64 protein-coding genes and 2 rRNA genes (2 of these 66 only partly in view) are annotated in these 57,671 nt (G+C 31.0%); 61 read left to right on the forward strand and 5 right to left on the reverse strand.

Annotated features, from left to right (window positions below):
* From AC0LWJ_RS01870 to thpR, 3 genes are all read left to right on the forward strand, one after another.
* Positions 1-860 (forward strand): 23S ribosomal RNA (locus tag AC0LWJ_RS01870) (it extends 2,017 nt beyond the left edge of the window).
* A 297-nt stretch (positions 861-1,157) separates the two neighbouring features.
* A 5S ribosomal RNA gene (gene rrf / locus AC0LWJ_RS01875) occupies positions 1,158-1,266 on the forward strand.
* Between the two features lie 142 nt (positions 1,267-1,408).
* Positions 1,409-1,972, forward strand: a complete 564-nt coding sequence (gene thpR, locus AC0LWJ_RS01880) for an RNA 2',3'-cyclic phosphodiesterase (protein WP_474237057.1) — start codon at positions 1,409-1,411, stop codon at positions 1,970-1,972.
* Here the strand turns inward: thpR and AC0LWJ_RS01885 are convergent.
* Positions 1,969-3,693, reverse strand: a complete 1,725-nt coding sequence (locus tag AC0LWJ_RS01885) for an Rqc2 family fibronectin-binding protein (protein ID WP_474237056.1) — start codon at positions 3,691-3,693, stop codon at positions 1,969-1,971. The two genes, thpR and AC0LWJ_RS01885, sit on opposite strands and share 4 nt — an antisense overlap.
* A gap of 125 nt (positions 3,694-3,818) precedes the next feature.
* Here AC0LWJ_RS01885 and AC0LWJ_RS01890 point away from each other — a divergent pair, with 125 nt between their 5' ends.
* The 22 genes from AC0LWJ_RS01890 (at position 3,819) to AC0LWJ_RS01995 (ending at position 22,951) form a co-directional block, all read left to right on the forward strand.
* Positions 3,819-4,352 (forward strand): Chromate resistance protein ChrB, encoded by a 534-nt coding sequence (locus AC0LWJ_RS01890; protein ID WP_474237055.1) that lies wholly within the window; start codon positions 3,819-3,821, stop codon positions 4,350-4,352.
* A 12-nt stretch (positions 4,353-4,364) separates the two neighbouring features.
* Positions 4,365-5,495: an MFS transporter gene (locus AC0LWJ_RS01895; RefSeq protein WP_474237054.1), complete on the forward strand. Its 1,131-nt coding sequence runs from the start codon at positions 4,365-4,367 to the stop codon at positions 5,493-5,495.
* A gap of 101 nt (positions 5,496-5,596) precedes the next feature.
* Complete coding sequence (gene dapF / locus AC0LWJ_RS01900) at positions 5,597-6,433, forward strand: diaminopimelate epimerase (protein ID WP_474237053.1); 837 nt, start codon at positions 5,597-5,599, stop codon at positions 6,431-6,433.
* Positions 6,434-6,473: 40 nt separating this feature from the next.
* Entirely contained in the window at positions 6,474-7,349 is an 876-nt protein-coding gene (locus AC0LWJ_RS01905) for a YicC/YloC family endoribonuclease (protein ID WP_474237052.1), read from the forward strand.
* Positions 7,350-7,361: 12 nt separating this feature from the next.
* Positions 7,362-7,640 (forward strand): extracellular matrix/biofilm regulator RemA, encoded by a 279-nt coding sequence (remA, locus tag AC0LWJ_RS01910; RefSeq protein ID WP_284679359.1) that lies wholly within the window; start codon positions 7,362-7,364, stop codon positions 7,638-7,640.
* Between the two features lie 12 nt (positions 7,641-7,652).
* Positions 7,653-8,264, forward strand: coding sequence for a guanylate kinase (gene gmk / locus AC0LWJ_RS01915; RefSeq protein WP_474237051.1), 612 nt, complete (start codon positions 7,653-7,655; stop codon positions 8,262-8,264).
* Positions 8,265-8,474 carry a DNA-directed RNA polymerase subunit omega gene (rpoZ, locus tag AC0LWJ_RS01920; protein WP_284679357.1) on the forward strand — a complete coding sequence of 70 codons (210 nt, stop codon included), beginning with the start codon at positions 8,265-8,267 and terminating at the stop codon, positions 8,472-8,474.
* An 11-nt stretch (positions 8,475-8,485) separates the two neighbouring features.
* Entirely contained in the window at positions 8,486-9,682 is a 1,197-nt protein-coding gene (gene coaBC, locus AC0LWJ_RS01925; RefSeq protein WP_474237050.1) for a bifunctional phosphopantothenoylcysteine decarboxylase/phosphopantothenate--cysteine ligase CoaBC, read from the forward strand.
* A 30-nt stretch (positions 9,683-9,712) separates the two neighbouring features.
* Positions 9,713-11,914, forward strand: a complete 2,202-nt coding sequence (priA, locus tag AC0LWJ_RS01930) for a primosomal protein N' (RefSeq protein ID WP_474237049.1) — start codon at positions 9,713-9,715, stop codon at positions 11,912-11,914.
* 12 nt (positions 11,915-11,926) lie between these two features.
* Positions 11,927-12,400 (forward strand): peptide deformylase, encoded by a 474-nt coding sequence (gene def / locus AC0LWJ_RS01935; protein WP_474237048.1) that lies wholly within the window; start codon positions 11,927-11,929, stop codon positions 12,398-12,400.
* Between the two features lies 1 nt (position 12,401).
* Positions 12,402-13,337 carry a methionyl-tRNA formyltransferase gene (gene fmt, locus AC0LWJ_RS01940; RefSeq protein WP_474237047.1) on the forward strand — a complete coding sequence of 312 codons (936 nt, stop codon included), beginning with the start codon at positions 12,402-12,404 and terminating at the stop codon, positions 13,335-13,337.
* A 119-nt stretch (positions 13,338-13,456) separates the two neighbouring features.
* Positions 13,457-14,092 carry a DUF116 domain-containing protein gene (locus AC0LWJ_RS01945; RefSeq protein ID WP_474237046.1) on the forward strand — a complete coding sequence of 212 codons (636 nt, stop codon included), beginning with the start codon at positions 13,457-13,459 and terminating at the stop codon, positions 14,090-14,092.
* A 3-nt stretch (positions 14,093-14,095) separates the two neighbouring features.
* Positions 14,096-14,773, forward strand: coding sequence for a zinc metallopeptidase (locus tag AC0LWJ_RS01950; protein WP_474237045.1), 678 nt, complete (start codon positions 14,096-14,098; stop codon positions 14,771-14,773).
* A gap of 3 nt (positions 14,774-14,776) precedes the next feature.
* A complete protein-coding gene (locus AC0LWJ_RS01955; RefSeq protein WP_474237044.1) occupies positions 14,777-15,415 on the forward strand; it encodes a DUF6391 domain-containing protein in 639 nt (212 codons plus the stop codon).
* Positions 15,416-15,434: 19 nt separating this feature from the next.
* Positions 15,435-16,772, forward strand: coding sequence for a 16S rRNA (cytosine(967)-C(5))-methyltransferase RsmB (rsmB, locus tag AC0LWJ_RS01960; protein WP_474237043.1), 1,338 nt, complete (start codon positions 15,435-15,437; stop codon positions 16,770-16,772).
* A 52-nt stretch (positions 16,773-16,824) separates the two neighbouring features.
* Positions 16,825-17,853: a dual-specificity RNA methyltransferase RlmN gene (rlmN, locus tag AC0LWJ_RS01965; RefSeq protein WP_474237042.1), complete on the forward strand. Its 1,029-nt coding sequence runs from the start codon at positions 16,825-16,827 to the stop codon at positions 17,851-17,853.
* Positions 17,854-17,862: 9 nt separating this feature from the next.
* Positions 17,863-18,603 (forward strand): Stp1/IreP family PP2C-type Ser/Thr phosphatase, encoded by a 741-nt coding sequence (locus tag AC0LWJ_RS01970; protein ID WP_474237041.1) that lies wholly within the window; start codon positions 17,863-17,865, stop codon positions 18,601-18,603.
* Positions 18,600-20,534 carry a Stk1 family PASTA domain-containing Ser/Thr kinase gene (gene pknB, locus AC0LWJ_RS01975; RefSeq protein ID WP_474237040.1) on the forward strand — a complete coding sequence of 645 codons (1,935 nt, stop codon included), beginning with the start codon at positions 18,600-18,602 and terminating at the stop codon, positions 20,532-20,534. The genes AC0LWJ_RS01970 and pknB overlap by 4 nt, the downstream gene beginning before the upstream one ends.
* A gap of 1 nt (position 20,535) precedes the next feature.
* A complete protein-coding gene (gene rsgA, locus AC0LWJ_RS01980) occupies positions 20,536-21,417 on the forward strand; it encodes a ribosome small subunit-dependent GTPase A (RefSeq protein ID WP_474237039.1) in 882 nt (293 codons plus the stop codon).
* 4 nt (positions 21,418-21,421) lie between these two features.
* Complete coding sequence (rpe, locus tag AC0LWJ_RS01985) at positions 21,422-22,075, forward strand: ribulose-phosphate 3-epimerase (protein ID WP_474237038.1); 654 nt, start codon at positions 21,422-21,424, stop codon at positions 22,073-22,075.
* Positions 22,072-22,707 (forward strand): thiamine diphosphokinase, encoded by a 636-nt coding sequence (locus tag AC0LWJ_RS01990; RefSeq protein ID WP_474237037.1) that lies wholly within the window; start codon positions 22,072-22,074, stop codon positions 22,705-22,707. Before rpe ends, AC0LWJ_RS01990 begins: the two co-directional genes overlap by 4 nt.
* A 58-nt stretch (positions 22,708-22,765) precedes the next feature.
* The gene (locus tag AC0LWJ_RS01995; protein WP_284679345.1) at positions 22,766-22,951 is read left to right on the forward strand and encodes a hypothetical protein; all 186 of its coding nucleotides are present in this window, start codon (positions 22,766-22,768) and stop codon (positions 22,949-22,951) included.
* Between the two features lie 164 nt (positions 22,952-23,115).
* On the opposite strand, the gene rpmB is transcribed toward AC0LWJ_RS01995, so the two are convergent.
* The gene (gene rpmB, locus AC0LWJ_RS02000; RefSeq protein WP_284679344.1) at positions 23,116-23,304 is read right to left on the reverse strand and encodes a 50S ribosomal protein L28; all 189 of its coding nucleotides are present in this window, start codon (positions 23,302-23,304) and stop codon (positions 23,116-23,118) included.
* 284 nt (positions 23,305-23,588) lie between these two features.
* Here rpmB and AC0LWJ_RS02005 point away from each other — a divergent pair, with 284 nt between their 5' ends.
* The 9 genes from AC0LWJ_RS02005 (at position 23,589) to AC0LWJ_RS02045 (ending at position 30,867) form a co-directional block, all read left to right on the forward strand.
* A complete protein-coding gene (locus AC0LWJ_RS02005) occupies positions 23,589-23,939 on the forward strand; it encodes an Asp23/Gls24 family envelope stress response protein (protein ID WP_284679341.1) in 351 nt (116 codons plus the stop codon).
* Between the two features lie 10 nt (positions 23,940-23,949).
* A complete protein-coding gene (gene fakA / locus AC0LWJ_RS02010; RefSeq protein WP_474237066.1) occupies positions 23,950-25,524 on the forward strand; it encodes a fatty acid kinase ATP-binding subunit FakA in 1,575 nt (524 codons plus the stop codon).
* Between the two features lie 12 nt (positions 25,525-25,536).
* Complete coding sequence (gene recG, locus AC0LWJ_RS02015) at positions 25,537-27,585, forward strand: ATP-dependent DNA helicase RecG (RefSeq protein WP_474237036.1); 2,049 nt, start codon at positions 25,537-25,539, stop codon at positions 27,583-27,585.
* Positions 27,586-27,598: 13 nt separating this feature from the next.
* On the forward strand, positions 27,599-28,441 hold the full coding sequence (fakB, locus tag AC0LWJ_RS02020; RefSeq protein WP_474237035.1) for a fatty acid kinase binding subunit FakB: 843 nt from the start codon (positions 27,599-27,601) through the stop codon (positions 28,439-28,441).
* A 104-nt stretch (positions 28,442-28,545) separates the two neighbouring features.
* On the forward strand, positions 28,546-28,773 hold the full coding sequence (locus AC0LWJ_RS02025) for an alpha/beta-type small acid-soluble spore protein (RefSeq protein ID WP_284679338.1): 228 nt from the start codon (positions 28,546-28,548) through the stop codon (positions 28,771-28,773).
* Positions 28,774-28,906: 133 nt separating this feature from the next.
* Complete coding sequence (locus tag AC0LWJ_RS02030) at positions 28,907-29,134, forward strand: alpha/beta-type small acid-soluble spore protein (RefSeq protein ID WP_284679337.1); 228 nt, start codon at positions 28,907-28,909, stop codon at positions 29,132-29,134.
* A gap of 219 nt (positions 29,135-29,353) precedes the next feature.
* Complete coding sequence (gene rsmD, locus AC0LWJ_RS02035; RefSeq protein WP_474237034.1) at positions 29,354-29,938, forward strand: 16S rRNA (guanine(966)-N(2))-methyltransferase RsmD; 585 nt, start codon at positions 29,354-29,356, stop codon at positions 29,936-29,938.
* Complete coding sequence (gene coaD, locus AC0LWJ_RS02040; protein WP_284679335.1) at positions 29,907-30,383, forward strand: pantetheine-phosphate adenylyltransferase; 477 nt, start codon at positions 29,907-29,909, stop codon at positions 30,381-30,383. Before rsmD ends, coaD begins: the two co-directional genes overlap by 32 nt.
* Before the next feature lie 22 nt (positions 30,384-30,405).
* Positions 30,406-30,867 carry an ATPase gene (locus AC0LWJ_RS02045; protein ID WP_474237033.1) on the forward strand — a complete coding sequence of 154 codons (462 nt, stop codon included), beginning with the start codon at positions 30,406-30,408 and terminating at the stop codon, positions 30,865-30,867.
* A gap of 4 nt (positions 30,868-30,871) precedes the next feature.
* Here the strand turns inward: AC0LWJ_RS02045 and spoVV are convergent, their stop codons facing one another.
* Entirely contained in the window at positions 30,872-32,026 is a 1,155-nt protein-coding gene (gene spoVV, locus AC0LWJ_RS02050; RefSeq protein ID WP_474237065.1) for a dipicolinic acid transporter SpoVV, read from the reverse strand.
* A 72-nt stretch (positions 32,027-32,098) separates the two neighbouring features.
* Positions 32,099-33,301: a nucleotidyltransferase gene (locus AC0LWJ_RS02055; RefSeq protein ID WP_474237032.1), complete on the reverse strand. Its 1,203-nt coding sequence runs from the start codon at positions 33,299-33,301 to the stop codon at positions 32,099-32,101.
* A gap of 153 nt (positions 33,302-33,454) precedes the next feature.
* Here AC0LWJ_RS02055 and pta point away from each other — a divergent pair, with 153 nt between their 5' ends.
* The 27 genes from pta (at position 33,455) to trpS (ending at position 57,481) form a co-directional block, all read left to right on the forward strand.
* Positions 33,455-34,444: a phosphate acetyltransferase gene (gene pta, locus AC0LWJ_RS02060; RefSeq protein ID WP_474237031.1), complete on the forward strand. Its 990-nt coding sequence runs from the start codon at positions 33,455-33,457 to the stop codon at positions 34,442-34,444.
* 29 nt (positions 34,445-34,473) lie between these two features.
* Entirely contained in the window at positions 34,474-35,676 is a 1,203-nt protein-coding gene (locus AC0LWJ_RS02065) for an acetate kinase (protein WP_474237030.1), read from the forward strand.
* 63 nt (positions 35,677-35,739) lie between these two features.
* Positions 35,740-36,219 (forward strand): YceD family protein, encoded by a 480-nt coding sequence (locus tag AC0LWJ_RS02070; RefSeq protein ID WP_474237029.1) that lies wholly within the window; start codon positions 35,740-35,742, stop codon positions 36,217-36,219.
* A 19-nt stretch (positions 36,220-36,238) separates the two neighbouring features.
* Positions 36,239-36,418 (forward strand): 50S ribosomal protein L32, encoded by a 180-nt coding sequence (gene rpmF / locus AC0LWJ_RS02075; protein ID WP_284679328.1) that lies wholly within the window; start codon positions 36,239-36,241, stop codon positions 36,416-36,418.
* Between the two features lie 106 nt (positions 36,419-36,524).
* Entirely contained in the window at positions 36,525-37,130 is a 606-nt protein-coding gene (fapR, locus tag AC0LWJ_RS02080; protein WP_284679327.1) for a transcription factor FapR, read from the forward strand.
* Positions 37,114-38,118, forward strand: a complete 1,005-nt coding sequence (plsX, locus tag AC0LWJ_RS02085; protein WP_474237028.1) for a phosphate acyltransferase PlsX — start codon at positions 37,114-37,116, stop codon at positions 38,116-38,118. The genes fapR and plsX overlap by 17 nt, the downstream gene beginning before the upstream one ends.
* Positions 38,105-39,103, forward strand: a complete 999-nt coding sequence (locus tag AC0LWJ_RS02090; RefSeq protein ID WP_474237027.1) for a beta-ketoacyl-ACP synthase III — start codon at positions 38,105-38,107, stop codon at positions 39,101-39,103. The genes plsX and AC0LWJ_RS02090 overlap by 14 nt, the downstream gene beginning before the upstream one ends.
* A gap of 10 nt (positions 39,104-39,113) precedes the next feature.
* On the forward strand, positions 39,114-40,061 hold the full coding sequence (gene fabK, locus AC0LWJ_RS02095; protein WP_474237026.1) for an enoyl-[acyl-carrier-protein] reductase FabK: 948 nt from the start codon (positions 39,114-39,116) through the stop codon (positions 40,059-40,061).
* The gene (fabD, locus tag AC0LWJ_RS02100) at positions 40,058-40,990 is read left to right on the forward strand and encodes an ACP S-malonyltransferase (RefSeq protein ID WP_474237025.1); all 933 of its coding nucleotides are present in this window, start codon (positions 40,058-40,060) and stop codon (positions 40,988-40,990) included. The genes fabK and fabD overlap by 4 nt, the downstream gene beginning before the upstream one ends.
* A complete protein-coding gene (fabG, locus tag AC0LWJ_RS02105; RefSeq protein WP_474237024.1) occupies positions 40,990-41,733 on the forward strand; it encodes a 3-oxoacyl-[acyl-carrier-protein] reductase in 744 nt (247 codons plus the stop codon). The genes fabD and fabG overlap by 1 nt, the downstream gene beginning before the upstream one ends.
* 40 nt (positions 41,734-41,773) lie before the next feature.
* On the forward strand, positions 41,774-42,001 hold the full coding sequence (acpP, locus tag AC0LWJ_RS02110) for an acyl carrier protein (protein WP_284679321.1): 228 nt from the start codon (positions 41,774-41,776) through the stop codon (positions 41,999-42,001).
* 65 nt (positions 42,002-42,066) lie between these two features.
* Positions 42,067-43,296 (forward strand): beta-ketoacyl-ACP synthase II, encoded by a 1,230-nt coding sequence (gene fabF / locus AC0LWJ_RS02115; RefSeq protein ID WP_474237023.1) that lies wholly within the window; start codon positions 42,067-42,069, stop codon positions 43,294-43,296.
* Positions 43,268-44,011, forward strand: coding sequence for a ribonuclease III (gene rnc, locus AC0LWJ_RS02120; RefSeq protein WP_474237022.1), 744 nt, complete (start codon positions 43,268-43,270; stop codon positions 44,009-44,011). Before fabF ends, rnc begins: the two co-directional genes overlap by 29 nt.
* Positions 44,008-45,069 carry an elongator complex protein 3 gene (locus tag AC0LWJ_RS02125; protein WP_474237021.1) on the forward strand — a complete coding sequence of 354 codons (1,062 nt, stop codon included), beginning with the start codon at positions 44,008-44,010 and terminating at the stop codon, positions 45,067-45,069. The genes rnc and AC0LWJ_RS02125 overlap by 4 nt, the downstream gene beginning before the upstream one ends.
* 86 nt (positions 45,070-45,155) lie before the next feature.
* Entirely contained in the window at positions 45,156-45,416 is a 261-nt protein-coding gene (locus AC0LWJ_RS02130) for a stage V sporulation protein S (RefSeq protein WP_284679317.1), read from the forward strand.
* 82 nt (positions 45,417-45,498) lie between these two features.
* Positions 45,499-49,059 (forward strand): chromosome segregation protein SMC, encoded by a 3,561-nt coding sequence (gene smc / locus AC0LWJ_RS02135; protein WP_474237020.1) that lies wholly within the window; start codon positions 45,499-45,501, stop codon positions 49,057-49,059.
* 120 nt (positions 49,060-49,179) lie between these two features.
* Entirely contained in the window at positions 49,180-50,133 is a 954-nt protein-coding gene (gene ftsY, locus AC0LWJ_RS02140) for a signal recognition particle-docking protein FtsY (RefSeq protein WP_474237064.1), read from the forward strand.
* A 73-nt stretch (positions 50,134-50,206) separates the two neighbouring features.
* Positions 50,207-50,560: a YlxM family DNA-binding protein gene (gene ylxM / locus AC0LWJ_RS02145; protein ID WP_474237019.1), complete on the forward strand. Its 354-nt coding sequence runs from the start codon at positions 50,207-50,209 to the stop codon at positions 50,558-50,560.
* An 11-nt stretch (positions 50,561-50,571) separates the two neighbouring features.
* Positions 50,572-51,912, forward strand: a complete 1,341-nt coding sequence (gene ffh, locus AC0LWJ_RS02150) for a signal recognition particle protein (RefSeq protein ID WP_474237018.1) — start codon at positions 50,572-50,574, stop codon at positions 51,910-51,912.
* A gap of 31 nt (positions 51,913-51,943) precedes the next feature.
* Positions 51,944-52,201 carry a 30S ribosomal protein S16 gene (rpsP, locus tag AC0LWJ_RS02155; RefSeq protein WP_474237017.1) on the forward strand — a complete coding sequence of 86 codons (258 nt, stop codon included), beginning with the start codon at positions 51,944-51,946 and terminating at the stop codon, positions 52,199-52,201.
* A gap of 28 nt (positions 52,202-52,229) precedes the next feature.
* A complete protein-coding gene (locus tag AC0LWJ_RS02160) occupies positions 52,230-52,457 on the forward strand; it encodes a KH domain-containing protein (protein ID WP_284679312.1) in 228 nt (75 codons plus the stop codon).
* A gap of 8 nt (positions 52,458-52,465) precedes the next feature.
* Positions 52,466-52,966 carry a ribosome maturation factor RimM gene (rimM, locus tag AC0LWJ_RS02165; protein ID WP_474237016.1) on the forward strand — a complete coding sequence of 167 codons (501 nt, stop codon included), beginning with the start codon at positions 52,466-52,468 and terminating at the stop codon, positions 52,964-52,966.
* Positions 52,967-53,701, forward strand: a complete 735-nt coding sequence (gene trmD / locus AC0LWJ_RS02170) for a tRNA (guanosine(37)-N1)-methyltransferase TrmD (protein WP_474237015.1) — start codon at positions 52,967-52,969, stop codon at positions 53,699-53,701.
* Positions 53,702-53,715: 14 nt separating this feature from the next.
* On the forward strand, positions 53,716-54,057 hold the full coding sequence (rplS, locus tag AC0LWJ_RS02175; RefSeq protein ID WP_284679309.1) for a 50S ribosomal protein L19: 342 nt from the start codon (positions 53,716-53,718) through the stop codon (positions 54,055-54,057).
* Positions 54,058-54,100: 43 nt separating this feature from the next.
* A complete protein-coding gene (ylqF, locus tag AC0LWJ_RS02180; protein ID WP_474237014.1) occupies positions 54,101-54,937 on the forward strand; it encodes a ribosome biogenesis GTPase YlqF in 837 nt (278 codons plus the stop codon).
* Positions 54,938-54,947: 10 nt separating this feature from the next.
* On the forward strand, positions 54,948-56,480 hold the full coding sequence (locus AC0LWJ_RS02185) for a YifB family Mg chelatase-like AAA ATPase (protein ID WP_474237013.1): 1,533 nt from the start codon (positions 54,948-54,950) through the stop codon (positions 56,478-56,480).
* A 23-nt stretch (positions 56,481-56,503) separates the two neighbouring features.
* Positions 56,504-57,481, forward strand: a complete 978-nt coding sequence (gene trpS, locus AC0LWJ_RS02190) for a tryptophan--tRNA ligase (RefSeq protein ID WP_284679306.1) — start codon at positions 56,504-56,506, stop codon at positions 57,479-57,481.
* Here the strand turns inward: trpS and AC0LWJ_RS02195 are convergent.
* Positions 57,476-57,671, reverse strand: the 3' portion of a protein-coding gene (locus AC0LWJ_RS02195) for a YraN family protein (protein WP_474237012.1). Its footprint extends 173 nt past the window's final position; only the last 196 of its 369 coding nucleotides appear in the window; the start codon falls outside the window, past its right edge; the stop codon is at positions 57,476-57,478. The two genes, trpS and AC0LWJ_RS02195, sit on opposite strands and share 6 nt — an antisense overlap.

A 57,671-nucleotide genomic window follows, 5' to 3' on the forward strand; every position in this document is an offset into this window, starting at 1 on the left:
TTACCCGCGACAGGACAGAAAGACCCCATGGAGCTTTACTGCAGCTTGTCACTGGATTTTAGTAATTTCCGTACAGGATAGGTGGGAGGCGGAGAAAGTAGGGCGCAAGCCTTACCGGAGCCGACGTTGGGATACCACCCCGAGATTACCGAAATTCTAACATATAAGCCGTAAGCCGGCATATGGACACTGACAGGCGGGCAGTTTGACTGGGGCGGTCGCCTCCAAAAGAGTAACGGAGGCGCCCAAAGGTTACCTCAGCGCGGTTGGAAATCGCGCGAGAGAGTGCAAAGGCAGAAGGTAGCCTAACTGTGAGTCCAACAAGACGAGCAGGGACGAAAGTCGGGCTTAGTGATCCGGCGGTAGAGAATGGGATTGCCGTCGCTCAACGGATAAAAGCTACCCTGGGGATAACAGGCTGATCTCCCCCAAGAGTCCACATCGACGGGGAGGTTTGGCACCTCGATGTCGGCTCATCGCATCCTGGGGCTGAAGTAGGTCCCAAGGGTTGGGCTGTTCGCCCATTAAAGCGGTACGCGAGCTGGGTTCAGAACGTCGTGAGACAGTTCGGTCCCTATCCGTCGCGGGCGCAGGAAATTTGAGAGGATCAGTCCTTAGTACGAGAGGACCGGGATTGACGAACCGATGGTGTACCAGTTGCATCGCCAGATGCACAGCTGGGTAGCCAAGTTTGGAAGGGATAAACGCTGAAAGCATCTAAGCGTGAAACCCACCTCAAGATAAGATTTCCCACCTGAAAAGGATAAGACACCTTGAAGAAGACGAGGTAGATAGGCCGGAGGTGTAAGAGTAGAAATACTTTCAGCTGACCGGTACTAATAAGTCGAGGACTTGACCACAAAAAGCATTGTGCAGTTATCAAAGTTCATATATGAAAGCATATATGGAGAAAAAATCTATCAAAAGCGAACGATTAATGAAGCTTTCGTGATATATCACGATGAATGTAGCGTAGTTTGGCGTATGAGCGAAAGCGAAAGCCGTCACAGCGCATAGACGGCGTTAGCCAAACAAGCGGAATGAAACGATGATATATAGAAAACACAATTTGCGAACGGAAATAATATTTTTCGAAAGAAGAATTAATGAAAGAGATTTTTTCAATAACATATGCATAAAGAGATGAACAAAAGATTTCCGGTGGCAATAGCGGAGGTTAAAAACCCGTTCCCATACCGAACACGGAAGTGAAGCCCTCCAGCGCCGATGGTACTGCGTAAGCGGGAGAGTAGGACGCTGCCGGATAAAATTTAAATAAAGAGGTAGTCCGTTTTAAACGGACTACCTCTTTTGGTTTAGTTTATGATATAATTTTAAAAAAAGTATATAAGCATGATAAATATTTCCAGGGAAATAATAACATACATAATTAATTATGGAGGTAAATATGAGAACATTTTTAGCATTAAAAATAAGTGATGAAGCTGTTAACGATATTTATAATTTGCAAAATAAATTAAAAAAATATACAGTAAAAGGAAGATGGATACATAAAGATAATTTCCATATAACTATTAAATTCTTTGGTGAAACTAATGTTGATGATATTAGCAAAATAAAGCAGGCAGTAGAGAAGTCAGTAATAAATTTTATACCTTTTATGATTAAATTAAGTCATATAGGTTGTTTTAAAGGAAATAATAGTTATAGGATTTTATGGATAGGTATTGAAGAGGATAAAAATATAATTTCATTACATAATAAAATAAATGAAGAATTAAGAAAAGCCGGTTTTAAAAGAGATGATAGAAAATACAAGGCACACATTACAATAGGAAGGGATATTCTGTTGACAAAAGATATTGATAATATAAATAATATTTTTAATTTTAATACAAAACCTATTGCCATATCAAATGTATACTTAATGGAAAGCAAAATTGAGAATAATAAGAGAGAATATATACCGATAATTGCTGTACCATTCATAAATAATAAGCAGGTGGATTAATCCTGCTTATTCGAAGGTGTTACGTATAGGGTTTTCTGATTTATATAAATTACAAAACCCGGTTTTGAACCAGAGGGTTTTTTGACATATTTTCTGTATGTAAAGTCAACTGGTACGTTTGATGAATCTTTGGCTTTACTGTGAGCTGCTGCTAATTTCGCGGCTTCAATTAAAGTTGTTTCAGGAATATTGTTATTTATATTTTTTATAATAACATGTGAACCTGGGATATTTTTAGTGTGAAGCCATATATCATTTGGTGATGCAAATTTCATTGTTAAATATTCATTTTGTATATTGTTTTTTCCAATATAAATATCATATCCATCTTTTGAGATAAAATGCAATGGCTTAGAAGGAGCCTTTTTTTGCTTTGATTTTTGTATATGTTTCTTTATATATCCTTCTTCTGTTAGTTCCTCTTTGACCTCTTCAATTTCGGATGGCAATGTACACTGCTCTAAATTAACAAGCTGTCCTTCTAAATATTCTATCTCTATTTTGGTTTCTTCTATTTGTCTTTTCAGTATTTCTATAGCATTTTTTGCCTTATTGTATTTTTTAAAATATTTTTGTGCATTGTCAGAAGGAGAAAATCTTTTATCGAGAGGTACGATAACTTCTTTATTAGTATAATAATTAACCGTCTTAAGATTTTCCATTCCTTTATAAAGCATATGCATATTTGCAATAATAAGCTCACCATATATCCTATATATGTCTGCATTTTCAGCATTAATTATTTCTTCATTTTGTTTTTCAATCTTGTTGTATAATCTATCAAGATGTATTTGAATTATCTTTTTTAAGTCGTGTGCACGTGTCTTTATATTTTCAACATTCGCTTTTTCTTTAAAAAATTCATATGCAGTTTTATTGTTATTGTCAAATAAAACTATATTATCATACTGTTTTAGTTCAATGCAGGAAAAATCTAAAATATCTCCTTTGTAATATGCAATACAAGGTTTATAATTATGATTTATGATAACATCTTTAATATTTTCTATTTCACTAAATAATGTATTTAATTCATTCTCTGTAAGTTCTTCAACATATTTGTCATTTACTCTTGCCCTAAAAGCTATTTCACGTCCAAGAACGGGGCTTATGCCCTGTAGTATATCTACTAAAGCCTTATCTATTTTTTTATTTTTAAAGGATTTGATATACCTTGTAAAATCTATTTTATTAATTGATAATAAATTCAATTTATCTTGTAAGGGTGGATATTCATATTTTCTTCCCGGCAATACTTCCCTTATCTTGCTCATGTCTGGATAAACTCTTTTAATACTGTCTATTATTGTTCTATCTTCTTTATCTATTAAAATTATATTGCTATGTCTTCCCATGATTTCGATTATAATTGTTTTAACAAGCTGGTTTTCAAATTCATCACGACTTTCAACATCAATCTCTGCAACTCTATCAAGATCAATCTGCCTTATGTCCGTAATTTTTCCACCCTGTAAATATTTTCTCATTAACATACAAAACATCGGCGGCTTTGCAGGATTTTCTTTATTTTCATCTGTAAGATACATTCTTGGATAATTGGCATTTGCAGATAACAACAATTTATAGTTTTTACTCCTATTGCGTATCGTTAAAATGATTTCATCTTTTTCCGGTTGATATATCTTATCAATTTTTCCACCTATTAAATTTTCCGATATTTCATATATGATTGCGTTTAAAGTAATACCATCTAATGCCATAAATACATACCTCCATATGTTATAAGTATATCATTAATTGGCTAAAATATAAATTGACATTTAATGAAACGATTGTTACAATTAATAAATAGAATTATTTTAAAGTTGGAGGTGGATTGAAGCACATGAAATGGCTTTTGTTTTCATATAAAGTTCCTTCTGATTCTTCTACTGCAAGGGTTACAGTATGGAGAAAAGTCAAAAAGATGGGAGCATTATATTTACAGCAATCTGTTTGTATAGTACCATATAATAAAGATTTTTTGAATAAGGTTGAAATTTTAAAAGATGAAATATCTAAGTTAAATGGTGATTTTTATTCATTTATAACAGAAACAACAGAAGATGAAATAGAAAAAAATATTATAGAAAAATTTAACAAGCAAAGGATTGAAGAGTATCTTGAGGTAAAGGAACAGTGCGAAGCCTTTTTTAGAGAAATAAAAGTGGAAATTGGCAGGAGTAATTTAACATATGCTGAACTTGAAGAAAATGAAGATGAATTAAACAAGTTACATAAATGGTTTGATAATATTGAAAAAAGAGATATATTTAATACTGAAATAAAGAATGAAGTAAAAACTCTTTTGGAAAAAGCAGATAAAGATTTTGAGTTATTTGCATCACTTGTTTATGAAAAATATAAAAAAAATGAATAATGGGGTGTTATCATGTTAAATGTTATTATTCTCGGTATAACCAGTTTTTTAACGGATATATCCTCCGAAATGGTATATCCACTCATTCCTTTGTTTTTAATGACACGACTTGGAGCGAGTCCTGCCATAGTTGGTTTGATTGAAGGTGTAGCAGAAAGCCTTGCAAGTATCCTGAAAGTATTTTCAGGATATATATCGGATAAAATTGGGAAGAGGAAGCCTCTGGCTATAGCCGGATATGCCTCTTCAACATTAGGCAAGATATTTCTGTTATTTGCAACAGGTTGGGGGTGGGTTTTTCTTGGAAGAACCAGTGATCGTTTTGGGAAAGGTATACGGACTGCGCCAAGGGATGCACTTATTGCAGAAACTGTTGATAACAATAAGATGGGGACTGGATATGGACTACATAGGGCTATGGATACGCTTGGGGCATGTCTTGGTGTAATTTTAGCATATTATTTTTTAACATCTTATAAAGGTGATTATACAGCTGTATTTATGTATTCCTTGATACCAGCTGTTTTAGGTGTTATTGTATTGTTTTTTGCCAAAGAAAGCCCTATTAAAAAGAAAACAAGTAAAAAATTATCATTTTCATGGAAAGTACTTGATAAAAAGCTTAAAATGTTTTTAATTGTTATTCTAATATTTGCTCTTGGAAATTCTTCAAATCAATTTTTGCTTTTAAGAGCAAAAAATGTTGGTTTTAACGATTCAACGGTTATACTTTTGTATTTAGTATATAATGTTATTTATATGTTATTTTCTTATCCGCTGGGAAGATTATCGGATAAGATAGGGAGAAAAAAATTATTAACAGCAGGATATTTTATTTATGGTTTAGTTTATCTCGGTTTTGCTGTATTTGGATTTGAAAGTGCAATGTGGGCTTTATTTTCTGTTTATGGGTTATATATAGCATTTACTGAAGGGGTAGAGAAAGCTCTTGTAGCAGAGATTGCACCTGAAAATGTAAAAGCGACTTTAATAGGACTTCATGCAACATTTACAGGTATAGGTCTACTTCCTGCTTCTTTAATAGCTGGACTGCTTTGGGATAAAATAGGTGTTCAGGCTCCATTTTATTTTGGTAGTATTATGGGATTTTTGGCATCTATAGGTCTTGCAATCGTATTATAAGGGATTTTTCTTGAATTTTCTTTAAAAGGCTAAGCATTTTAGCCTTTTTTGTGTTATAATATATTTTATGTAATGAACTTTATAAGTGGAGTGATTAAAATATGAAGTTTACTAAAATGAGTGGATTAGGAAATGATTTTATTGTTATAAATGCTTTGGAAATTAATAAAGAAATTGAATATAAAAATTTAGCAGTAAAATTATGTAATAGACATTTTGGTATAGGTGCAGATGGTTTATTGATAGTTGAACCTTCAGGAATTGCAGATATTAGAATGAGAATATTTAATTCAGATGGAACTGAGGCTGAAATGTGTGGTAATGGAGCAAGATGTTTTGCAAAATACGTTTATGAAAGAGGAATTGTAAAAAAAGAAAAAATGACGGTAGAAACCCTTTCTGGAGTTATTATGCCTGAAATTATTTTTAACAACGGAATAGTGGATAAGGTAAGGGTATCTATGGGAAATCCAATTTTTAAAGCAAGTGAAATACCTGTAAAGACGGAAAAAAAATCATTTATAAACGAACCTATTAAGTTAAATGGACGTACCTATAATATAACGTCCGTACTTATAGGTGTTCCACACACAATAATCTTTGTTGATGCAATTGATGAAAATATGGTACTTAATATAGGCCCTATAGTAGAGAAATTACATATATTTCCACGTGGAACAAATGTTGACTTTGTTAAGGTCGAAGACAGGAATAATATAACAGTAAGAACATGGGAAAGAGGTGCAGGGCTTACACTTGCATGTGGAAGTGGTGCATGTGCATCTGCTGTGGCTGCTGCTGTCACTGAAAAAACAGATAGAAATGTTTATGTCCATTTTAAATGTGGTGATTTATTTGTTGAATGGTCAGAATATAACAATGTATATTTAACAGGAAAAGCTGAAGAAGTTTTTAGAGGTGAAACAAGTACAGTTTAAATATTAAAAAAATTGATAATAATATGAAAAAGGTGATATAATGTTGAAAAGCATGACGGGTTTTGGAAGAGGGGAGATAAGAAAGAACGGTTTTTATATCAATGTTGAAATAAAAACCGTTAATCATCGTTTTTTAGATGTGGTATATAGACTTCCAAAACTTTTAAGCGGCTTAGAAGACAGGATTAGGAATGTTATAACAAATAATATATTAAGAGGCAGGGTGGAAGTTAATATTTTCTTTGAAACGTATGATAGAAGTATTAATACCCTTGAAGTTGACAAAAGTCTTTTGAATCAATATTTTGAAATTATTAAATACATAAAGCAAAATTATCTTCCTGATGAAAATATTAAAGTTAGGGATATATTATTATTTCCAGAAATCATCAAAGTGAAAAGTGTGGATATTAATTTAAATGAAGTATGGGAAGTTTTAAAGTCTGCTTTAATTGATTCAATAAATAATCTTGTTGACATGAGGATAAGAGAGGGCATAAAATTGCATAATGATATATGTAAAAATCTTGATATTTTAAATGAGATATCTGACAAGATAGAAAAAAGAAGCTCTCTAATGATAGATACTTACAGAGATAAATTAAGGTCGCGAATTGAAGAACTTACGAATGGAGATTTTGATCAGTATAGATTAATGACAGAAGTTGCTTTGATGGCTGATAGGATAAGTATAGCTGAAGAAATTACAAGATTAAAAAGTCATATAATACAGTTTAAAACCTCTATGGAAAGCAATCATCCGGTTGGTAAGAAATTGGATTTTATCACACAGGAGATGAACAGGGAGGTTAATACAATAGGAGCAAAATCTATAGACCTGGAAATATCAAATAGTGTGATAGATTCTAAACATGAAATCGAGAAAATAAGAGAGCAAGTTCAAAACATCGAATAGGGAGGAAAACATATGTCAATTAAACTGATAAATATAGGCTTCGGGAATATAATATCTGCAAATCGTCTTATTGCAATAGTAAGTCCGGAGTCTGCCCCTATTAAAAGAATTATTCAGGAAGCAAGGGATAGGGGGATGTTAATAGATGCAACATATGGAAGAAGGACAAGGGCAGTAATAATAACAGACAGTGATCATATTATTTTATCTGCAGTTCAACCTGAAACGGTTGCTAACAGACTCAATTATAAGGATATTGATGAAGACATCATAGATGATGTAGAGGAATAAGGAGGGGTTTTGTTGTTTAAAAAGGGCTTGCTGATTGTTTTATCTGGTCCTTCTGGTGCTGGTAAAGGTACTATAGCTAAAGCTTTACTTAAAAATGAAAATAATATAAAATTAAGTATATCTACAACAACAAGAAAGCCAAGAGTTGGAGAAACAGATGGAAAAAATTATTTTTTTACAACAGTAGATAAATTCAAAAATTTAATCGAAGAAGATAAATTATTGGAATGGGCTAAGGTTTATGATAATTATTATGGAACACCAAAAGATTTTGTGCTAAAAAATATTGAAGAAGGGTTTGATGTAATTCTTGAAATTGATATTCAAGGTGCTTTGAAAGTAAAAGATAAATTTCCTGAAGGGGTATTTGTATTTATTTTACCGCCCTCAATGGAGGAACTTAAAAACAGAATAAAGAAACGCGGGACTGAAACAGAAGAAGAAATTTTAAAACGGTTTAAGTGTGCATATGAAGAAATAAATTTTGTTTCAAGGTATAATTATGTTGTTATAAATGATGATGTAGATAATGCTGTTGAAAAAATAAAAGCGATTATTGTTGCGGAAAAATGTCGTGTAGACCGTAATAAGGGTTTATATTTAAAAATTAAGGAGGGGCAATAAATGATATTATATCCATCAATTGTTGATTTAATGAAAAGAATTGATAGCAAATATACCTTATGTGCTTTGGTTGCTAAAAGAGCAAGACAACTTATAGATGGGGAAGAAAGCCTTATATATTCAGACTCAAACAAGCCTGTTACAATTGCAACCGAAGAGGTGGCACAAGGCTATATTACTTTTGAAAGACAAAAATTTGGTATTAAATAGAGGGTATGAGAATGTCTGAAAGCAAAAATCTTGTTTTAGGTGTTACAGGAGGTATAGCGGCATATAAGGCGGTTGACCTACTTTCACGTCTTATTAAAAAAGGCATTAATGTCGATGTTATTATGACAGAATCTGCTACTAAATTTATATCTCCATTGACATTTGAAGCTTTATCTCATAACAAAGTTGTAACTGATATGTTTGAAAGTCCAAAATATTGGGAAATTGAACATATTGCATTGGCTGAAAAAGCAGATTTATTTGCAGTAGTTCCAGCTACTGCAAATATAATTGGTAAACTTGCTAATGGAATAGCAGATGATATGCTTTCAACAACGCTAATGGCTACAAAAAGCAGGGTATTGCTTGCACCTGCTATGAATACTAATATGTATTTAAATCCAATTACGCAAGGTAATATTGAAAAACTCAAAAACTATGGTTATATATTTGTTAATCCTGAAGAAGGAAGGTTAGCTTGCGGTGCTTTTGGTGCGGGTAAACTTGCGGATGTGCGGATTATTGAAAACAAGATTTGTGATTTACTGAATAGCAATGTCAAAAAAGACCTTATTGGCAAAAGACTATTAATAACTGCAGGACCGACAATAGAACCAATTGACCCTATCAGATATATAACAAATCCTTCTACAGGTAAAATGGGTTATGAAATTGCAAAGGCGGGAATTTTACGTGGAGCTGATGTAGTGCTTATTTCAGGTCCTACAAATCTTGCAAAGCCTTATGGAGTTAAGCTTATCAGGGTGGATACGGCAATTCAGATGTATAATGCGGTAATAGACAATATCTCAAATGCAGATGTTGTTGTTTGTGCTGCTGCTGTTGCTGATTACAGACCTGAAAAAAAGGAAAAAAATAAAATAAAAAAAATGGATGAAGATTTATGTATTAAACTCATTAGAAATCCTGATATTCTCTATGAAATTGGTAAAGAAAAAGGGAAAAAGATACTTGTGGGATTTGCAGCAGAAACAGAGAATTTAATAGAAAATGCTAAAAGCAAAATAATCAAGAAAAATCTTGATTTAATTGTGGCAAATGATATTTTACAAGAAGGCGCAGGATTTAATAAAGATACGAATATAGTACAAATTATTGATAGAAATTTTAATGTAAAAAAATATTCGATAATGTCAAAAGCAAAGGTTGCTCATATAATATTAGATGAAATAAAAAAAATTATTTAGGGGTTTTTGTGTTTTTCAGCGGAGGTTATTATGTACGCAGGGGTAATTGTTGACGTCAAGTCACGAAATACAGATAAGATATTTACATATAAGGTACCTGAAAAAATGAATAATATAAATGTTGGTATTAGAGTAGCAGTTCCATTTAGAAATAGGATTGTAGAGGGCTATGTTATAAATATAACAGATAATACAAATATCTCTGATAAAAAACTTAAAGAGATATATAAAATACTTGATGATTTCAGCATCTTTGATGAAAAGATGCTGAAACTCGCATGGTGGATTAAGGAATATTACAATTGTTTTTTTTCGGAAAGCCTTCAGTGTATAATGCCTGCGGGTATCAATCAGGGCTGTAAGGAAGTTAAAAAAGTAAGATTACTCATTAATTCAATACCTGAAAACATTTCAGATAGGGCACCAAGGCAGTTGGAAATACTAAATTATTTATTAGAAAATAATTGTATCAATTTATCAGATTTACTAAAAAACCTTAATATAAGTTATTCATCTGTAAAGGCGTTAGAGAAAAAAGGCTACATAGAAATATTTGATGAAGAGATAAATAGATATAAAGCAAGTAAATTTATAAAAACAGAACCCTTAAAGCCAACATCGGAACAGAAACAAGCAATAAATATAATTAAAGATTCTATAGATAGTAATCTGTTTAATAAATTTTTGCTGTTTGGTGTAACTGGAAGTGGAAAAACTGAAGTATACTTACAGCTTATTGAGAGATGTATAGAACTTGGGAAAAGCTCAATTGTACTTGTGCCAGAGATATCTCTTACTCCCCAGACAATAGAAAGATTTATTGGGCGTTTTGGAAACTTAGTTGCTGTAATGCATAGTAGATTATCACAAGGAGAACGATTTGATGAATGGAGAAAAATAAAAAAAGGTGAAGTTAAAGTTGTTGTTGGGGTAAGAAATGCAATTTTTGCCCCTTTTTCAGATTTAGGTCTTGTTATAATAGATGAAGAACATGAGGGTACATATAAGCAGTCAGATTTAAGACCTAAATACAATGTAAAGGAAGTTGCTGAAAAAAGATGTGAAATAGAAAATGCAGTATTGGTTTTAGGCTCTGCAACTCCCTCAATAGAATCATATTATAAAGCAATAAAAAGTGAATACAAATTAATAAAATTATCGGAAAGGATTGGTATATCTCTTCCAGAAGTCGATGTCATTAATATGAGTGATGAGCTTTCATCAGGAAATAACTCGATTTTTAGCAGAAGATTGTATAATGAAATTAAATTAAATTTATGTAGAGGAGAGCAGACAATATTATTTTTAAACAGAAGAGGTTTTTCCTCTTTTGTATCCTGCAGAAACTGCGGTTATGTTCCTAAATGTCCAAATTGTGATATATCACTTACATTTCATGCATATGAAAAAAAACTCAGATGTCATTATTGTGGGTATAGCATAAATATGTTCGAATATTGTCCAAAATGTAAAAGCAACAGGATAAGACATCTTGGAATAGGGACGGAACGTATCGAAAATGATGTAAAGAAATATTTTCCAGAAAGCAGGATATTAAGAATGGATGTTGATACAACTAAAACAAAGGGTTCTCATGAAAGGATTTTTTATGATTTTAAAAATGGTAAAGCGGATATATTAATTGGTACTCAAATGATATCTAAAGGATTTGATATACCTAATGTTACACTTGTAGGAGTTATACTTGCAGATGTTACTTTAAATATTCCTGATTTCAGGTCGGGCGAAAAAACCTTTCAATTGCTAACACAGGTTGCCGGAAGGGCAGGTAGAGGTGAAAAAGCTGGAAGGGTAATAATACAAACATATGAAGATAACAATTACAGCATTAAAGCTGCTAAGCTACAGAATTATCTAATGTTCTATAATGAAGAGATTCAATATAGAGAAATATTCAAATATCCTCCATTTACACATCTGATGAATATTGTGATATATGGAAAGGAAAAACAGAAGGTTGTAGAAAATGCTGCAAAAATTTATAATGTAGTCAAAAATACTATTAACAAATTTGAAATAAAAAGTTATAATAAAGTATTAGGACCATCATCTGCACCATTAGAAAAAATAAAAAATAATTATAGATGGCAAATTATAATAAAAAATGAGGATAGAAATAATTTATTAAAAATTGCAGATGTAGTTGGTTTGATTAAATATGACAATGATATAAAGATTGCAATGGACATAGATCCAATAAATATGTTATGAGGAGGTAAAACAATGGCATTAAGATATGTTAGAACAATAGGGGATCCTGTATTAAGGAAAAAAGCTAAAAAGGTTGACAAAATTGATTCACATATTATTACAATAATTGATGATATGGCTGAAACCATGTATAATGCAGATGGCGTTGGACTTGCAGCAAATCAGATTGGCATTTTAAGAAGAATTGTTGTTATAGATGTTGGAGAAGGATTGCTTGAGCTTATTAATCCCGAATTGATATATGAAGAAGGCGAACAGATTGGGATAGAAGGCTGCTTAAGCGTTCCTAATACGACAGGTGAAGTGAAAAGACCAAAGAAAGTAAAAGTTAAATATCTTGACAGAGAAGGGAATATAAAAGAGATTGAAGGGGAAGATTTGCTTGCAAGAGCACTTACACATGAGATTGATCACTTAAATGGAGTACTTTTTGTTGATAAGGCCTTAAAAATTATCAATGAAAGAGAAGAGTTAGAGGTGGAATGATTTGAAAGTTGTTTTTATGGGTACACCAGAATTTGCAGTGCCATCACTAAAAAAAATACTTGAAGCAGGCTATGATGTATTAGCAGTTGTTACACAACCAGACAAACCAAAGGGCAGGGGGAAAAAAATTATTTTTCCTCATGTGAAACAATTTGCATTAGAAAATAATATAAAAGTTTTGCAGCCTGATAAACTTAAAGATAATATAGATTTTGTAGATAAATTAAAAGATTTATCACCGGATTTTATCATTGTTGTTGCATATGGGAAGATACTGCCTGAAGCTATTTTAAACTTGCCTTCTTATGGCTGTATAAATGTTCATGCATCCCTTTTGCCCAAATATAGAGGTGCAGCACCTATTAACTGGGCTATAATAAATGGAGAAAAGGAAACAGGTATTACAACAATGTATATGGATAAAGGGCTTGATACTGGTAATATGTTATTGAAAAAATCTATTCCTATATTTGATGATGATGATGCGGAAACTATTCACGATAAATTGGCAATACTTGGTGGAGATGTTCTTATAGAAACGATAGATAAATTAATAAAAGGTTTACTAAAACCAGTAAAACAAAAAGAGGAAGAAGCATCATATGCTCCTATACTTAATAAATCTATGGGACTTATTGATTGGAGTAAAAATGCGGTAGATATAAGAAATAAAATCAGGGGAATGTGTCCATGGCCGGGATGCTATACATTTTATGAGGAGCTTATGTTAAAAATTTGGAAAGCCGATGTTAAAATTGATGATAGTAATAATGAATCTGGTAAGATTTTAAAATCAGATAATGAGCTTATTATAAAATGTGGCTGTGATGCCCTTAAAATTTTAGAAATTCAGTCAGAAGGAACAAGAAAAATGGGTATTGAAGAATATTTAAGGGGACATAATATTACAAAAGGGACTGTTTTAAAGGGGAAATAATATTGCAAGGGGAAAAAAAAGTATTTATAAATTTATTAAGCTTTCTGGTTATTTTACTATTTTTCATAATAATAATACTAAATTATATTGTTAAAAGCCGATGTATTTATGTTTATGATATGTTTATTATAATATTAATTGTGTTTTTTTGTTTTATTGGACTTTTTTTTACTATTGGAATATTTGCGGTTGTTTTCACAATATATAAAAAAAAGACAAATGAACTATTAAATACATTCATTACTTATACTGTAGATATGTCATACCCGATACTATTAATAATAGGAAAAATTATTGGCATCAAGAGGGAAAAACTGCAAAGGTCATTTATTGAAATTAATAACCTTTTAGTAAGTTCAATAAAAAAGAAATATAAACCGGAAGACATACTAATCTTATCTCCACATTGTATTCAAAATAGTGATTGTAAATTCAAAGTTACATATGATATTGAAAATTGCAGAAGATGTGGCAAGTGTCAGATAAATGATCTACTAAGATTAAAGGATAAATACGGAGTTAAAATTGCGGTAGCGACAGGCGGTACACTTGCAAGAAAAGTTGTATCAGATATAAAACCTAAGATTATTATTGCAATTGCTTGTGAAAGAGATTTGACAAGCGGTATAAAAGATGTGAAAAAAATCCCCGTATATGGTATAATAAATAAAAGACCAAATGGTCCATGCTTTAATACATGTTTTGATGTTAAGAGTCTTGAGAAAGTTATAATAAATTTTATTTTTGGGGGTTAACTTATGTTCTTGGATACAACAATATTATTATTAATACCGGCTATGATATTTGCTATGTATGCACAGGCAAAAGTTCAAAGCACTTATGGAAAATATTCACATGTTAAAAATAGTTATGGATATAAAGCATACGAAGTTGCAAGAAAGCTTTTGGATGGTGCTGGATTATATAATGTCAGGATTGAAAGGATTCCGGGAAATCTTACCGATCATTATGATCCTCGAAGCAGGGTATTGAGACTTTCAGAAACAGTGTATGACAGTGAATCAATTGCTGCGATTGGTGTTGCCGCACATGAAACCGGGCATGCAATACAACATGCAGAGGGATATATACCGCTTAGTGTAAGAAATAGCCTTGTGCCGGTGGCAAATCTTGGCTCGACTCTTGCTTGGCCTTTAGTGGTTATTGGATTTATAATTGGACTGACTAATTTAATAAATATAGGAATAATATTATTTAGTGCTGCAGTAATTTTTCAAGTAATAACACTTCCTGTCGAGTTTAATGCCAGTAACAGGGCAATCCATTTATTGCAAACAAATGGATTGTTTACAAGGGAAGAAATTGTTCCTGCACAGCAGGTTTTAAGGGCAGCTGCATTGACATATGTTGCTGCTGCATTGGTATCGATTATGCAACTTATAAGATTACTTATATTAAGAGATAGGAGGGAATAAAAATTGTATTTTTTGCTTCTTCTTTTCTTTCCTATCATTATTTTTTTAACTATAAATATACTGTTTTTGCTTCTTCAGTTTACGCTGAGGTCTTTTTTTAGTATAATAACAATACCCGGTGAAATAATAAAAATAGCTATGAATAAGCAATTGCGTCGAAATCATGCATTAGAACATGCAACTATTAATGTTATTGAAGAAACATATAGTATTTTTTCATTGAGTGGTATTGCAGATGAAAATGGTTTTGCAATAAGGGGAAATGTTGGCGCTGAATTGGTCGAAAATGCTGCAAGAGTAGGTTTAAAAAGGATGAAAAGCGGCGAATGTAGATTGGCGATACATAAAAGGTGTGGTACAACAATTGCCATTACTAATTTCGCTTTTTCTTTAATTTTTTTGATATTAATATTAAAATTCTGGACATTAACTATACTTAATGTAATTACTGCAATGTTTTTAGCAAATCTATCTGGTCCTATTTTAGGCTCTTTTGTACAAAAATATTTTACAACCTCTTGTGATGTGAAGGATATTGATATAGCAAGTGTTAGATATAGATTGAAGCCGATACCATATTTTAGTTTTGAGCTTGGCTTTTATCCTAAAGAGGTTTATTTAGAAACGATTAATTTATATTGAAGTATATTGAGGTGTAGTAATGAATTCACGTGAAATTGCTTTTAATATTTTGTATGATATTATTGATAGAAAAGCATATTCTAATATAGCTCTTAATAAGCATTTAAAAAAAGATGATATTTTAGATAATGATAAAAGCTTAATTAAGGAAATTGTTTTTGGAACAATTGAAAGGAAGTATACAATTGATTATATTATTTCAATTTTGGCGAAGAATGGACTTAAAAAAATAGAAAATAATGTATTAATAATTCTTGAAATGAGTTTATATCAATTAATGTATATGGATAAAATACCTGAATATGCAGCTATAAATGAAGGAGTATCATTATCTAAAAAAAGAATGGGGCTTAGTGCCTCGAAATTTGTTAATGCAATTTTAAGGAATTATTTGCGTCAAATTAATAATATTAATTTTCCATCAAAAGGAACAAATTTATTAACATACCTATGCATAAATTATTCATATCCCGAATGGATAGTTAAAAGGTTATTAAATAACTATGATGCAGATACATCGGAAAAAATATTAAAATCATTAAATGAAAAACCTGAGTTATGCTGCAGATTAAATACATTAAAGCTTAAAGCAGATACTTTCAAAGAAATATTGAAGCAAAGAGGCTTAATATTTAAACCCGGTTTATATAACAATGAGGCATTTTATATTAATTTGAAAAATATTGAAAATGATGAGTTGTATAAGAAAGGTTATTTACAGATACAGGACGAAGCTGCCATGCTCGTTTCAAAGGTCTTGAATCCTCAACCTGGTGATACAATTATAGATGTTTGTAGTGCTCCCGGTGGCAAAACAACTCATATTGCACAGATGATGGAAAACATAGGTACAATTTATGCATTTGATGTCCACATGCATAAAATTGATATAATAAATAAAAATTGTAAAAGACTTGGAATTGATATAGTCAAGACATTTTTATATGATTCTACAAAGATTAATAAAAATCTTATAAATTTAGCAGATAAAGTTCTCGTAGATGTACCTTGTACAGGTATTGGAATCATAAGGAAAAAACCTGATATAAAATTGAAACAGTATAAACCAAAAGACATAGAATTATTAAATGAGATACAGTTAAACATACTTTTATCAAGTTCTTATTATGTCAAAAAGAATGGATTTTTAGTATATAGTACATGTACTATTGGCAAAGAAGAAAACCAGCTTGTTATAGAAAAATTTCTTGAAAATAATAAAAACTTTAGAATAATTGATATAAACGAATTTTTACCAGAAACTTTAAAAAATCGGGAAAATGATTTTGTTCAGTTTATTCCATATAAACATAATATTGATGGATTTTTCATATGTAAAATGCAGAGGTTTCACTAAATATCTTGATTTATATGTGTTATGATATAATAAATTTCGGAGGTATGATTAAGTGGTAGATTTAAAGAACATGACTATGGAGGAGTTAGAAGGGTTTTTTTTAAACATTGGTGAAACTAAATACAGAGCTAAGCAAGCATTTAAATGGATATACAGGGGTATTGATGATTTTAATAAAATGACAGACTTTAAAAAAGAGTTGCGATTAAAACTAAGTGAAATTGCATATATATCAAAATTAAGCATTATAAAAAAGATTAAATCCAACATAGACGAAACTGCAAAATATTTATTTCTATTAGAAGATGAGAATATAATTGAAGGAGTTGCAATGAATTATAATTTTGGAAATACTGCATGTATTTCTACACAGGTTGGCTGTAATATGAAATGTTCCTTCTGTGCATCAACTATACAGGGGAAAATAAGAAATTTAAAGGCAGCAGAAATGATTAATCAGGTTCTTGTTATGGATAGTGACTATGGTAAAATTTCAAATGTTGTATTGATGGGAAGTGGTGAGCCTTTTGATAACTATGATGAGGTTATGAAATTTATTAAAATTGTCAATAATCCATTTGGGATGGCTATAGGTATAAGGCATTTGACAATTTCAACTTGTGGTATAATACCTAAAATATATGAGTTTGCAAATGAGAACATGCAGGTTAATTTGTCAATTTCTCTTCATGCTCCCGTAGACAAACTAAGAAGTGAGTTGATGCCTATTAATAAGGCTTATCCTTTAAGGGATTTAATAAAGGCATGTAAATATTATACAGGAAAGACAAACAGACGTATAACTTTTGAATATTGTTTAATTAAAGATATAAATGACAGTGAAGAAATGGCAAAGATGCTATGTAATTTATTAAAAGGAATGTTATGTCATGTAAATTTAATACCTATTAATTCTGTTAAAGAAATTAGTTATTTAAAAACAAAAGAAAGTACAATTATGAGATTTAAAAAAATTTTAGAAAACTTTGGAATAACATGCACAATTAGAAGAGAGTTAGGAAGCGATATAGATGCAGCATGTGGTCAGCTTAGAAGAAAATATTTAGCAGGGAAGGGGTAGGTGATGTAATTGTTAGTTGTGGCATTAACTGATACTGGAAATGTTAGGAAAAATAATGAAGATTCATATTATATATCTGATAATAATGATTTACACCTTGCCATAGTTGCAGATGGTATGGGAGGTCATAATGGTGGTGAAATTGCAAGCAAATATGCAATTGACTCGGTTCATGAATATTTTAAAAAAAATTATATGAGCTTAAATAAAAATCCTGATTCGATTAAGGAATTCATAGAAAATTCAATAAGGTATGCGAATGAAATGGTATTTAATAAAGCATTTTCTAATAATGATTTGACAGGGATGGGTACTACTCTGACTTTATTGCTTTTAGAACAAGGATTTTATTTTATAGGACATATTGGTGATAGCAGGGCTTATCTGATTAGAGATAATCGTATAGTTCAGATAACAGAAGACCATTCATATGTGGAAGAACTTGTTAAAATGGGGGAAATAACTCATGAAGAAGCAAGGACACACCCACAAAAAAATTTAATAACAAGGGCATTGGGAATCAATCAAGAAATAAAAGTTGATTTATTTATGGGGGAAGTACGTCCAAATGATATATATTTTCTCTGTACAGATGGATTAACAAATATGTTGACAGATGACCAGATACTGAAGGAATTTATTGATAATACGGATATATACAAGGCATGTGATAGTTTAATAAAGCTTGCAAAATTTAATGGCGGGTATGACAATATAACAATAGTTGCTGTTAAGGAAGTGGTGAAATGATTGGCAGAATGCTGGGCAACAGATATGAAGTTCTTGAAAAAATAGGTGAAGGTGGTATGGCTAAAGTTTATAAAGGGAAATGCCATCTTCTTAACAGGATAGTTGCGATAAAGATTTTGAGACCGGAATTTGTCGCTGATGAAGATTTTGTCAGGAGATTTAAGAGGGAATCACAGGCAGCAGCGAGCCTTTCGCATCCAAACATTGTAAGCATATATGATGTAGGGCAGGAAGGTGATATATACTATATTGTAATGGAATATGTCAATGGAAAAACATTAAAACAGTTAATAAAAGATAATAATGGACCTCTTGAAATTTCTCAAGCTCTTGATATAACTAAGCAGGTATGTAAAGCACTTGATCATGCCCATAGAAAAAATATTGTTCATAGAGATATTAAGCCGCAAAATATATTAATTACAGATGATGATATTGCAAAAGTAACAGATTTTGGTATTGCAAGGGCTGTCAATGGCTCTACTATAACCTATAAAGGAGATGTACTTGGAACAGCATACTATTTTTCCCCTGAGCAAGCAAAAGGAAATTTGACAGATGAAAAAACGGATTTATATTCACTTGGTATTGTGATGTACGAAATGCTTACAGGTAAGGTGCCATTTGAAGGAGAAAGTCCTATTTCAGTTGCATTGAAGCATATACAGGAGGATGTAATTCCACCTTCAAAAATAAATCCAAAGGTTCCAGAGAAATTAGATCAGATAATTCTTAAAGCGACTGAAAAAGATGTTAACAAAAGATATAAAAGTGCTTTGGAATTATTAAATGATGTGAATACTTTTTTAAATGACCCTGATAAATTGAATATTGTTAAACCTATGGATAATAATAAAACGCAAATTATATCTGCAAATGATGTACAGGAGATAAAAAAGATATCGAATGATAATAGACCTAAAAAAGGGAGTAGAATTTTAAAAAAGGTTGGCATTATTTTACTGGTGCTTTTACTTATGGCAGGTTTATCATATGCAACAATGTTATTGCTAAATAATTTTTCAAAAGTTGGTGATGTAATTGTACCGAATGTAGTAGGTCAAAGCATAGATAAGGCTAACAATATTTTGGAAAGCCATAATTTAAAAATGAATATTTCTAGTTATCAATATAGTGATAAAGGTGAAGGTATAGTTATTTCTCAAAGTCCTAAAAATGGTCAATCAGTTAAAAAGGGAAGTATTGTTAATGTTGTTGTAAGTAGAAGTAAACAATTTTCTACGGTACCAAATGTAATAAATCTGGAATACAGAGATGCTTTGATGAAATTAGAAAACAGCGGTCTTAAAGGAAATATAATCCAAAAATATAATGACAAATTTCCACAGGGATATGTATTCGACCAAAATCCAAGACAAGGAGTCCAAGTGGAATATGGTTCAACAATAGATATTTATGTAAGTCAAGGGATTGAAACAGTAAAAATGCCAAGTTTAATTAATATGACACTGGATGATGCTCAAAAGACATTAAATGATTTAGGTCTTAAGACAGGGAATATAACCTATCAGCAAAAAGATAATGTTCCAAATAATATGGTAATAGGTCAAAGCATACCAGAAAATACCGATGTACAAAAAGGTAAAACAGTAGACCTTATTGTTGTTCAAAATCAGCAAATATCCCCTGGTAATAATAACCCTGTACAGCCACCTTTAAATAATGGAGCAACTCCATCGCCTTCTAAAAATAGTAAAACAAAAAATTTATCAATAGATTTGCCAAACAAGTCAGGAACCATGAAGGTTGATGTGTATACAATACAAAATGGGGTTAAGAATTTACAGTACTCGGCTTCACATACCTCTAAAGACAGTCCAATCACTGTTTCAGTTACAGGGAATGGCAATGTCACAATTGAAGTGGATATTGATGGTAGCGTATATAAAACAATGGAGGCGAAATTTTAGCTTGAATATATTAAAAGGCAGAATAATAAAAGGGATAGCCGGTTTTTATTATGTGAAAACGGGTAACGGCATTATTGAATGCCGTGCCCGTGGTAAATTTAGAATAGATAATATAAAGCCTATTGTTGGAGACATTGTTGATATTGCTACATTGAATTATATAGATGGATATATTATAAAAATTTATCCACGAAAAAATGAATTAGCAAGACCATTAGTTTCAAATGTTGATCAGGCTGTAATTGTATTTTCCATAATAAATCCTAAAATCAACAAATTATTGCTTGACAAGATGATAGTTGTTGCTTTATTAAATGATATTGAACCAATTATCTGCATTAATAAAATTGACCTGTGCAGGAAAGAAGATTATGAAGAAATTTTAAATATATATAGTAGGATCGGTTATAGGGTATTTCCAATATCTTATGTGACAAAGGCAGGAATTAAAGAATTAAAGGATGAATTATCAGGGAAAACATCTTTTTTTTCAGGTCCTTCCGGTGTTGGGAAATCATCTATTATAAATTGCCTTCAATCTGAATTTAGTGTACAAACAGGTGAATTAAGTGAAAGAATTTCAAGAGGGAAACATACCACCAGATGTGTGGAATTAATACCACTAAATAATGGCGGATTTGTATTAGACACCCCAGGCTTTACTTCATTAAATGTTGATATTGATGTTGAAAATTTAAAATATTATTTTGCCGAATTTGAACAATTTCAAAAGAATTGCAGATTTTCAACATGTATACATGAGAACGAACCATGTTGTAGTGTTAAAAAGGCGGTTGAAGAAGGATTGATTAATAAAGATAGATATTTAAATTATTTAATATTGCTAAAGGAATTAAGAAAAAATCAAAAGAGGAGGAATTAAAAAAATGAAAATCGCCCCATCGATATTATCTGCAGATTTCGGATGTTTAATAGAAGACATCAAAAAAATTGAAAGAGCAGGTGCTGACCTTTTACATATAGATGTAATGGATGGGCATTTTGTTCCTAATATTACAATAGGACCTGGAGTAATCCGAAGTTTGAAAAATAGAGTTAGTATTCCATTTGATGTTCATTTAATGATAGATGAACCGGAAAAATATATAAATGAGTTTGTTAAGGCGGGTGCTGATATAATAACAGTACACCAGGAAGCCTGTATACATCTGAACAGGGTTATCCAAATAATAAAAGATTGTGGTATAAAAGCGGGTGTAGCTTTAAATCCTTCTACACCAGTTGAGATGTTGGAATATGTTCTTTCAGATATTGATATGGTACTTTTAATGACGGTTAATCCGGGATTTGGGGGACAAAAATTTATTGATTCAATGATTAATAAGATAAGTGATTTAAATTCAACTAAGAAGAATAAATCATTTAAATTTGAAATTGAGGTTGATGGAGGTATATCAAAAAGTAATATAAAAATAGTGACAGATGCTGGTGCTGATATAATAGTAGCTGGCTCATCTATATTTGGAACTGAAGACCCTAAAAAGGCTATTTATGAATTGAGAGAGGCTAATAAAAAATGAATGCATTGATAATATCTAACGGTGAAATCAGTAATTATAATTATTATAAAAATATTATTTTAGATAGTAATATTATAATTTGTGCAGATGGTGGAGCAAAACATGCGTATAAAATGAATATTACTCCAAATTTAATAGTTGGTGATTTTGATTCATTAGATGAGGATATCTTGAATTTTTATAAAGAAAAGGGAGTAAAAATTGAAAAATATTCACCAATAAAAGATAAAACAGATACACAGATTGCCACACTAAAAGCAATTGAAATGGGAACAGATAATATAACATATATAGGTACCTTAGGGAATAGATTTGACCATTTGATTGCAAATCTTTCATTATTGTATTATTTATTAATTCGCAAAATAAAGGGCAGAATAATTAATGAGAAAAACGAAATATATCTTATTAATAAATATATAGAATTAACGGGTCAAAAAGGGGATATTGTTTCTCTTTTGCCATATTCAAAAGATGTCCATGGAATTTATACAGAGGGTCTTTATTATCCACTTTCAGGACAGGATATGCCACTTGGAATTCCATACGGAATAAGTAATATTTTTACAGAAGATAAAATAAGCATTAAAATCGAAGATGGATTTTTATTGGTAATAAAATCAAGAGATTAGTATCATAGTTTCCCTTCATTGAATAGAATATATTGTAACTTCAATGGAGGGATTTTACATGTGGAATAATATATATTACAAACTAAAAAAATTAAATAGAGAATTAAATAATTCTATTGGATATATAGTTATAGCATTTGGTATTTTTATCCTCGTAATGTACATACCAGATTGGTTATGGATGGTATTGTTGGGGATAATTATAATTATTATTGGTTATTATATAAATGTATATTTCAAATAGCTAAAAGCATGTTTTATAATTGAGAAGTAAGGGGGAGATTATCTATGAAAAACAAAAAAAAGCCCAAAATATATTTTTTTAAATTACCTTTATTTGCAAGAAAGATTTTAAATATATTTTCCAAAGAAAAGAGCACGTAAAAAACGTGCAAGTATGCACGTTTTTTATATAGCCCTTTTTACCCTTCCAGATTTCAAACATTTTGTACAGACATTTAATCTCATAGGTGTTCCATTTACAATGACCCTTACATTTTTTAAATTTGGCTGCCATTTTTTTATGGATTTTCTATGGGAGTGGCTGTATTGATAACCTGCCATAGGACCTTTTCCACAAATTTCACATTTTTTCATAGTAGCACCTCCTTTTAAAGACAATAATAACATTTTTCAAAAATTACATGTTTATACAATGATTAAAAAATTTAATTATATCAATTTACAATTAAATATTAACTGAGCAACAATGATATTTTATCATTATATCCTGTTTGTGTAAATACCTTTTTAATAAATTAATCGTTTTTTGCGAAAATATCAATACAGTTAATGCAGCATATGAAAAAATAATCATAAACAAATTATTGATGATTTTCAAAAGTTAAGATAAAATATATATATGATAGGGGGCTAAAATTATGAAGGAATCAAAAAACAGTCTGGGGAAAATAGAAATATCTAATGATGTTTTGTCGGCTATTGCAAGTTTTGCTACGGCAGAATGTTATGGAATTGTGGGATTAGGTAAACGTGGTCCAAATGGTCTTGTTGAATTATTTAAAAATGAGCAGACGGGTAAAGGAATAAAAATAATTTCAAATGAGGATGGTATCATTGTAGAGATATATATAGTAATTGAATACGGTGTTAATATAAGAACGGTTGTTGAAAATATAATACAAAAAATAAAATATTCGATAGAAAACCTGACCGGAATAAGAGTAAAAAATGTTGTTGTAAATGTTCAAAGCATAAAAGTGGATAACTGAGGGGGAAGTAATATTGGATTATATTGATGGAAAGACATTAAAAGAATTATTTAAGGGAGCCTATGTTTATCTATCGAATAAAGAAGAAGAAATTAATAAACTTAATGTATTCCCTGTACCAGATGGAGATACAGGATCAAATATGGTATATACATTAAAATTTGCTGTAAATGAATCAGAAAAAGCATCTGATGACATAAATGAGATTTTAAACAATTTATCAAGAGGTGCTCTTTTAGGAGCAAAAGGCAATTCGGGGGTTATTCTATCACAAATAATAAGGGGATTTTCAAAACAGCTTATGGATCATGAAAAGATTTCAACAAAAGATTTTGCAGATGCACTTAAAAATGGTTCAGTTACAGCTTATAAAGCTGTTATGAAACCTATCGAAGGGACAATTTTAACTGTTTCAAGAGAATGTGCTGATGAGGCTATCAGATTAAGCAGAATTAAGGATTTTAAACCATTTTTTGAGGGAATTGTCAAAGCGGCATTAAAATCCTTAAACAGGACACCCGAGCTTTTGCCTTTGTTAAAGGAGGCAGGTGTTGTTGATTCTGGTGGAAAAGGATTTTTAACTATTTTAACTGGTATGTTTGAAGTTATTAAAGGGAATAACATTGATATTATTCAATCAGAAGTTGTTGATGATGTTAGATTATGTATAAATAAGGATATAAATTATGGTTATTGTACTGAAGTATTGGTAAAATCTCATAAAAGTATGATATATGAACTAAGGGAAAAAATAGAAAATCTTGGAGATAGTTTGATAGTTGTAAGTGATAATGACCTTATAAAAATACATATTCATACAAATAGTCCTGGAATTATTATTGAAGAAGCATTAAAATTCGGTGAATTGATTAAGGTTAAAATTGATAATATGAAATTGCAGTATGAAGATACTGCTTCTATTAAGGGAAAGCCATTAAAGAAATACGGAATTCTTGCTGTTGCATCAGGTGAAGGTATAAAGGATATATTTAACAAACTTGGATGTGATATTGTTATAGATGGCGGACAGACAATGAATCCCAGTACTCAGGATATATTAAAAGGAATAGAAAATATAAATGCTGAAAATATAATTGTTTTTCCAAACAATAAGAATGTTATTATGACCTGTGAACAAGCAATGAATATGTCAAAGAAAAATATATATGTAATTCAAACAAAAAGTTTTAATCAAGCTGTTAGTGCGATTATTAACATAAATTATAACGATGATGTTCATGATGTAGTTAAAAAAATAAATGAAACGATTGAGAATGTTCAGACTATAGAAATTACTTATTCAATAAGAGAAACACAGATTAATGATAAGGTTATAAAAAAAGGGGATATTTTAGGATTTGTTAATGGTAAATTAATTGAGATTGGCAATGATTACAATAAAGTTGCAGAGAAGCTTATAAACAGCATGGTTGCGGAAGAGACATCAATAATAACTATTTATTATGGAAACGCTGTACATAAAGATGATGCACAAAGACTTGCAGAGAAAATAGTTTTTGATGGTGATATAGATATTCAAAATGGAGGGCAGCCGCTTTATTATTATACTATATCTGTAGAATAGCGGGTGATGAGATTGAACCTTAACAAACCAATACAATATATAAAAGGCGTGGGTCCTAAAAGAGCCAAATTATTACATAAACTTGGAATTGAAACAGTTGGAGATGCTATATATAATTTTCCAAGGGATTATGATAATCGTGCAAATATATTGAGTATTGATGACCTTAAAATTGGTGAAAAGCAGACATTTAAAGCTTTTATTGCAGGAGATGCAAGGGAATATAAGGTAAAGAGACTTACTATTACAAAAATACCTGTTAAAGATGCCTGTGGGGCAGTTGAATTGATATGGTATAATAAACCTTATATCAAGAATAATTTTAAAATAGGAGAAGAATATATAATAAATGGGAAAGTATCCTATAAATATGGACAAATATGTGTAGATAATCCTATTTTAGAGAGAGATGAAAAAAACAAATTAAATACCGGAAGAATTGTTCCGATATATTCTTTGACAGAGGGTTTAAGTCAAAATGTTATGAGGAGTATTATGTACAATGTTATTGTTGAAAATCTTGATGATATTTGTGAAATATTTGATGAAGAGGTACTACAAAAATATAAACTTATAGAAATAAAAGATGCAATAATAAATATACACTTTCCTAAGGATGAAGAAACACTAAAGGATTCACGATACAGGCTTGCTTTTCAGGAACTTTTTTTACTTCAGCTTGGGCTTAATTTAATAAAAAATAAATTTCAAACGAAAGAAAAGGGAATAATATTTAATAAAATTGATTTAAAAAGTTTTTTAAATCAATTAAATTTTAAACTGACCAATGCGCAAAACCGCGCTCTTAATGAAATTCTTGAAGATATGTATTCAAATAAATGTATGAATAGGCTATTGCAGGGAGATGTAGGTTCAGGTAAAACAATAATTGCTGCAGCTGCAATGTATGTTGCAGCCAAAAACAAATATCAGGCAGCAATGATGGTACCTACAGAGATACTTGCAAAGCAACATTATGAAACATTAATTAATTTATTTAAGGATTCTGGTATAAATGTCGAACTACTCACAGGAAGGCTTAGTATTAAACAGAAAAAAGATCTGCTTGATAAAATAAAAAATGGTAGTATAGATATACTTATAGGTACACATGCAATCATAGAAGAAGATGTTGATTTTAAAAATCTTGGCTTTTGTGTTACAGATGAACAGCATAGATTCGGTGTACGTCAGAGAGCGATACTTAAACAAAAGGGAAAAAGTGCTGATGTTTTAGTAATGACTGCGACGCCAATACCAAGGACATTAGCACTAATGCTTTATGGTGACCTTGATATATCTGTTATTGATGAGTTGCCACCTGATCGAAAAGAAATTGCGACATATGCCATATATTCATCACTTAGAGAAAGGGCATATAAATTTGCAATAGAAGAAATTAAAAAAGGGAGGCAGGTATATATTGTCTGCCCATTAATTGAGGAATCTGATGTTATTAATGCACGCTCTGCCGAAATTGTTTATGATGAATTATATAAAGGAATATTTAAAAATTATAAGGTAGGTCTTGTTCATGGTAAAATGTCCCCTAAGGAAAAAGATAAGGTAATGGATGATTTTATTATTGGCGAGCTTGACATTCTTATATCAACAACTGTTATTGAGGTAGGAATAAATGTACCAAATGCCAGCATAATGATAATTGAAAATGCTGAGAGATTTGGACTTGCACAGCTTCATCAATTAAGGGGAAGAGTCGGTAGGTCTGGATATCAATCCTATTGTATTTTAATTGCATATTCAAATTCTGATGTAACAAAAAAGCGTTTAAAAATTATGACACAGACAAATGACGGATTTAAAATAGCAGAAAAGGACTTAGAACTTCGTGGACCCGGTGAATTCTTTGGAATAAGACAGCATGGACTTCCAGAACTTAAAATTGCGAATTTATTTGAAGATATTGATATATTAAAAAAAGCTCAACGATGTGCTGAAGATATTATTTCAAGGGATCCAGATCTCAGAGAAAATTCTTTTATAAGAGAGGAACTTGTTAATAAGTTCAAAGATAAACTTGATGGGATAATTTTGAATTAAAGGAGAGTTTAAGATGGGGAAAATAGCAATAGTAACGGACAGCCTTGCAGATGTACCAGAGGAATTTATTAAAATGTATAATATATATGTAGCACCTTTGGTTATAAACATTGATGGTATATCTTATAAAGATGGTGTTGATTTAAACAAAGATGATTTTTACAATTTATTAAATGAAGGTAAAATGCCAACAACTTCTCAGGTTCCACCTACTGAATTTATTGACATGTTTGAAGATTTGTTAAAAAGTTATGAATGTATTATAGCTATTTTATTATCATCTAAACTAAGTGGTACATATCAATCGGCAGTTATTGCTAAAAACACATTAAATAACGATAAAATATTTATCATTGATTCAAGAAATTTTTCACTTGGGAACGGACTAATAGTAATAAAAGCCGCTGAAATGGCTTTAAATGGAAATAGTAAAGACGATATTATAAAAGAAGTTGAAGACATGATACCAAAAATGAGATATATAATGACATTTGATTCTCTTGATTATCTCTATAAAGGAGGAAGGCTTAATAAATCTCAGGCTATAATAGGGAATATATTAAATATAAAACCAATAATTATGAATGATGATGGAGAGTTAAAAATTGTAGATAAAGTTAGAGGTCGGAAAAATATTATAAAATGGATTATTAAATATATCAGGGATGAAGAAATTGATTTTGAAAATCAGGAAATAGGTTTAATACATACGGGCAGTTCAGAATTTATTAATGATATAGAAAATACCTTAAGAAGTGAATTGGGAATAAGAAAATTCATAAAAAGCAGAGCAGGTTGTGCTGCAGGTGTACATGCAGGACCATCAGCAGTAGGAGTTTTTTTAAAATTAAATTAAATATAAATTTTTACTATATATTACATTTTTACTAATAAAATTAAGATTATAAAATTAGATTTTGGTTAAATTAATATTGTAAATATTAATTGGAGGTGAGAAAAATGGCATTAGGTTCAGAAACCAGGAATCCTCTTGTTGTAAGAGGAGCAAAGCAGGCTATGAGTCAATGGAAGTATGAAGTAGCTAATGAACTTGGGATAAATCCTCCGGCAGATGGTTATTGGGGAACACTTACATCTCGTGATTGCGGTGCTGTAGGCGGGCACATGGTTAAAAAGATGATTCAGATGGCAGAAAGCCAGATTGCTAATAAAGGCACAATGAAATAAAATTATAGAAAAATGACAACTTTTATTATATTCATCTTATTTGTATATTACTATCCATGTAAATTGTTAACAGGTATATATATAGTAATTATGGACAATTTATTAATGAGATTGCTAATAGGAGGTGATGAAAATGGCATTAGGTTCAGAAACCAGGAATCCTCTTGTTGTAAAAGAAGCAAAACAGGCTATGAGTCAATGGAAGTATGAAGTGGCTAATGAACTTGGGATAAATCCTCCGGCAGATGGTTATTGGGGAACACTTACATCTCGTGATTGCGGTGCTGTAGGTGGGCACATGGTTAAAAAGATGATTCAGATGGCAGAAAGCCAGATTGCTAATAAAGGCACAATGAAATAAAATTATAGAAAAATGACAACTGAAAAGTTGTCATTTTTCTATAATTTTATTAATCCAGGTAGTAGAAACCACCTGGATTGGGAGAGGAGAAATTGAAGGAAGAATTTTGGGGAAATTCTTTTCCCATATATATTATTGTCCATAAACAAAAAATTTTATACATTTTTTTGTATCTTATCGTAAAATATGCTAAAATATTTTAGTATTGGAGGTGGCATGTTGAGGATAGTATCTGGTATAGCAAGGGGTAGAAAGTTGAAATGTCCACCAGGAAGGGAAGTAAGACCTACTGCTGATATGGTAAAAGAGGCTCTTTTTAATATTATAGGACAGGATGTTATAGATTGTATTTTTCTTGATTTATTTGCCGGAACAGGCAGTGTAGGTATAGAGGCATTAAGTAGAGGGGCATCTTTTTGTTATTTTGTTGAAAAAGTATATAATAATATTAAATATATTAAAAAAAATATATCCTTGTCTAATTTAACTGATAAAGGACAAATTATACATAAAGATGCCAATGAAGCACTTATAATATTTAATAAAGCAGGTATTAAATTCGATATAATATATATAGACCCCCCTTATTATAAAAATTTGTATGAAAAACCATTGATTTATATAAGCAAATCAAAAATTTTAAAAGATAATGGTTATATTATAGTAGAACATCATAAAGCTGATATCTTGAAGGATAGATATGATAACTTGGAAAGAATACGTATTAAAAGCTATAGTGAAACCTGCTTATCTTTTTACAAGGAGGTTACATATGAAAATTGCGGTATATCCGGGCAGTTTTGATCCGGTAACAAACGGACATCTTGATATAATCAAAAGGGCATCAAAGGTATTCGATGAATTAATAGTTGCTGTACTTATAAATCCATCAAAAAATGCCATGTTTAGTGTCGATGAAAGGGTTGAATTATTGAAAATAGTGACCTCTGACATTGAAAATGTAAAAATTGATTGTTTTACAGGGCTTTTAATAGATTATCTTGATAAAGTAAATTCAAAAATAATAGTAAAAGGTTTAAGGATGATTTCTGATTTTGAATATGAATTTCAAATGGCTTTAATCAATAAAAAATTAAATCCTGATATTGAAACATTATTTTTTATGACAAGCAATAAATATGGATATTTAAGTTCCAGCATTGTTAAAGAAGTTGCAAAATTTGGGGGGTGTTTATCTGACCTTGTTCCCGATATTGTAATAAAAAGAATATTTGAAAAACTCAAATAATTATTCGAAGGGGGTATTAATCATGGGAAATATCGAAAACTTTGAGGTATTAAACATAATAGATGAACTTGAGAATTATATTGAAAAGAGCTCTACTATACCTTTATCACAAAAAGTAATAATAAATAAAGAAGACATATTAGAATTAATTAAACAAATAAGGATAAAGCTGCCTGATGAAATAAAAAGGGCTGAGTGGGTCAAACAAGAAAAACAAAAGATTTTGATTGAAGCAAAACAGGATGCGGAAACAATAATTATGGAGGCGGAACAAAGAATAAATAATATGGTTAATGAAAGTGAAATTGTAAAAAAAGCCGAGAAAATGGCTGCGGAAATAATTTCTGCTGCCCAAACAAATGCAAAGGAAATAAGGTTGGGCAGTAAAGAATATGCAGATGAATTATTGGGTAATCTTGAAAATAATCTTGAAAACTTATTGAATTTAATTAAAAACAATAGAAATGAATTAAAGGGACATTAATTAACTATGTCCCTTTTGCTATTGTTTTAATTAAAAGCGAAATCAATACAAATATTAAAACAGTTATTGTAAATATGTATATTGAAAGTTGAAGAATGTTAAACACGATGTTTATGTTATATTGATTAAATACTGTTACGTTTTGCCCTTCCCTGACCTTGACAAATAATAATATTATATATGAGTAAAATGCAGTAAAGATACTATTTATAATTTTTGAAAAAAGATACGGTAAATAACTAATTTTAGTATTGGAAATAATGCTTATAACTTGGCCATGGGTTGAAAAACCGCCCCATGATAGTATTATACTGACGATTATTATTTTTTGGTATAGTGGTGCGGCTGATTGACTGATTAGTTTGGAACCTACTGTAATCTCCATTAACCCACTAATAAATCCAGGCAGGATTTCTTTATGAAAGCCTAAAACTTTAAATATTGGATATATAAGGTTGCTTAGTATGTAAATTATATTAAAGAGCTTTAAATATTCTATTAAAACAGAAAAAATTATTATATAACCACCTATTAAAAATATTGTATTCATTGAAGATTTAATAGCATCTGATAATATATTCCCGAAATTTTTCCTTATAACATTATTTTCAACCTTTTTATTATAAGCATCAAGATATTTAGTTTTCTTAGAAAATTTATAATTTCTAAAAAGCATGCCTGTACAGATAGCTCCAAGATAATTTGCGGACATTATTATATAACCTATTTTAGAATTATTAAACATTCCTGTTCCGACAACGCCAAGCATAAATAAAGGACCTGAATTATTACAGAATGACATTAATCTTTCAGCTTCAATTGTAGTACATAATTTCTCTTCCCATAACCTTGATATTATTTGTGCGCCGACAGGGTAACCTGAAGTATAACCTATTGCCATAGGGAAAGAACCACTTCCGGATACGTTAAATAGAGGCTTCATAATCGGTTCCAATAACTTTCCGAGCAGATTTACTATTCCAAATTGAAGTAATAATTCGGAACCAATAAAAAAAGGTAATAGTGCAGGTGTAACTGTAAATAGCCATAAATCTATTCCATTTTTTGCAGCCTCAAGGGAATTTTTTGGAAATATAATTAAAGATATAACACTTAAAACCAACAAAAGTAAAAAGATGTAATGAAAAAATTTCTTTATAATCAATATGTATCCCCCTTTTTTGTCTAAGTTTCTATATAATATATTTATTTTAATGATGAAATAAAATGCTTAATTTATTATAATAGGTTGAGTTAAATCCATTCCAGATGAGGGTTTGCCTTTTAATGCTAATGTATAGATATCAGTTGCAAATAAATCTTTTTCAAATAAGCGACAATCCTTTATAGATTTCTTATAACTACCCACCCTTGTAATTATAGGTAAATTCGATTTCGTATGGATTAATTTTAACAAATTTAATCCCTTACTATTAAATCCTAATACCCTGATATAATTAGGACCAGCAAATGATTTATACAATTCAGAATTTATTCCAAGAAGAGCATGTATTAATATTCTTTTTAACCTGCTCTCAGTATATCTTTTTGTTTTAACCATATTAATTAAATCATATATGTTGTTTGTCATTTTTGCAGCCTTGTATATGCGGTTTTCAAGACCTTCTCCAACATCGAAAACATTTTTTAAATCATAACCACTTCTCAATAAATAGAGAATAATACTGCTGAATTGTTCTAAGGATACAGGACCTAATCCTTTTGCGAAACAATTTATCAGTATTTCCTTACTAACTGGAGGCAAGCATTTATCTAAAAAAGATTTATCACCTTTTAAAATATTATGTCTTATAGATGTTGCACTAGCAAAATATTTTAAAACATTTAAAGAATTATAATCAGGACCGATTCTTTTAATAGTTAAAGGCTTAATTTTACTATTGAGTTTTAAAAGGGCTTTTAAATATTCTATAGCTAAAATATTATTTGAGTTTTTAAGAAACTTGCTGTAATTTTCTCCTAATATACTTGTTATAGCAAATTCACGGGCAGCTGCATATGTTATTCCGGTAGATAATGATTTTTTTAAATAATCTTTGTATATTTTAGGCTCTTCAACCAATAAACTGGCAATTTTATTTAGCCAAGTTATTGTACCTGCTTCACTGCCAAAACTTAAAAAATCGATTATTCTTAGAGAATCAAGTAATTTACATGCACCATATGCAAAAGTTTCTGCTGTTGATACAGCATAAACAGTTGGCAGTTCAATAACAAGGTCAACACCTGAAAGCAGTGCCATTTTTGTCCTTGACCATTTGTCAATAATTGAAGGTTCGCCTCTTTGTACAAAATTACCACTAATAACAGCAACAATACTATTGGAGTTTGTTAATTTTGCTGATTCTTCAATATGATATATATGTCCATTATGCAAAGGATTATATTCCACAATTATTCCTAAAATACTCATATTTTTAATACTCCTCAAAAAAATTATTATATACTTGTTATTTTAATAAAAATATGTTAAAATGCAAATTGTGAAAGAATTATTTTTTGATTTTTTTAAAATTTTTTATTACATATATTAATTATTAAAAATTAAAAGAAAGGAAGTAAGGATATGAGTATACTAAATAAAATTAAAGAAAATGCTAAGAAGAATAAAAAAAAGATAGTATTACCGGAAGGAAGTGAACCAAGAACATTAAGAGCTGTTGAAATAGTAACTAAAGAAGGCATTGCAGATCTGGTTTTGCTTGGAAATGAAAACGAAATTAAAAATGCTGCCAAAGGTATAGATATTTCTAAAGCAGAAATTATTGACCCCTTAAAATCAGATAAATTTGATTTATATGTTAATAAATTTTATGAAATGCGTAAAAATAAAGGTATTACAATTGAAGATGCTAAAAAAGCAATTGCTGATACTATGTATTATGGTTGTATGATGGTAAAATTGGGAGATGCAGATGGTATGGTATCTGGTGCTATTCATCCTACAGCAGATTTATTTAGACCTGCGTTTCAGATTGTAAAAACGGCTCCTGGGGTTAAAGTGGTTTCAAGTGCCTTTATAATGGAAGTTCCTGATTGTCCTTACGGTTCTGATGGAGTCTTTGTTTTTGCTGATTGTGCTGTAAATCCTCTACCTGATGAGGAAGAGCTTGCTGCAATAGCAATTGCTTCAGCAAAAACTGCTAAAGTATTAGTAGGGATTGAACCGCGTGTTGCAATGCTTTCTTTTTCAACTAAAGGAAGTGGAAAACATGAATTAGTTGATAAGGTTAGAAATGCTACAGAAATTGCAAAAAAATTAGCACCCGATGTATTAATTGATGGAGAGATGCAGCTTGATGCGGCAATTATAAAAGAAGTCGGAGAATTAAAAGCTCCGGAGAGTCCTGTTGCCGGTAAAGCAAATGTACTTATATTCCCTGATTTACAATCCGGAAATATCGGATATAAACTTGTTCAAAGGCTTGCAAAAGCAAATGCAATCGGACCTGTATCACAAGGAATAGGTGCACCTATAAATGACCTTTCAAGGGGATGCAGTGTAGATGATATTGTAAATGTAATTGCTATAACAGCTTTACAAGCTATGCAATAATACTTTTAATATTTATAGGGGGTAAAAACATGATAATATTAGTAATTAATTGTGGTAGTTCTTCGTTAAAATATCAGTTAATAAATACTGAAAATGCTGAAGTAATGGCTAAAGGACTTGCTGAAAGGATTGGTATTAATGGTTCTTTATTAACACATCAAGTCGGCGACAAAAAAACAAAGATAGAGCAAGATATGAAGGACCATAAGGATGCAATTAAAATGGTTCTTGATGCACTTATAGATAAGGACCATGGTATTATAAAAAGCATGTCGGAAATAAATGCTGTAGGACATAGAGTTGTACATGGTGGAGAAGTATTTTCTGATTCGGTGCTAATAAATGATAATGTTTTAAAAATATTAATGGATTGTATTGAATTAGCTCCACTGCATAATCCTGCAAATATAGACGGAATCAAAGCGTGTCAGGAGATAATGAATTGCACACCAATGGTTGCTGTTTTTGATACTGCTTTTCATCAAACAATGCCTGAGAATGCCTATCTTTATGCAATACCATATGAATATTATCTGAAATATAAAATAAGAAGATATGGTTTCCATGGAACATCACATAAATATGTTTCTGTAAGGGCAGCAAAGATGCTTAATAGACCAATAGAAGATTTAAAAATAATAACCTGTCATCTTGGTAATGGTTCAAGCATAACAGCTGTAAAGGGAGGCAAGTCTATTGATACAAGTATGGGATTTACTCCTCTTGAAGGTTTGCCAATGGGAACACGTTCAGGTGATATTGACCCTTCAATAATACCATATTTAATGCAAAAGGAAAATTTATCGACTGAAGAGGTTATAAATATATTGAATAAGAAATCCGGAGTCTACGGTATATCAGGTATCAGCAGTGATTTTAGAGATTTGGAAGAAGCAGTTGAGAAAGAAAACAATGAAAGAGCAAAGTTTGCTTTGGATGTCTTTGAGTATAGGGTTAAGAAAATTATAGGTTCTTATGTTGCTGCTATGGGTGGAGTAGATGCGATAGTATTTACTGCAGGTGTTGGTGAAAATGGTATTAACATTAGAAAGTCGATATTAAATGGATTAGAATTCTTAGGATTTAATATAGATGAAGAAAAAAATAAAATAAGAGGAAAAGAAATCATTATTTCAACGGACGATTCAAAGGTTAAGATTATGGTTATTCCAACAAATGAGGAGTATATGATTGCAAAAGATACCGAGAAGATTGTAAAAGATTTAGTTTAGTTTCTTGACAAGATTTAAACTGATAAGTATAATTATTTCTGGCAGTTATTTTGAGGTGAGATAATGAAAATAGATTTATCAAAAATAAAAGGACATAAGTGTCGAAATATAGATATAGATTATGAAGAAAATTTAGATATGATAGAAGCCAATAATAATACTTATAAACTGGATGGTCCTATACATGTTTCAGGCAATATAACAAGTAACCTTGAAGATGTTTTTTTAAAACTTTTTATTAAGGGGAAACTAATAGTTCAATGTGATAGATGCCTTGAAAATTTCATATATAAATTTGATATTTCATTAGAAGAATCATTGAGCAATTTTGATAAAGACTATTTTGAAGATAATTTACAGGACAAATTAAATCTTTCAAAGGCAATCAAAGAGAGTATTATGCTTTCATTGCCAATGAAATTTCTTTGTTCAGAAGAATGTAAAGGACTGTATTACTATTGTGAAAACAATCAAAGTCATGAATCATGTAATTGCCAGCATATAGATCCTAGGTTAGAAGCATTAAAGAAATTATCACACTAAAAACGCAGGAGGTGTAGAAATGCCTGTTCCAAAGAGAAAAACTTCAAAAGCAAGAAGAGATAAAAGAAGACATAGTAGCAAACTAAAACTACCAGCTTATGTATTATGTCCACAATGTCATGAACCTAAGCTGCCGCACAGAGTCTGTAAAAATTGTGGATTTTATAATGATAGGGAAGTTATTAAGGTTGAAGAATAGTAATAGGGTAACCTCTGTTACTATTCTTTTTTGCTTGATTTTTAATTATAATTAAATTATAATTATGATTAAGTCATAAAAACAACTAATATTTGGAGCTGATAAAATGATTGCCAAATTAAGTAAAAAAGAAAGGCATAAACAGCTTAATAAAAAAATACAGGAAAATCCCTTTTATACAGATGATGAGCTTTCTGAAATATTTTCTGTCAGTGTTCAAACAATAAGACTTGATAGGATGGAACTTGGGATACCTGAATTAAGGGAAAGAATTAAAACCGTAGCTGAAAAAAACTATCAAAAAGTGAAGGCGATTGTTGGAAGCGAAATAGTTGGGGAATTAATAGACCTTGAACTTGGCAAAAAAGGAATATCAATTTTTGAACCCACATCAGATATGACTTTTTTAAAAACAAAGGTCATAAGAGGCCATTACATATATTCACAGGCTGAGTCACTTGCCATATCGGTAATTGATGCTGATGTTGCATTGATTGGTGTTGCAAATATAAAATATAAGTACCCCGTAAAGGTTGGGGATAAACTTATTGCTAAAGCTGAGGTCATAAGACAAAGGGGAAATAAATATTTTGTTTGGGTAAAAATAAAGATTAAAAACAAAGAAGTATTCAGAGGAAAATTTATTTTAGTTTCTATAATGGAGGATATTTCCCAAAAAAGAGGTGACGAAATAAGTGAAAATAGCGATTGATGCCATGGGAGGTGATTATGCACCTCTTGAAATAATAAAGGGTGCCGAACTTGCTATTGAAAAATTTGATAATATAGAAATAATACTGCTGGGCAATAAGGAAATGATAAATAAAAACAATAAGGATGAAGAGAAACTAAAATATATTTATACTACTGAAATTATATCAAACAATGAATCACCCGTTACAGCAATAAGGAAAAAGAAAAATTCTTCAATGGCTGTTGGTTTAGACTTACTAAATTCAGATGAGGTTGATGCATTTTTATCAGCTGGTAATACAGGTGCATTGATGGCAGGTGCCCTTCTAAAAATAGGGAGAATTAAAGGCATTGATAGACCGGCACTTGCACCTATTCTTCCTACATTAAAGGGTGCAACAGTTTTAGTTGATGCGGGTTCAAATACTGAATGTAAACCAATAAATTTGCTTCAGTTTGCAGCAATGGGGTATGTATATGCACAAAAAATGTTTAATATTGATAATCCGAGGGTAGGACTTTTTAATGTGGGTGTTGAAGAAGAAAAAGGAAATGATTTAACAAAACAGGCATATGCTCTTATAAAAAATGCAAATTTAAATTTTATAGGTAATGTTGAGGGAAGAGATATTGCCTATGGTGTTGCTGAAGTTGTTGCATGCGATGGTTTTGTAGGCAATGCCATTTTAAAATCAATGGAAGGAACTGCCTCTATTATATCTTTACTTTTAAAAGAGGAATTTAACAGGAATCTATTAACAAGGCTAAGTGCTTTTTTAATGATTGGTGGGATTAAAAGGATCATAAAAAAAATGGATTATACTGAATATGGAGGCGCACCTTTATTAGGAATAAAAAAGCCTGTAATTAAAGCACATGGAAGTTCTAAAGCCAAGGCTATATATAATGCAATTAGGCAGGCAAAGAATTTTGTAGAAATGGATGTTTTAACACATATACAAAAACAAATCGAAATAATTGGAGATGATTTAAATGCAAGAAAATAAAAAAAAGGCTAGTATTTTAGGAACAGGGAGTTATCTACCTGATAATATTCTTACTAATGCCGACCTTGAAAAAATGGTTGATACTTCGGATGAATGGATAACAACAAGGACAGGAATTAAAGAGAGAAGAATAGCAGATAAGTCAGTTACAACCTCTTTTATGGCAACAGCCGCTGCTAAAAAGGCTTTGGAAGATTCAGGCGTAGCTGCTGATGAAATTGATTTAATCATAGTTGCTACAGTTGTACCGGATATGAATTTTCCATCAACGGCATGTATGGTACAGGCAAATATTGGAGCTAAAAATGCTGCGGCATTTGACATTGAAGTTGGATGCTCCGGATTTATTTATGGGCTTTCTATAGCACAGCAGTTTATTTGTAATGGATTTTACAAAAAGATTTTAGTGATAGCTGCAGATACATTATCAAAAATTACAAATTGGAAAGATAGAAATACCTGTGTTTTGTTTGGAGATGGTGCAGGTGCTGCTGTTATTGGAGAAGTTGAAGGAGGATATGGTATACTAAATACATATATTGGAGCAGATGGTGAAGGAGGGAAGCATCTTTTTATGCCTTCCACTGTTTCAGTGATACCACCAGATGAAATAACAGATAAAGATAATTTTTATACAATACATATGAATGGACAGGAAATTTTCAAGTTTGCTGTTAAAATAATAAATACTGCTTCAGATGAGATACTTCAAAAATGCGGATTAAAACCAGAGGACATTGATATGTTTATACCACATCAAGCTAATATTAGAATAATTGAGGCAAGCATGAAAAGATTAAAATTATCAAAAGAGAAAGTTTATATAAATCTTGATAAATATGGTAACATGTCGGCGGCTTCTATTATTGTAGCTCTTGATGAAGTAAATAGGAATGGAATGATAAAAAGAAATGATAATATACTAATGGTGGCATTTGGAGCTGGTTTAACATGGGGTTCCGTTATTATAAAATGGGCTAAATAGGGGTGAAAATATGTTTAAAACTAAATTATTGGATATATTAGAAATTAAATATCCTCTTTTTCAGGGAGGAATGGCATGGGTGGCAACTGCAGAATTAGCTGCAGCGGTGTCTAATGCCGGTGGACTTGGTATTATTGGCGCAGGTAATTCACCTGGAGAGTTTGTGAAAGAACAAATTAGAAAAGCAAAGGAATTGACTGATAAAATTTTTGGTGTAAATGTAATGATGATGTCACCTTATGTTGACGAGGTTATCGAAATTATTTTAGAAGAAAAAGTTGGTGTTATCACAACAGGTGCTGGTAATCCGGGTAAATATATAAAGAGCCTAAAAGAAAGAGGGATAAAAGTAATACCTGTTATTCCATCTGTTGCACTTGCAAAGAGAATGGAATCTATAGGAGTAGATGCATTAATTGCTGAGGGTACAGAGTCAGGAGGACATATCGGCGAGTTAACAACTATGGCATTAGTACCACAAGTTGTAGATGCAGTTAACATACCTGTTATTGCTGCTGGTGGAATTGGCGACGGCAGGGGTGTTGCGGCAGCATTTTGCCTTGGCGCAGCAGGAGTACAACTCGGTACAAGATTTATTTGTTCTGAGGAATGCACAGCAAATCAAAGATATAAGGAATATATCATAAATGCCAAAGATAGAGATGCTGTTGTAAGTGGAAGAACCACAGGTCATCCAATTCGTTCACTTAAAAACTATTTGACGATGAAATTTGAAAAAGCAGAGCAAAGTGGAGCATCAAAGGAAGAATTAGAAAAATTAGGTGCAGGCAAATTAAGAGATGCGGTTGTGATGGGCGATGTAGAGAATGGTTCTGTAATGGCAGGACAGATATCAGGTTTAATAAAGGATATTAAACCTGTCAAAACCATAATTACTGATTTATTTGATGAAGCGGAAGAGACAATTAAAAAATTATACGGAGGGGAAAATTCGTGAAAACTGCATTCATTTATCCGGGACAGGGTGCTCAATATGTTGGAATGGGAAAAGATATATATGAAAATCATATCGAAGCAAGAGAAATTTTTGAGGAAGCAAATGATGCTTTAAAATTTAATATTACGAGATTATGTTTTGAAGGTCCTGATACGGAACTCATGAAAACAGAAAACACCCAGCCTGCTATTTTAACAGTCAGTGTTGCACTTACAAAGGTATTACTTAAAAAAGGATTAAATCCAGATGTTACTGCCGGATTAAGTCTTGGAGAATACAGTTCCCTAGTTTTAGCAGGTGTTTTATCCTTTACTGATGCGGTCAGGTTGGTGAAAAACAGGGGGAAATACATGCAGAATGTGGTTCCTTTAGGGGTTGGAGCTACAGCAGCAATTATCGGGCTTGAAAATAAAATTGTCGAGGATATATGTAAAGAAGCATCAAGTGATGGTATTGTGGAACCAACAAATTACAATTATCCTGGTCAGTTATGTATTGCAGGGGAAATTAAGGCTGTTGAAAAGGCTGTTGAAATTGCAAAGGAAAAGGGTGCTAAAAAAGCAGTTATGCTTCCTGTTAGTGCACCATTTCATTGCAGTATGCTAAAAAAAGCTGGGGATTTACTAAAACAAGACCTTGATTCAATAAAACTGAATGGCATGGAAATACCTGTAATTGCAAATGTTACGGCAGAATATGAAAAATTAGAAGATGTAAAAGATTTGTTAATAAAACAAGTGAGTCATCCTGTTTTATGGGAACAGTCCATAAATAAAATGATAAATGAGGGTATTGATGCTTTTATTGAGATTGGGCCAGGTAATACATTGACAGGTTTTATGAAAAGGATAGATAAAACTAAAGCTGCATTTAATTTTCAAGATGAGGTTTCTTTGTCTAAACTTTTGACGAGTATGGGGGGATTATGATGAATAAAGAAGGTAAAACAGCCCTTGTAACAGGAGGTTCAAGAGGCATTGGAAAGGCAGTAGCGATACAGCTTGCTAAAGATGGTTTTAATATAGCTATAAATTATTCTAAAAACTCAAAAAGTGCTGATGAAGTTGTAGAAATAGCGAAATCATATGGTGTAAATGCTATTTCATTAATGTGTGATATTTCTCAATATAAGCAGGTTGAAAACATGATAAAGGAAATAATAGAGAAATTTGGAGCAATAAATGTAGTTGTAAACAATGCAGGTATAACAAGAGATAATCTTTTATTAAGAATGTCTGAAGAAGAATGGGATGATGTTATTAATACAAATTTAAAAGGTGCTTTTAATGTAATAAAATTTGCTTCAAAACATATGATAAAGAAAAAAGAAGGGAAAATAATAAATATTTCATCAATAATAGGAATAATAGGTAATGCAGGTCAGGTTAACTATGCAGCATCAAAGGCTGGAATAATAGGTTTGACAAAGTCAGTTGCAAAAGAACTTGCTGCAAGAGGAATTACTGCAAATGCAATTGCACCTGGTTTTATTGAAACAGAGATGACTGATATATTAAAAAAAGACATAAAAGAACAGATGATAAATTCTATACCTTTAAAAAGAGCAGGAAATCCTCAGGATATAGCAAATGTTGTATCATTTTTAGCCAGTAGTGCTGCAGATTACATAACAGGGCAGGTAATTAATGTTGACGGTGGAATGGTTATGTAATATTATTCTTATATATACATTTTGAGAGGAGGTGAATTTTATGGATTTTGAGAAAATTAGAGATATTATCGTTGAACAATTGGGTGTTGATCCTGGTGAAGTAACAATGGAATCATCTTTCATAGATGATTTAGGAGCGGATTCTTTAGATATAGTAGAGCTTATAATGGCACTTGAAGAAGAATTTGATGTTGAAATACCTGATGAGGATGCAGAAAAGATTAAAACTGTTGGAGATGTTGTTGAATACTTAAAGAATGTGAAATAATTTGAGTCCCGCAATTGCGGGACTTTATACAATAAATTTAATTATTAAATTTTGGAGGTTATGTAATGAATAGAGTTGTTATTACAGGAATTGGTGTTATAACCCCCCTTGGCAATACAATAGAGAAGTATTGGGATTCTCTTATTAATGGAAAATCAGGTATTGACAGAATAACAAAATTTGATGTGAGTTCATATACTATAAAATTGGCTGCAGAAGTAAAGGATTTTGTTTCCACAGATTATATAGAAAAAAAAGAAGCCAAAAGGATGGATAGATTTGCACAATTTGCATTATCAAGTGCAAGATTGGCTTTGGAAGATTCAAAATTAGATTTATCCAAAGAAGACCTTGATAGAGCAGGTGTAATATATGCTTCAGGTGTTGGAGGTATTGAAACACTTGAAAATCAGCATAACATTCTTCTTGAAAAAGGTCCTGGAAGGGTTAGCCCGTTTTTTGTGCCTATGATGATACCAGATATGGCTGCAGGTCTTATATCGATAACCTATGGGTTAAAAGGTCATAATGAGACAATTGTAAATGCATGCGCATCAAGTTCAAGTGCGATTGGTGATGCTTTTAAAGTTATTCAAAGGGGTGACGCAGATTTTATTGTAACTGGTGGCAGTGAAGCTGCAATAACACCATTATCTCTTGCAGGTTTTTGCGCAATAAAAGCAATGACAACAAATGAGGATCCTAATACTGCATGTAGACCTTTTGACGCAAATAGGGATGGTTTTGTAATGGGAGAAGGTTCAGGTACATTAATTCTCGAATCTTTAGAACATGCATTAAACAGAGGTGCATACATATATGCTGAAATAATAGGATATGGTGCAAGTGCAGATGCATATCATATAACAGCACCTGAGCCGACAGGGGCAGGCGCAGTAAGAGCGATGAAAAATGCTTTAAAAGATGCTGATATAAAAACAGAGGATGTTGATTATATAAATGCACATGGCACTTCAACAGTTTATAATGATAAATATGAAACAATGGCTATTAAGAATATATTTGGCGAACACGCCTATGAATTAAAAATTAGTTCAACAAAATCTATGACAGGGCATCTTCTTGGGGCGTCTGGTGCGATTGAAGCAATTGCTACGATTCTTGCATTAAAAAATGGGATTATTCCGCCGACAATCAATTATGTTACACAAGATCCTGAATGTGATTTGAATTATGTTCCCAATAAAGCAATAAAAGAAGAAATAAAATATGCATTATCAAATTCATTTGGTTTTGGAGGACATAATGCAACACTTGCATTTAAAAAATTTTGAAAGAGGTAATTTTGTGGAAAGCAAAAGTCAATTTAATGAATTGGAAAACAAATTAAAATATAATTTTAAAAATAGGATATTGCTTAAACAGGCACTGACACATAGTTCATGGTCAAATGAGAGTAAAAATATAGGTGTAAATAATGAAAGACTTGAGTTTTTAGGGGATTCAGTATTAAGTATTATTATTAGTGAATACCTATATAAAAAAAGAAGGGATTTAGAAGAAGGATTCCTTTCCAAATTCAGGGCAGAAATTGTGTGTGAACCATCTCTTGCAAAATGCGCAAAAGAATTGGAACTTGGTAAATATCTCTTAATGGGCAAGGGTGAAGAATTAACTGGCGGAAGAGAAAGGGATTCTATACTGGCTGATGCAGTAGAAGCATTAATAGCTGCAATATATTTAGATTCTGATTTAAATAAAACCAGAGAAATTGTATTAAAAATTTTAAAAAATATAATAGATGGAGTATTAAGTGGTCTTATTTATCGCGATTATAAAACAAAGTTGCAGGAAGTAACACAAAAAATGGGAATTGGCAAAATAAATTATGAAGTAATAGATGAATATGGACCAGATCATAACAAAACATTTGTAATAAGTGTAAAAATAGAAGAAAATATAATTGGTACGGGTTCAGGGAGAAGCAAAAAAGAAGCGGAACAAAGTGCTGCTTTGGAAGCATTAAATAAGCTGGGGATAATAAAATGAGAAATATTTTTATAATTCCTATATTTGTACCACATATGGGTTGCCCATTTAAATGTGTTTTTTGCAATCAGGAAGAAATAACAGGTTCAAAAGTTATGATTAATGAAGGGTATATTCATAATACTATTGAAAAATATCTTAAAACAATACCAAAGGATTCAAGAAAAGAGGTTTCCTTTTTTGGGGGAAGCTTTACTGGAATTCCTATTGATATACAGAGATCATTTTTAAAAGCGGCAAAAGCATATTTAGATAAAGGTTTAATTGATGCAATACGTTTGTCTACAAGACCAGATTATATAAATAGTAGTATCTTGGAAAATTTAAAAGAATATAATGTATCAATTATTGAACTTGGAGTTCAATCAATGGAAATGGATGTACTTGAAAAAAGTCACAGGGGTCATACGCCAGATGATGTAGTAAATGCAGTCAAACTAATTAAAGAATATGGCTTTACTTTAGGATTACAGATAATGATTGGCTTGCCGGGTGACAATAATGTAAAATCACTTAATACTGCTAAAAAAATTATAGAATTAAGACCGGATTTTGTACGAATATACCCAACTGTAGTTCTAAAAGGAACATATCTTGAAAAAATGTACAAAGATGGATTATACGTTCCTTTAAATCTTTGTGATGCTGTTGAATTATCAAAGGAATTATATATAAAATTTCTTAAAGAAGATATACCTGTTATAAGAATCGGGCTGCAAACTACTGAGAATATTAATAATAAAAAGGATATAATTGCAGGGCCTTTTCATCCGGCTTTTGGGCAATTGGTGGAATCCTCCATTATAAAGGATATGCTTAACTCCATATTTAAAGAAAAAAATATAAGAAATGTTAATGTATGTATGATTTTAAATCCCAAGTATGTATCAACAGTTGTTGGGCAAAAAAAATATAATATAAAGTATATAGAATATAAATATGATATATTGATAAATATAAAACAATCTAATACGATACCTATGGATATGATTGCTATTTTATACAAAGAAAATATTTATAGGCAAAGGGTGATTGATTATATAAAAAATAATTTTTAAAAAAAGAAGGATTTAATAAACCATATATAGAATATATACTTGTATTCATTTACACATTACACAATATATAAGAGGAGGTTTTTATAGTGGAAGTCCTAAAGGTATCAGCTAAATCTCAACCTAAATCTGTAGCAGGTGCACTTGCAGCCATATTAAGAAATAAAACTGAAGCTGAAATACAAGCGGTAGGGGCAGGTGCAGTAAATCAAGCTGTAAAAGCAATAGCAATTGCCAGAGGTTTTGTAGCGCCAAATGGAATTGATCTTGTCATGATACCAGCTTTTTCAGAAATCGAGATCAATGGAGAATTGCGAACAGCAATTAAATTTATTGTGGAACATAGATGATTAAAACCTGCAATTTTGCAGGTTTTAATCATTGTATGATTGCTAATAAATATGTTAAAATGTATGGTGCAGGAGGGGTTTTATGTACCTTAAAAAATTAGAAATGAAAGGTTTTAAATCATTTGCAGATAAAGTTATATTAAATTTTGAGAGGGGTATAACAACAATTGTTGGACCAAACGGCAGTGGTAAAAGCAATATATCTGATGCAGTAAGGCTTGTACTTGGCGAGCAAAGCATAAAAAGTTTACGTGGTTCAAAACTGGAAGATATTATTTTCGCCGGAACGGAAAAAAGGAAGCCCTTAGGTTTTGCAGAAGTAAGTTTAGTATTTGATAATTGTGATCATATGTTACCACTTGATTATTCAGAAGTAGCAATAACAAGAAAGATTTTTAGATCCGGAGAAAGCGAGTTTTACATAAATAAAACTTCTTGCAGGCTTAAAGATATATATGAGCTTTTTTTAGATACAGGGATAGGAAAAGATGGTTATTCTATAATCAGTCAAGGTAAAATCGATGAAATATTAAGTACAAAACCCGAAGAAAGAAGACGCATTTTTGAAGAAGCTGCCGGTATTTCAAAATACAAGTATAAAAAGGAAGAAGCTTTAAAAAAACTTGATGCTACAAATGAAAATATTAAAAGACTAAGTGATATAATATACGAGCTTGAAAAACAATTAAATCCTCTTTTTGTTGAAAAAAATAAAGCCCAAAAATATTTAGAACTTATTAAAGAGAAAAAAAAAGTTGATATTACAATATATTCTAATAAAATTAATGAATCTGAAAAAAGGCTTGAGAAATTAACTGAAGAATACGAAACAATAAAAAATGTTTTATCTCAAGACGAGATAATAATTACAAGTCAAAGAAACAATATAAATGAATATGAAATATATATAAAAAATTTAAAGAGTAATATTGAAACCGCTAAAGAGGATTATTTTAAAAGAACTAATGAATTAGAGATATTAAATGGCAAAATAGACCTTATAGATGAAAAAATAAAAAACAAAAGCGAAAATTTAAAAAGGATATTGGAATTAATTGATGAAAATGAAAATAAATCAAATATACTTTCAGATGAATTGATAAAAATAAAAAAAAATATTTATGATTTAAATATGGAAAAAAATAAGTTGAATGAAAAAATCAAAAATGTGTCAGATAAATATGATTTACTTAAATATGAAGAAAAAGAAAAAGAAACAGAGATAGAACTTGCTCAAGGTGATATTTTAAATATATTAAATTCTATTGCTGATAAAAGAAGTAAACTGTCTGCATCTAATTCAATGAAAGATAATGCATTGGAAAAATTAAATTCTATTAATAAATTAAAGGAACAGTTTGAAGTCAAAATAGTTGAAAAAGAAAATGATTTTAATCAAATAACAAAAGAGATAAAAAATCTTAACAAAAAATTATCTGAATGTATAAATAATAAAGAATCTGTAGAAAAAGAATACTCAGATTTGAATACAAAAATTGTCAAATTGAAGGACTTAATAATTCAATATAATCTTGAATATAGCAATATTAAATCAAAAATATCTATTTTAGCGGAAATGGAAAATAATTATGAAGGATATAACAATAGTGTGAAAAATTTAATGAAACATATTAATAAAGACAATAAACTAAAAGCTATTGTTATAGGTATTGTTGGGAATTTGATATATGTTGATAAGGTGTATTCTACTGCAATAGAAGTGGCATTAGGTTCAGCAATTCAGGATATTGTAATAAAGTCAGCAGATGATGCTAAAATATTGATAGATATATTAAAAAGAAATAATTATGGCAGGGCAACATTTTTACCATTAAATAATATAAGACATAAAGCCATTAATATAAAAGATTTAAGCAATGAAGCAAAAGAAAATATGATAGGTATTGCATTAGATATTGTTCAGTATGACAATATTCTTGAAAATATAATTAAATTTTTATTAGGGAGGGTAATTGTAGTTAAAAAACTCGATTCTGCTATATTATTAACCCGAATAACAGGAAATCAATACAAAATTGTGACTCTTGATGGTGATGTTATAAATCCAGGAGGTTCAATAACAGGAGGTAGTCTGAGAACCAAGGCTCAGAGTATATTAAAACGTAAAGATGAAATAAATGGACTTCAAGTAAAATTATCAAATTATGAGAAAGAAACTAATATAATAAAAAATAACATGATTGAATTAACAAGAAACAAACAGGTTAAAGAAGAAAGATTAAAAGAAATAAAAAGCGAAGTTGATAATATTAGCTATAAAATAAATGAATTGAAAGAGCAGCAGTCAATACTTGATTTTGAAATTAAAAAAATGAAATTGCAAATAGAAGAGAATAAAAATGAAATAGAAGAAATTGTTAAAAAAATTGAGGTTTATAAGACTGATATAAACAGGTATAATGAAGAAATATCACAAATGGATAAGCAAAAATCTGAAATAAATCAAACAATCGAAAACTATAAGGCAAACCACATCAATAAAAGTGAAATATTAAAAGACATAGAAGAAAATTTAACAACCTTAAAGATTGAATCTGCAACAAATGAACAAAAATTACAGAATGAACTTCACAAGCTAAAGGAAAAGGAAAAAGAGCTTGAGAGTATAAAAAATAATCTTTATGAAAATAGGGAAAGGCAAGAACAACTTAATGAATTGATTAAACAGCTTGAATTAAGCAGAAACGAACATTTAAATGAAAAAAACAACATTAAAGAAGTATTAAAAACAATAAATGTTCAGATAATTAATTATGAAAGTGAATTAAATAATAAAAATCATGAGTTGGATGGAAAAAGGTCAGTATTATCTGCTTTTGAAAATAAGTATTCCTTAAATCTTGAAAAAAAACATAGTTTAGATATTAAGATACAAAAAGAACATATAGAAGTGGAGAATATTAAAAACAGGCTTTGGGACGAATATGAATTAACATTGGACAAGGTTTCGGATTATCTGATAAAAGGAAATATTGACCAGTTAAAACAACGTGTATTTTCACTTGCTAACGAAATAAAAGAATTAGGTATTATAAATATTAATGCAATCAATGAATATAAAAATACAAAAGAAAGGTATGATTTTCTAAAAAAGCAATTTGATGATTTAAATGATGCAAAAGAGACCTTAAAAATAATGATAGAAGAAACAAATAAAATAATAAAATCGCAATTTAAAAATAATTTTGAGCTTATTCAAATACAATTTAAAAAAACCTTTAAAAAACTTTTTGGAGGCGGAAATGCAGAACTTATTATGACTGAGCCAGATAACCTGCTTGAAACGGGGGTTGAAATAAATGTTCAGCCTCCGGGGAAAAAACTTCAAAATATTAACCTGTTATCTGGTGGAGAAAAGGCCCTTGTGGCGATATCATTGTTATTTGCTATGTTATTAATACGTCCTGCGCCATTTTGCATACTTGATGAAATTGATGCAGCACTTGATGATGCTAATGTTGATAGATTTGCCAGCTTTCTAAAAGAACTATCAAGGGATATCCAATTTATTGTGGTTACACATAGAAAAGGAACAATGTCGGTAGCAGATGTAATGTATGGTGTAACAATGCAGGAAAAGGGTATTTCAAAATTGTTATCATTAAAACTTGAAAGTGCATAGAAAGGATGAGATAATTTGTTTAATTTCTTTAAGAGAAACAAAAAAAATCAGCAAGACCAACAAGTTACAGAGGAATCAATAGTGGCAGAAAAACCAATCTTGGAAAAGGAAGACGAATTAATTAAAAAAGAAGAATCAATTAAGGAAGAAGAAAGAATAAAAGAAGAGAAAAGTTTTTTTCAAAAATTAAAGGAAGGTCTTGCAAAGACTAGAGATAATATAACATCGAAGATTGACAATATTATTTTCAAAGGCAGGAAAATAGATGAAGAACTTTTGGAAGAACTCGAAGAAATATTAATATTAGCAGATGTTGGTTTTGAAACAACTACAAAAATAATTGAAGGTATAAAGCAAAAGGCAAAAGAAAGAAAACTGACAGAATCTGATGATATTAAGGAATTATTGGCAGAGGAAATATATGAAATAATGGAAAAGGATGAAGCTCCTTTAGAAATTATATCACCAACAATAATACTTGTTGTTGGTGTAAATGGTGTAGGTAAAACAACGACAATCGGTAAAATGGCAGGCAGATTTAAACGTCAGGGAATGAAGGTTTTATTGATTGCAGCAGATACCTTTAGAGCTGCTGCAATCGAGCAGTTGGAGGTTTGGGCAAGCAGAGTTGGATGCGATATTATTAAGCATGATGAAGGCTCTGACCCTGCATCAGTTGTTTTTGACGGTATACAGGCTGCAAAGACACGAAAATCAGATATAATAATTTGTGATACTGCAGGAAGACTTCATAATAAGAAAAATTTAATGGATGAGCTTAAAAAAATTTACAGAGTAATACAAAGAGAATATCCATCTGCAAAATTAGAAACTTTTTTGGTTCTTGATGCAACAACAGGGCAAAATGCTGTTCAACAGGCGAGGGTTTTCAAAGATGCTGCTGATGTTTCAGGTCTTGTTTTGACAAAGCTTGATGGTACTGCAAAAGGTGGGATTGTAATTTCAATTAAATCTGAATTAAATATACCTGTAAGGTTCATAGGTGTTGGTGAAGGAATAGATGACCTTCAGGTATTTAAATCAGAGGATTATATAAAAGCACTTTTCGAATAAAAAAGCTTGACAAAACTGAAATATTTATTTAAAATCATACTGTAAAGGTTATGACCTTAACAGGTGGGATTTTATGAGTTTAGATTTATTTAAAATGAATATTCTCTATGATTACTATGGCTCGTTGCTGACAGATAAACAAAGAGAGATATTTAAAATGCATTATTTAAATGATTATTCACTTGGTGAAATTTCTCAGTCTTTGAATATTTCAAGACAGGGGGTTTATGATACCCTAAAAAGAGCCGAAGCTACACTGAAATTTTATGAAGAGAAACTCGAACTTATAAAAAAGCATGATATTCTTACTAAAAATACAGATAAAATAAACGAACTATTAGATAATTTATATTTACATGTCCAAAGTGAAGAAATCAGTAAAATGATTCAAGAGATAAAAACTATTTTAAATGAGTTAAATCAATAGGAGGGAAACCGATGGCTTTTGAAGGTTTATCAGGCAAGCTTCAAGAAGTGTTTAAAAGACTTAAAGGGAAAGGCAAACTTAGCGAAAAAGATGTAAAGGAAGCTATGAGAGAAGTTAAAATAGCTTTACTTGAAGCTGATGTAAATTTCAAAGTTGTAAAAGATTTTGTAAATAAAGTTACTGAAAAGTCTTTAGGTCAAGAAGTTCTGGAGAGTTTGACACCTGCTCAACAGGTTATTAAGATAGTTAATGATGAATTGACAAATCTTATGGGTTCAATACAAAGTAAAATCAACTATGGCAGTAAACCTCCTACTGTTATTATGATGGTTGGGCTTCAAGGCTCTGGTAAGACTACAACAAGCGGTAAACTTGCTAATATGCTTAAAACTCAGGGGAAAAATCCTCTTCTTGTTGCATGTGATGTATATAGACCGGCTGCTATAAAACAGCTTCAAGTCGTAGGTTCTAAGGTAAATGTTCCTGTATTCTCAATGGGTGATAAAACAAATCCTGTTGATATAGCAAAAGGTGCTCTTGATTATGCTGTATCAAACAATTTCAATGTTATGATTATTGATACAGCAGGCAGGCTTCATATAGACGAAGAATTAATGGACGAACTTGTAAATATAAAATTATCATTAAAACCTCATGAAATATTACTTGTGGTAGATTCCATGACAGGACAAGACGCAGTTAATGTTGCAGAAGTTTTCAATAACAAATTGGGGATTGATGGAGTAATATTAACTAAACTTGACGGCGACACAAGAGGTGGTGCAGCTCTTTCTATTAGAGCAGTTACTCAAAAACCTATTAAATTTGTCGCTATGGGAGAAAAGCTCTCGGATATTGAGCCATTTCATCCTGATAGGATGGCTTCAAGAATTCTTGGTATGGGTGATGTATTAAGCCTTATTGAAAAAGTTCAAACACAAATAGATGAAAAAAAAGCAGCAGAACTTGAAAAAAAACTTTTATCACAGCAGTTTACTTTTGATGATTTTTTAGACCAACTTCAAGGAATAAAAAAGATGGGACCTATTGAAGAATTGTTTTCAATGATTCCCGGCTTAAACGCATCGAAATTTAAGGGCATGAGTATAAGTGATAAGGATATAAAAAGAATTGAAGCAATTATTCAATCAATGACAAAGGAAGAAAGGCAGAATCCAATTATAATAAATGGCAGCAGGAAAAAGAGAATAGCTGCCGGCAGCGGTACCTCAATACAGCAAGTGAATAGTCTTTTAAAACAATTTGAACAGACAAAAAAGATGGTTAAACAGTTTGCTGATGCTGGGAAAGACATGAAAAAAGGCAAAATAAGGATGCCATTTTTTAGATAATATTAAAGAGCACTTAGAAGGAGGTGATACAGTGGCAGTTAAAATTAGATTAAAAAGAATGGGTGCAAAGAAAAGTCCCTTTTATAGGTTTGTCGTAGCAGATTCAAGGTCTCCGCGTGATGGTAAATTTATTGATGAAATAGGATATTATAATCCCGTAGCACAACCAGCTGAATTAAAAATAGACTCTGAAAAGGCTGTAAAATGGCTCAAAGTTGGTGCACAACCTTCAGATACTGTAAGAACATTATTCAAAAAAGAAGGTATTTTTGATAAAATAAGTGGTTAAAATCCTCTATGAGTGGAAGTGATGTTTTATGGGTGAGTTAGTAAAATTTATTGCTAAATCCTTAGTGGATAATCCTGATGCTGTGCAGACAAATGAAATAGAAGGAGAGCAATCAATAATTATTGAATTGAAGGTTGCTCCCGAAGATATGGGTAAAGTGATAGGTAAACAAGGTCGTATTGCACGAGCAATAAGAACGGTTGTAAAAGCAGCCGCAGCCAAAGAAAAGAAGCGTGTTGTTGTGGAAATCATATAGGTGGTAAAATGAATGAGCTTTTAACGATTGGTGAAATAACATCGGCACATGGTATAAACGGGGAAATTAAGGTATTGCCTTTGACAAATGCCCCTGAAAGATTCTATGACCTTAGTTTTGTATATATTTCAAAGAATCAGTGTATTACAAAACATTGCATAGAAAATATAAGGTTTTTGAAAAATTCTGTTATTATAAAATTTAAAAATATTAATAATAGAAATGATGCAGAAAAATTAAGAGGTTGCCTTATTAAAATAGATGAGAAAGATGCTATTGCCCTTAAGAAAGATGAGTATTTTATAAAAGATTTAATAAATATGGATGTATATTTGGAAGATGGCAATTTCTTTGGTAAAATAACAGAGGTAATTCAAACAGGTGCTAATGATGTTTATGTTGTCAAAACAAATGACCGTTCTGTACTTTTACCGGCTATTAAACAGGTAATAAAAAAAGTCAATGTAGATGAAAACAAAATGATTATCCACCTCTTGGAGGGATTGTAAGTGATTTTTAATGTTTTAACACTTTTCCCGGATATGTTTAAAGGAATACTGGAAAACAGCATTTTAAAAAGAGCGATCGAAAAAAGTTTAATAACTATAAATCTCATAAATATTAGAGATTATACCAAGGATAAACATAAAAATGTTGATGATTATCCTTATGGTGGTGGGTGTGGCATGATTATGATGGTTCAACCGATTTATGATGCTGTAAAATCCATAAAGAATGACAAAAGTATTCCTGTATATTACATGGGACCAAAGGGCAATGTATATAATCAAGAAATAGCAATTGAGATGTCTAAGCTAAGGGAAATTATATTGTTGTGTGGTCACTATGAAGGTATTGATGAAAGAGCTTATTCGATAATAGATAAAGAGATTTCAATTGGAGACTTTGTTATGACTGGCGGGGAAATAGCAGCTATGGCAATTATTGATTCTGTTTCAAGATTAATACCGGGAGTCCTTCCACAGGATGAAAGTTTTATCGAAGAATCATTTTACAAAGGTCTACTTGAATATCCGCAGTATACGCGTCCGAGAGAATTCATGGGAATGGAAGTGCCTGAAATACTTTTGTCAGGCAACCATGCTGAAATTGCTAAATGGAGAAGGCAAAAATCTATAGATATAACTTTTCACAAAAGACCAGACTTATTAAAAAAAGAAAATCTAACGGATGATGATATTGAGTATATAAATGAAAAGGGTTATTCTTTTCATAAAGATTGAAAGGAGGTAGAATGATGAATTTGGTTGATATGATTGAAAAAGAACAGTTAAAGGAAATGCCTGAGTTTAACGTTGGAGATACTGTTAAAGTCCATTATAAGGTTGTTGAAGGCGATAAGGAAAGAATTCAGGTTTTTGAAGGTGTTGTTCTTAAAAGATGTGGTGGTGGACTCAGAGAAACCTTTACTGTAAGACGTATTTCTTATGGTATTGGTGTTGAAAGGGTTTTTCCTCTCCACTCACCAAGAATAGACAAAATCGAAGTTGTTAGAAGTGGAAAGGTTAGAAGAGCAAAGCTTTATTATGTAAGGAAGAAAATTGGTAAAGCTGCTAAAATAAAGGAGAAAATGAAATAGGGGACTTTATGTCCTCTTTTTCATTATTCGGAGGATAAATATAATGATACAATGGTATCCAGGTCATATGGCAAAGACAAAACATTTAATTGAAGAAAATTTAAAACTGGTTGATATTGTTTATGAGATTTTAGATGCAAGAATACCTTATAGCAGCAAAAACCCGATTATAGATGAACTTATATTGTCAAAAAAAAGACTTATTTTATTAAATAAAGCCGATTTATCAGATAAAAATGTTAACAATTCATGGATTTCATACTATAAGAAAAATGGAATCGAATGTATTAGCATAAATTCTCTTAAAGGCGATGGATTAAAAAGTATAAATGATAAAACATATAAAATATGTGAAGATATAATAAAAAAGAAAAGAAGTAAAGGAATTACACCGCGCCTGAGAGTGATGATATTGGGAATACCTAATGTCGGAAAATCAACCTTTATTAACAAATTATCAGGTACAGGCAATGCAAAAACTGGTAATGTACCTGGCGTTACGAAATCAAAACAGTGGATAAAAACACAGTATTTTGACCTTCTTGATACACCAGGTATCTTATGGCCCAAATTTGAAGATGAAAATGTGGCTCTTATGCTTGCTATAACAGGAGCAATTAAGGATGAACTATTGAATATTGAAGAGATATCTATTAAACTATTAAGTATACTTAAAATATACTATCCTCGATACTTATTAAAAAGATATAAGATTATTAATATTGATTTACCAGAATATGAATTATTAAAAAATATTGGGGAAAAGAGGGGCTGCCTTGTAGCAGGAGGTGAAATAGATATATTGCGAGCTGCCAAGATACTGATAGACGATTTTCGCTCCGGAAAACTTGGCAATATTTCTCTTGAAAGACCTGAATAGGGGGATTTATATGCTTTCTATTATAAAGAGTATGTCAATTATGGGTATTAATGGTTATATAGTTCATGTGGAAGTAGATATATCGAATGGTCTGCCATCTTTTGATATAGTCGGTCTTGGTGATACTGAAGTAAAAGAATCAAGGGATAGGGTAAGAGCAGCTATAAAAAATAGCGGATTGGAATTTCCTATAAAAAAAATTACTGTCAATCTTGCACCTGCTGATATCAAAAAGGAAGGAACTGCTTTTGACCTTCCAATAGCTATTGGGATTTTATCATGTACCGAACAAATAAGGACGATACCTGATAATACAGTTTTTCTTGGGGAATTATCTTTAGATGGTTCTGTTAGAACCGTGAAGGGTATACTTCCAATGGCAATTGCTGCCAAAGAAAATAAGATAAAATTTATGGTATTGCCAGATTCCAATGCAAATGAAGCTGCAGTAATAAAAGATATTTCGGTATATCCGGTAAAATCCCTTTGCGAAGTTGTTAGGTTTATAAATGGAGAAAGTATATTAGAGCCTGTAAAAGTGGATATATCACGATATTTTAAAAAAACCCATTATGATGTAGATTTTTCAGAGGTAAAAGGACAAGAAAATGTAAAAAGGGCATTTGAGATAGCTGCAGCAGGTGGCCATAATCTTGCTATGGTAGGTCCCCCTGGTTCCGGTAAGACAATGCTTGCAAGAAGATTTCCAACAATATTACCTGATATGACCCTTGAAGAAGCCCTTGAAGTTACTAAAATTCACAGTATAGCCGGTACATTGCCTGACAATATATCCCTGATTACTAACAGGGTATTTCGTGCGCCGCATCATACCATTTCAACGGTTTCCTTAATTGGAGGAGGCAGATATCCAAAACCAGGGGAGGTTTCCTTAGCACATTACGGCATTCTTTTTTTAGATGAACTTCCTGAATTTAGGAAGGATGCTTTAGAGGTATTAAGGCAGCCTCTTGAGGATGAATTTGTAACAATAACAAGGGTTAATGCTACATACACATATCCATCGAAGTTTATGCTAATCACTGCAATGAATCCATGTCCTTGTGGCTATTATGGTGACGAAACGCATGAATGTAAATGTACGCCAAATGAAATAAGGCGTTATCAAAATAAAATATCAGGTCCTCTTCTTGATAGAATAGATTTACATGTTGAAGTAAGTCCTGTTTTGAAAGATAAATACTTTGAAGATGAAGGAAATGTTGAAACATCGGAACAAATTAGGGAAAGAGTATCAACGGCACGAAAAATACAACTTCAAAGATATTATGGTACAGGTATATATTTCAACTCACAGTTAAAGAATAATATGATAAAGAAATATTGCAGAATTGATGTAAAAACAACGGAGATGGTAAAAAATTTCTTTGATAGGCTCGGTTTAAGTGCAAGAGGGTTTAATAAAATACTAAAGGTTTCACGTACAATAGCTGACCTTGAAGGTTGTAAAAATATAAAATATGAACATGTTGCTGAAGCACTTCAGTATAGGAATTTATGCAACAAATATTGGAATAGATAATATAGAATAGAGGTGTTATATGTATGAATAGGGTTTTTTCTGGTGTTCAACCGACAGGTGATATACATATAGGAAATTATCTTGGTGCTATGAGACAATTTGTAAAATTACAGGATGATAATGAATGCTTATTTTGTATCGTAGATTTGCATGCATTGACTGTCCCACAGAATCCAGAGACATTAAAAAAGAAGACAATTGAACTTGCTGGGTTGTATCTTGCAATAGGACTCGATCCAAAAAAAGTAGTTATTTTTGTTCAATCACATGTTCCATATCATGCAGAACTTGGCTGGTTACTACAATGCATAACATATTTTGGAGAATTAAGCCGGATGACTCAATTTAAAGATAAAAGCAAAGGCAAAGATTCTGTTTCTGTAGGTCTTTTTACATATCCTGACCTTATGGCAGCAGATATACTTTTGTATCAAACGAATTTAGTACCGGTAGGAGAGGACCAGAAACAGCATCTTGAATTGACAAGAGATATTGCAGAAAGATTTAATAATAGGTTTGGCGAAACATTCGTAATACCTGAGCCTTTAATTTTAAAATCCGGATCGAGAATCATGAGTCTTTCCGAACCGGATAAAAAAATGAGTAAAAGTGATGAAAACCAATTTAATCGAATAAACTTAGTGGATGAATTGCCTTTAATAAAAAAGAAAATTAATAGGGCTGTTACTGATTCAGATAATGAAATAAGATATGATTTGGACAACAAACCGGGAATAAGCAATTTATTGACATTGTACAGTCAATTTGCCGAAATTTCAATTGAAGAGGCTGAAAAGCGATTTAAAGGTCAGGGATACGGCATATTAAAAAAAGAATTATTTGACGTAATGGCTGAAAAGTTATTACACATACAGGAAAATTATAAAAATCTTGATAATGATTATATAATAAAAGTTTTAAAAGATGGAGCCGAAAAAGCTCAACAAATAGCTGAAAAAACAATAAAAGAAGTTAAAGAAAAGATGGGATTATTATTATAGTGTAAATGCATTTTTTATATGATTTATTTTATTTAGCTCAAATGTTGAGGGTTTTAAAAAAATTTCAAATACATCAAACCTTATTGAAAAGTTTATATATTTCTTATTTAACATAATAAATGTTTGAGCTACTTTTATAATTTTGTTTCTTTTATAAAAATTGACTGCATCTGATGGACAACCGTATTTT

This window comes from Aceticella sp. 75b-Ac (assembly GCF_056032965.2).

What these genes read in the sequence shown, in the direction of transcription:
- AC0LWJ_RS02065 (WP_474237030.1), top strand. Translation starts at nt 34,474, where the DNA reads ATGATAATATTAGTAATTAATTGTGGTAGTTCTTCGTTAAAATATCAG.
- priA (WP_474237049.1), top strand. Translation starts at nt 9,713, where the DNA reads ATGTACGCAGGGGTAATTGTTGACGTCAAGTCACGAAATACAGATAAG.
- AC0LWJ_RS02160 (WP_284679312.1), top strand. Translation starts at nt 52,230, where the DNA reads ATGGGTGAGTTAGTAAAATTTATTGCTAAATCCTTAGTGGATAATCCT.
- rpmB (WP_284679344.1), bottom strand. Translation starts at nt 23,304, where the DNA reads ATGAAAAAATGTGAAATTTGTGGAAAAGGTCCTATGGCAGGTTATCAA.
- AC0LWJ_RS02125 (WP_474237021.1), top strand. Translation starts at nt 44,008, where the DNA reads ATGAGAAATATTTTTATAATTCCTATATTTGTACCACATATGGGTTGC.
- AC0LWJ_RS01950 (WP_474237045.1), top strand. Translation starts at nt 14,096, where the DNA reads ATGTTCTTGGATACAACAATATTATTATTAATACCGGCTATGATATTT.
- ffh (WP_474237018.1), top strand. Translation starts at nt 50,572, where the DNA reads ATGGCTTTTGAAGGTTTATCAGGCAAGCTTCAAGAAGTGTTTAAAAGA.
- fabG (WP_474237024.1), top strand. Translation starts at nt 40,990, where the DNA reads ATGAATAAAGAAGGTAAAACAGCCCTTGTAACAGGAGGTTCAAGAGGC.
- pta (WP_474237031.1), top strand. Translation starts at nt 33,455, where the DNA reads ATGAGTATACTAAATAAAATTAAAGAAAATGCTAAGAAGAATAAAAAA.
- coaBC (WP_474237050.1), top strand. Translation starts at nt 8,486, where the DNA reads ATGTCTGAAAGCAAAAATCTTGTTTTAGGTGTTACAGGAGGTATAGCG.
- rplS (WP_284679309.1), top strand. Translation starts at nt 53,716, where the DNA reads ATGAATTTGGTTGATATGATTGAAAAAGAACAGTTAAAGGAAATGCCT.
- AC0LWJ_RS01885 (WP_474237056.1), bottom strand. Translation starts at nt 3,693, where the DNA reads ATGGCATTAGATGGTATTACTTTAAACGCAATCATATATGAAATATCG.
- AC0LWJ_RS02055 (WP_474237032.1), bottom strand. Translation starts at nt 33,301, where the DNA reads ATGAGTATTTTAGGAATAATTGTGGAATATAATCCTTTGCATAATGGA.
- dapF (WP_474237053.1), top strand. Translation starts at nt 5,597, where the DNA reads ATGAAGTTTACTAAAATGAGTGGATTAGGAAATGATTTTATTGTTATA.
- smc (WP_474237020.1), top strand. Translation starts at nt 45,499, where the DNA reads ATGTACCTTAAAAAATTAGAAATGAAAGGTTTTAAATCATTTGCAGAT.
- fabK (WP_474237026.1), top strand. Translation starts at nt 39,114, where the DNA reads ATGTTTAAAACTAAATTATTGGATATATTAGAAATTAAATATCCTCTT.
- AC0LWJ_RS02025 (WP_284679338.1), top strand. Translation starts at nt 28,546, where the DNA reads ATGGCATTAGGTTCAGAAACCAGGAATCCTCTTGTTGTAAGAGGAGCA.
- trpS (WP_284679306.1), top strand. Translation starts at nt 56,504, where the DNA reads ATGAATAGGGTTTTTTCTGGTGTTCAACCGACAGGTGATATACATATA.
- AC0LWJ_RS02185 (WP_474237013.1), top strand. Translation starts at nt 54,948, where the DNA reads ATGCTTTCTATTATAAAGAGTATGTCAATTATGGGTATTAATGGTTAT.
- AC0LWJ_RS01945 (WP_474237046.1), top strand. Translation starts at nt 13,457, where the DNA reads ATGTTTATTATAATATTAATTGTGTTTTTTTGTTTTATTGGACTTTTT.
- AC0LWJ_RS02070 (WP_474237029.1), top strand. Translation starts at nt 35,740, where the DNA reads ATGAAAATAGATTTATCAAAAATAAAAGGACATAAGTGTCGAAATATA.
- acpP (WP_284679321.1), top strand. Translation starts at nt 41,774, where the DNA reads ATGGATTTTGAGAAAATTAGAGATATTATCGTTGAACAATTGGGTGTT.
- remA (WP_284679359.1), top strand. Translation starts at nt 7,362, where the DNA reads ATGTCAATTAAACTGATAAATATAGGCTTCGGGAATATAATATCTGCA.
- AC0LWJ_RS01995 (WP_284679345.1), top strand. Translation starts at nt 22,766, where the DNA reads ATGTGGAATAATATATATTACAAACTAAAAAAATTAAATAGAGAATTA.
- AC0LWJ_RS01890 (WP_474237055.1), top strand. Translation starts at nt 3,819, where the DNA reads ATGAAATGGCTTTTGTTTTCATATAAAGTTCCTTCTGATTCTTCTACT.
- AC0LWJ_RS02090 (WP_474237027.1), top strand. Translation starts at nt 38,105, where the DNA reads ATGCAAGAAAATAAAAAAAAGGCTAGTATTTTAGGAACAGGGAGTTAT.
- pknB (WP_474237040.1), top strand. Translation starts at nt 18,600, where the DNA reads ATGATTGGCAGAATGCTGGGCAACAGATATGAAGTTCTTGAAAAAATA.
- rpoZ (WP_284679357.1), top strand. Translation starts at nt 8,265, where the DNA reads ATGATATTATATCCATCAATTGTTGATTTAATGAAAAGAATTGATAGC.
- rpmF (WP_284679328.1), top strand. Translation starts at nt 36,239, where the DNA reads ATGCCTGTTCCAAAGAGAAAAACTTCAAAAGCAAGAAGAGATAAAAGA.
- coaD (WP_284679335.1), top strand. Translation starts at nt 29,907, where the DNA reads ATGAAAATTGCGGTATATCCGGGCAGTTTTGATCCGGTAACAAACGGA.
- AC0LWJ_RS01905 (WP_474237052.1), top strand. Translation starts at nt 6,474, where the DNA reads ATGTTGAAAAGCATGACGGGTTTTGGAAGAGGGGAGATAAGAAAGAAC.
- ylxM (WP_474237019.1), top strand. Translation starts at nt 50,207, where the DNA reads ATGAGTTTAGATTTATTTAAAATGAATATTCTCTATGATTACTATGGC.
- AC0LWJ_RS01895 (WP_474237054.1), top strand. Translation starts at nt 4,365, where the DNA reads ATGTTAAATGTTATTATTCTCGGTATAACCAGTTTTTTAACGGATATA.
- thpR (WP_474237057.1), top strand. Translation starts at nt 1,409, where the DNA reads ATGAGAACATTTTTAGCATTAAAAATAAGTGATGAAGCTGTTAACGAT.
- fabF (WP_474237023.1), top strand. Translation starts at nt 42,067, where the DNA reads ATGAATAGAGTTGTTATTACAGGAATTGGTGTTATAACCCCCCTTGGC.
- AC0LWJ_RS02045 (WP_474237033.1), top strand. Translation starts at nt 30,406, where the DNA reads ATGGGAAATATCGAAAACTTTGAGGTATTAAACATAATAGATGAACTT.
- AC0LWJ_RS01990 (WP_474237037.1), top strand. Translation starts at nt 22,072, where the DNA reads ATGAATGCATTGATAATATCTAACGGTGAAATCAGTAATTATAATTAT.
- rimM (WP_474237016.1), top strand. Translation starts at nt 52,466, where the DNA reads ATGAATGAGCTTTTAACGATTGGTGAAATAACATCGGCACATGGTATA.
- AC0LWJ_RS02030 (WP_284679337.1), top strand. Translation starts at nt 28,907, where the DNA reads ATGGCATTAGGTTCAGAAACCAGGAATCCTCTTGTTGTAAAAGAAGCA.
- fapR (WP_284679327.1), top strand. Translation starts at nt 36,525, where the DNA reads ATGATTGCCAAATTAAGTAAAAAAGAAAGGCATAAACAGCTTAATAAA.
- fakB (WP_474237035.1), top strand. Translation starts at nt 27,599, where the DNA reads ATGGGGAAAATAGCAATAGTAACGGACAGCCTTGCAGATGTACCAGAG.
- AC0LWJ_RS02005 (WP_284679341.1), top strand. Translation starts at nt 23,589, where the DNA reads ATGAAGGAATCAAAAAACAGTCTGGGGAAAATAGAAATATCTAATGAT.
- ylqF (WP_474237014.1), top strand. Translation starts at nt 54,101, where the DNA reads ATGATACAATGGTATCCAGGTCATATGGCAAAGACAAAACATTTAATT.
- rsmB (WP_474237043.1), top strand. Translation starts at nt 15,435, where the DNA reads ATGAATTCACGTGAAATTGCTTTTAATATTTTGTATGATATTATTGAT.
- rpe (WP_474237038.1), top strand. Translation starts at nt 21,422, where the DNA reads ATGAAAATCGCCCCATCGATATTATCTGCAGATTTCGGATGTTTAATA.
- rnc (WP_474237022.1), top strand. Translation starts at nt 43,268, where the DNA reads ATGCAACACTTGCATTTAAAAAATTTTGAAAGAGGTAATTTTGTGGAA.
- def (WP_474237048.1), top strand. Translation starts at nt 11,927, where the DNA reads ATGGCATTAAGATATGTTAGAACAATAGGGGATCCTGTATTAAGGAAA.